Genomic DNA, 55348 nt, shown 5'->3' on the forward strand with positions numbered 1-55348 from the left:
TCCTCCGGGTAGTTCTTCAGAGCCATCAGTGACATCTCTTCCCCTGGACCTCAAGATCCAGTCTCCAAGGTGTCCACACTCAGGGGTGAGGCCCCAGCCCTCCCGCAGAGCGGGAGATGACCTACCGCTACCGCAACGGTGATGAGGAGGCCCGAACCGTCCGGCTGGTGTGGGAGCCCGCGCCGGCTCCCGGAGGCCCCTCAAGCCCCGGAGCAGGCGGATACGAAGGGGACTCTCTAGACGGCGGTGGCGGTGGCGGTGGAGGCGGCACCAACAACGCCTCTACTGGAGGAGGAGGCGGGGGTGCTTGGTCCCCCATCAAGAAACTCGCCAAGCACGGGTGGGATTTCTACTGGGGCTCCCAATCCTGGTGGCTCAAGAACCCGGCGACCAATCCACTCGCGGGCGTCTTCTACATCCCCAAGCTCGATCTTGAAGGCCGTCTCGCCCGCCTCGTTGGAGCTGACCCCAACTCCAAGTCCTACTTCGCTGGTTCCGTCGCCCCCGACATCGCCTTGGCGGTCTTCAACATCGGCGCAGTCACCAGGGCCGCTCTAAGGATTACGGCCCGCACCGGCCTTCCAGCCAGCCGTATCGCGATTCCCAAGCCTCGCGTCAAGGTGAACCCCCCGGGCGCAGCCAGCGGCAACGGAGGCACCGCGGCACGCGGCGGCAGCGCAGCCGCCCCCCGCGCAGGCAGCTCCGCCGGAGCCGGCAGCAAGGGCGGCAAGCCCGCCGCCCGCGAACCAGTTGGCAAGGGCTGCAGTTTCCTCGCCAGCACCGCAGTCCTTCTGTCCAACGGCACCAGCAAGGCCATCGACCAGATCAAGGTCGGCGACAAGGTCCTCGCCACCGACCCCGAGACCGGCAAGACCACCCCTCGCCCGGTCATCGACACCATCGTCGGCGCAGACACCAAGACTCTCGTCCAACTCACCGTGGACGCCACCGAGCGCTCCAAAGCCGCCAACACCGAAAAGAAGCCAAAGAGCGGCATCCTCATAGCAACCGACAACCACCCCTTCTGGGTCGTCAACAAGAAGCAATGGCTCGACGCCGGCCAACTCAAGCCCGGCATGTGGCTCCGCACCAGCACCGGCACCCACGTCCAGATCACCGCAATCAAGTCCTGGACCAAGTACGCGCAGGTCTACAACCTCACCGTACAAACCGACCACACGTACTACGTCCTCGCCGGCAACACCCCGGTTCTGGTTCACAACTGTGACCGGGTTCAATTCGCTCATGGGACGAGTAGGGCTTCTTCGGCAAATATTCGAGCCAACGGGCTAAGCAAGAGTGATGGGCTGGCAAATCTAAATGGCTCACAGCATCCTGGATCATTCTTCACTAGCAGACTGGATCCAATTGATGGAAATCCAGCTGTTGGTAATGCGGCGAGTTGGGGGGCTCGGGCTGCGCGAAGTGCTGGAGATGATGGCGTAAGTGTTGTGGTGTTTAGTTTGCCGAAATCGATTGTTAGGCAACTAGAAGAGGCCGGCCACCTCACTGACCATCCTGCAATCTTCGAGTCTGTCTCCCATCCCGACGGATTTGCACTGTTCAACAAGCATGTTGAATGGGATGATGCGTTTGAGATTCCCTTCGGGTAACATGGTGATATGGCAGGGTACTCCATGGATCGAATCGGAAAGATCGCTTTTCCTGTGCCGGTCCGGCGCGGAGCATGGTGGGTGCATTCGTGGACGGTGACAGTGCCGGCTGGATTTTCCCTCGATGGCTGTGCCATTCCGGAGCCGCTTCAAGACAGTGAAGGGGGGATGGTTGTTCTTGTCGTTTCGGCCGCCCAGGGGGAAATTCGGTTGGATTGCTTCGAGAAGAACGAGATTATCTCCCCGGCGGCTCTGATCTATGTATCGCAGATTGTTCATGCAGTCAGGGCGGATGCTGGCAATGGCGTGTTGGTCGATGGCGATGCTGATCACCCTCTATTTTTCGTAGTCAGAGGCTGATGGTGTCGCTGATCACTCAACGTGTGTTCGGTTGTCCGTCCTGAGGGCATTGCCATTGGGTCTGATGTCGTGACGAGAGGGCGTTTGAAGTTTTCCAGACGCCCTCTTCAAGGGCTGCCGGTAATGGCCTGCACACGATATGGACAGGGCTCCCGAACTCTCCTAATGGCGCGATCAAAAAATAGTCCGGTTCGGTGGGTGGTTTGAGCTATGAGATCTCAAGTTATTTGAGCGGCGGCGATGAGGTTAATGGCTACTACCGCAGAAGGCTGCTCAGTAGATGGCTATCTTTCCTAAAGGCTGTCCCGCAACTACGGGCGATCTTGATCGTTGACCGGCGTGTGGAGCGGGTGATCAGCGCGGACCAGGTCGAGTGGGTGCCGGTGTTCACCGGTCTGACGGTGCGGCAGTTCGGCAAGCTGGTCCGAATCGTCGCACGCCGGGGTGGAGAGCAGATCGGCACGGGCCGGCGGTGGAGTCTGTCGTTGGCGGACCGGGTGTTGCTGATCGCGGTGTATTACCGGACCAATCTGACGTTGCGGCAGGTCGCGCTGTTGTTCGGAGTGTCGAAGTCAGCCGCGCACCGGGTGGTCGACCACCTCGCGCCGCTGCTGGCGCTGGCTCCGGTGGCCGGGCGGCACGGTCCGGACAGGGTGCTGATCGTGGACGGGACGCTGGTGCCACCCACGACCGGACCGTCACCGTGCCGTTTGGCTAGTCACGTTCTGCCCGTCGGGCCGTGACTGCGCGGTTGTCGTCAGCCTAGGGAGAGCGCACAGTCGCCGAGAACTCCGGCCCAGGAGTACCCGCTGTAGGTGGCAGCCGCGTCGGCGCGGTCCTCGACCATCGCGCCACCCACTTCACCGATCTCGGCGCACTCATTAGTGAGCTCCCCCGGTTTGGTGACCGGCTTCAGCGCTGTCGTGTGGCCCTGGGCGAGTGTCTGTCGATGGTGATGTCTGGCTCAGCTGGGGTGAGGTTCTCTCCGGTGGGTTCTGTCGATGGGGTGGACGATGGCGGTATGGGATGTGTTCGGAGTGCCGGTGCGGTGTACCGGCGGTGTGGTTGCGAGGATCCGGAGTCCGGTCGGATGGTGGGCGGCAGGTGTCCGCGGCTGGTCGCGGAGCGGGGTCACGGTAGCTGGTATTTCCGGCTGGAGCTCGGGAGTCTGCCGGGCGGAGGCCGTCGGCGGGTCCGGCGTGGTGGTTTTCTGACCCGCAAGGCGGCTGAGGGAGAGCTTCGGCGGTTGCGCGGGCCGACTGGGTGGCCGTTGGCTGTGGCCGAGTGGCTGACGCGGTGGTTGGAGCACCATCCGGGTGCGGCCTCCACGGTGGACGGTTACGCCGATCACGTTCGCCGGTACCTGGCTCCGCTGCTCGGCGATCTGCTGGTCGCGGAGGTGTCGGTCGGGCAGGTGGAGCAGACGCTGGCCACCATCGCATTCGATCACGAGCAGGCTGGGCGCCCCCTCAGTCCCGCGACGCTGAGCCGGATTCGGGCGACGTTGCGTGCGGCGTTGAACGCGGCGCTGCGTGCGGGTTTGATCGAGGAGAATCCGGCGTCGCTGGTGGTGTTGCCGGCTGCTCGGTGTCCGCGGGCGGTGGTGTGGACCGCGAGCCGGGTGGAGCATTGGCGGCGCACGGGGGAGCGGCCTGCGGTGGCTGTGTGGACGGTGGCGCAAACGTCCCAGTTCCTCAACGGCATCCGCGCGTATCGGCTGTACGCGGCCTTCCATTTGATCGCGTTGCGGGGGTTGCGGCGTGGTGAGGCGGTCGGGCTGCGGTGGTGCGAGGTCGATCTGGATGAGGGCACGGCGGTGATCTGTCGGCAGTTGCAGCGTCGGGACGGGCGGCTGGTGGCTGTTGCGCCGAAGACACTGCACAGCAACCGGGTGATCGCGCTGGACCGCACGACCGTCGCGGCGCTGCGCGCATCGCGTTCGGCAGGAGGCTGAGAGGGCGGCGTTCGGCGAAGGGTACAGCGACAGCGGGTATGTGTTCACCAATCGGAACGGTGAGCCGGTGTCGCCGGGCTGGCTGACCCACCAGTTCCAGAAGCTGATCGCCGAGCAGGATGTGCCGCCGATTCGGTTACATGATCTGCGGCATGGCGCGGCGACTCTCGCGCTGGCGGCGGGGGAGGAACTGAAGGTGGTGCAGGAACTGCTGGGATATTCCAGCATCGTGCTGACCGCCGACACCTACACCTCCGTCCTGCCTGAGGTTGCCCGCACGGCGGCGGAGAAGACCGCCGCACTCCTGTTGCAGGCCGCGGGCATCGTGCCTGGGACCGACCGCCAGCGTGCCAAGGGGCCGTCCGTCGTCGGCGCCCCGTCCCGCGGAGGGCACGAGTACGTCTGTCACGCCGACCCGCCACCTGACCACCCCAGCTCGCGCCGTCGCGTGCACGGGCTCGAGTACCAGGCTGACGTCGTCGGCTGCTCTGCTTCACGCACGATTCAGTGAGCCTTGGCTCCCGGTCCAGGAACCCGGCCCCGGAAGGACAACCGCACATCAGTGGCGCACCGGCCGTCTAGGCCGAGGCGCAATCGACGCTGCTCGTGCCGCTGCTGCTCGGCGGCATGCGTTCCGTTGCGGCGCTCGTCCGCCGGCTCGGCCCCAGGTGGGCCTCATACCGGCCCCAGGCATGATCGCCGCAGGGCTCGGTGAAGGACATCTGCCCTGGTCAGATGTGGTGGGTCGCGTGGGACTCGAACCCACAACCTACGGATTAAAAGTCCGGAGCTCTGCCAATTGAGCTAGCGACCCCGCTCGCCCCGAGTGTAGAGGTCACTGCTGGGTTCTTGCACATCAGTAATGCGGAGGGGGAGGTGTTTGAGGCCGTTCTGGAAGTTGGACGCCAGGCGGGTGGGGGTGCCGGTTCGCTCGACCTGGAGGGGGAGGAGGTGCTTGAAGATCGCGCGCATCTGGGTTCGGGCCAGGTGGGCGCCCAGGCAGAAGTGGGGGCCGAAGCCGAAGCTCACGTGGTCGTTGGGGGTGCGGGTGATGTCGAAGGTGTCGGGCGAGTCGAAGACCGTCTCGTCGCGGTTCGCGGAGGCGTGGTAGACGACCACCTTGTCGCCCATTTTGATCTGGTGGCCCGAGAGCTCCAGGTCTTGGGTCGCGGTGCGGCGGAAGTCCATGACCGGGGGCCAGTAGCGCAGCATCTCTTCGATCGCGGAGGGGAGGAGGGTCTCGTTGCGGCGGAGCTTCTCTAGTTGGGCTGGGTTCTCCAGGAGGGTGAGCAGCCCGCCGGGGATGCCGTTGCGGAGGGTCTCGTTTCCGGCTACGGCGAAGAGGAAGAACATGTTCTCGAATTCGGAGCTGGTCAGGCCGCCCGCGAGCATGTGAGACATGACGGTGTTGGTTTGCGTGGTTTCGGCCAGGGCGTGGGCGTAGGCGAACATGTCCGCTAGCGCTGTGCGGGAGCGGGGGTTCATGGGGCGGCCGTCGGGGTGGTGCAGTGACTCCGGACGGTGGGTCAGGGCCTGGCGGGCCATGGGGGAGAGGGACGAGGGGTCGGTTGAGGCGTTGGCGTAGTCCGAGTCTTGGTAGCCGATCACGCGGGACGCCCAGTCGTAGAGGAGGCGGCGGTCCTCGTCGGGGACGCCCATGATGTGGGCCAGCGTCCAGACTGGGAGGTCGGCTACCAACTCGACGAAGTCGACTTCGCCGCGGGCGGATTCGATGAGGGTGCGGGCTCGGGCCTCGATCGTTGTTTCTAGGGCTCGTACGGCCCGGGGGGTGAACGCGGCGGCGACTATGCGGCGCAGGCGGGAGTGGTCCGGGGGATCCTGGTTGAGCATCATTGAGCGGACGAACGCCAGGTCGGCAGGGGTGTCGGGGTCGCGGATCTGCGTGGCGCCCAGGTTCGAGGAGAAGAGTTCCGGCGAACGGAGGACGTGCTTCACGTCCGCGTGCCGGAACACCGCCCAGTAGCCGGGACCCGCGGGCCACGGGCCGACGGCGGGCTCGGGGATCCAGCAGACGGGAGATTCGGTGCGCAGCCGACGGAACGTCTCGTAAGGGACGCCCGCGGCGTAGGTCGCGGGCAGGAAGATCTCCTCAAGCATCCTCTCAGCGTGCATCATGACGGGGTGACGATGCAGCCCGCGGACGGCGACAAGATCCTGAAGGACAACTTCGCGCCCTGGGTCCTCGACCTGGGGCTGAGCGTCGAGGCGCTCGGGGAACGCCAGGCCACGCTACGGCTGCCCTGGTCGGAACGGCTGGCGCGGGAGGGCGGCGCCCTGAGCGGTCAGGCCATGATGGCGGCGGCCGACACGGCCACGGTGATCGCGGTCTCGGTGGCGCGGGACGGGTTCGTGCCCATGACCACCGTCCAGCAGTCGACGACCTTCCAGCGGCCGATCCTGGCCAAGGATCTCCTGGTGACGGCCCGGCTCACCAAGCTCGGACGGACGCTGGCGTTCGCCGACATCACGATGACCGGTGACGGGGACGCGGAGATCGCGGCGCAGGCCACCACCGTCTACGCGATCATGGGGTGATCGGCGCCAGTTTGTGCAGTTCCTTGCGGGATGCCACGCCTAGCTTTGGATAGGCCTTATAGAGGTGATATTCGACGGTGCGGGGGCTCAGGAAGAGCTGGGCGGCGATCTCACGGCTGCTGATGCCGTCCGCTGCCAGCCGTACCACCTGCAGCTCTTGGGGCGTCAGGCGGTCTAGGGCGTCGGGCGCCGCCGCTTGCGAGGCGGGGGCGTTTGATTCGCCGGTGGCGCGCAGTTCGGAACGGGCTCGGTCGGCCCACGGCGCAGCTTTGAGGCGTTCGAAGATCTCCAGTGCGGAATGGAGCGGTACGCGGGCGTCGGCGCGCCGCCGGGCCCGGCGGAGCCATTCCCCGTAGAGGAGCTCGGTACGGGCCCGCTCGAACGGCCGGCCCCCGTCCTCCGCGTGCAGCTTGAGGGCCGCCTCGTACGACTCGCCTGAATCGGAGACCAGGGCGTCGCATCGGAAGGACACCGCGCGGACCCAGGCCAGGCCGCTGGCGTCGGCCCAGGCCCGGACTCGTTCGAGGGGATCGTGGGCGCGATCGGGCTGCCCGGCCCGTACGGCCGCCTCGACCTGGTCGGCGGCGGCGAGGAGATTGGCCGAGGTGTGGCGACGGGGGTCGCCGGCGATCTCGTCCAGGCGGCGAAGGGCCGCCTCGTATCGGCCGAGGCCAAGATCGAGCAGGCCGGCAGCGGTCTCGGCGAGGCCGCAGCTGGGCGCGATCAACGCGTTCGCGGTGAGGGCGCGGAGGCGTTCCTCGTCCCCCTCGATCGCCGCGATCCGGGCGAGGACGACGCCGATCCGGCTCTCGCGGGCCGCCATTCCGGTGTCGCGCGCGATGGTGATCGCTTCGGCGGCGGTGGCCTCGGCGTCACGGTGGCGCCCGGCGGTGATCTGCACCTGGGCCAGCGCCTGCAGAGCGTCCGGAAGCGAGCCGATCAGGCCCGCCTGGCGCAGGCGTGCGGCTTCGGCGACGGCCAGGTCGAGCGTGATCGCGTCGTCGCCGACGATCAATGCGCAGGTGATGGCGTGCAGCCGCTCCTCAGGAGTCTCGAACGGGGCGACGCGAGCGGACGTGATCAGCTCGGCGAGCAGCGGGAGGCCGTGGGCATAATCGCCGTCGACCAGCCGGGCGAGACCCTGGACGGCCGTGTCGTCGTGGCCGCCGGCGCGGAGCAACTCGGCGCTCAGCCTGACCGTGGCCGCGTCGCCGCAGCTCCAGGCGTACGTGGCGCCGGTACGGAGCATGCCGGGGACGTCCATGGCGGCGGCGTGCCGGGCACTGTCGATCAGGAGCCGGGCGGCCATGCTCTGCTCGCCGCGTTCGAACTCGACGGCGGCGCGGATCTGAGCGAGCCGCGCCTGTTCCTGCGGGGCCTCGGCGTACTTGGCCGCCGTCGCGGCCAGCTCGTCGGCGGCGGCGAGCCTTCCGGCGCGGAGGAACGCGCCGGCCGCCAGACCGAGGCGCCGTGTGCGCGCGTCGAAGTCCGGAGTCAGCTCGGCGGACTGCTGGAAGAGCGCCGCCGCCGTGGCGTATCCCGTCCGGCCCAGCGCGCGCTCGGCGGCCTCCTCCAGTTCGACGGCGACATCCTCGTCCGGGGCCATCGTCGCGGCGGCCAGGTGCCGGGCCCGGCACCCCGGGTCGGTCGCGCTCTCGCCCAGCGCCCGGTGGACCTCGAGACGGCGGGCGGCGGGCGCGCCCTGGTACGTCGCGGACCTGATCAGCGGATGGCGGAACGTCATCGAGTTGCCGGCGATCTCCACCAGCCGGATCCGTTCGGCCTCCTCCAGATCGGCCAGCTCGACGCCGAGCAGCCTGCCCGCGTCGATCGTCGCGGGCAGGTAACCGCGTCCCTCGGCGGACGCGATCAGCAGCATGAGCCGGGTCTTCTCCGGCAGCGCCGCGATCCGCGCCCGGAACGCGGCGGTCACGCGTTCGGCGACGGGCAGCGGCGTGGGCATGCTCACCCCCGCATGCGGAGCCGAGCCGAACTCGATCAGCGCCAGCGGGTTGCCGGCGGCCTCGGCGAGCACCCGGTCGCGGGCCGTGGGGGTGAGGCCGGCGAGCTCCTGCCCGTCCAGGAGCCGCTCCGACTCCCGGCGGCTCAACCGGGACAGCTGCATCTCGGGAAGGCCGAACCCGGTGAAGCCGTCCTCGCGGGTGGCGAACAACATCACCACACCCTCGGCGGCCAGCCGCCTGGCGGCGAAGAGCAACGTCTCGACGGACGCGGTGTCGAGCCACTGCGCGTCGTCGATCAGGCAGAGCACCGGACCCTCGTCGGCCATGCAGGAAAGCAGGGTCAGCACGGCCAAGCCACCGAGAAAACGATCCTGGGCGAGATCGCGCGACACCCCGTTAAGAGAGCTCGCCACCTCCACGCCCGCACGCTGGCCCACGCTCGGATCTGCGCTCGGGCCCGTCCTCGCGTCCGCGCTCCGGTCCGTGCTGGGTCGCGCGCTCGGGTTCTGGTCCGCGCTCCGGACCGCGCCGGTTTCTGCGCTTGGATGCGCACCCTTGTCTATGCTCCGGCTCGCGCTCGGGCCCGCGCCCTGGCCGGCACTTGGCCCCACGCCCTGGCTGATGCCTGAGCCCACGGTGTCGCTGGCGGTTTCGCTGGACGGGGGGAACGCGGCGTCCATGCCCAGCGAACGTCGGAGCGCCGCCGCCTGGGGGGCGGGGAGGTCGTCGATCCGGTCCCGGACGGGCCACAGCAGCTGGTGGAGACCGGCGGACGCGATGTGCTTCTCGCCCTCGAACCCCGTGGCGCGGAGCACTCGCACCTCAGGGTCCATGCGGACGGCGTCCTCGGCCGCCCATTCGAGCAGCGCGGACTTGCCGATGCCCGCCTCGCCGCGCAGCACCAGAGCGCCGCTGCGCCGGTCGGCCCGGGCCTCGCTCAGCATCGAGGCGAGCCGCCTCTGCTCGATCTCACGTCCGTAGAGCACGTCATCCAAACTACGGGCCCAACTACCGAAGCTTTACGGATTCGGCCCGTATCTCGTGATTCGTACCTTCTCCACCAGTGAGAACAACCGCTGTGAATGGCTGGAGACCGTGATGAACGAACTGTTCGAGCCCGTGACCCTCGGCGAGCTGACCCTGCGCAACCGGCTGGCGATGGCCCCGATGACCCGGAGCCGCGCGTACGACGCGGGCAAGGTGACGGAGCTGACCGCCGAGTACTACGCCCAGCGCGCCGAGGCCGGGTTGATCATTACCGAGGGCATCCAGCCGAGTGAGATCGGCCAGGGGTACATCTCCACGCCGGGACTGCACGACGACGGCCAGGTGGCGGCTTGGCGGACCGTGACCGACGCCGTGCACGCCAAGGGCGGTCACATCTTCGCCCAGGTCATGCACAGCGGCCGGGTGGGGCACCCCTACCTCTACGCGGACGACGCGCTCCCGCTCGGGCCTTCGGCGATCCCGTCCGGTGGGAAGCTGTACACGGTGGACGAGGGAATGCTGGAGCACCCCACGCCGCGCGAGATGTCGATCGAGGACATCGCGCAGACGGTCGACGACTTCGTGACCGCGGCGCGCAACGCGATCGAGGCCGGTTTCGACGGGGTCGAGCTGCACGGCGCTAACGGCTACCTGATCCACCAGTTCCTGGCGGACGGGAGCAACCAGCGCACCGACGCGTACGGCGGCTCCATCGAGAACCGCATCCGGTTCGCGGTCGAGGTCGCGCGGGCGGTCAGCGACGCCGTCGGCCCGGAGCGGACGGGGATCCGCATGTCGCCGAGCAACCCGGCCAACGGGATCACCGAAAGCGACACCCCGGAGCTGTATGTGGCGCTCACGCGCGCGCTGGCGCCGCTGGGGCTGGCCTACGTGCACGTGATGGAGCTCGCGACCCGGGACGTCACGAAGCTGATCCGATCGGAATGGCCGGGCGTCCTGATCCTGAACGCGCACCCGACGCCCGAGTCGTTCCCCTCGCGGCCCGAGTACGGCGTGGAGGCCTTGCGCGAGGGCGTCGCCGACGTCGTCTCACTAGCCGAGATGTGGTTGGCCAACCCAGACCTGCCCGCGCGAATCAAGGCCGGCGGGCCGTACAACGAGGCCGACAAGGCCAGCTACTTCGGCGGCGACCACCGTGGCTACACCGACTACCCGACCCTGGATGGAGAGCCGCCCGCGACGGGCGCCCCCGTCTCCGAGGGACAGCTCACCTGAGCGGAGTGGTTCGGGTTGGACATGCGGACGCCCCGGCGGTGTGGTCACCGTCGGGGCGTCCCCGTTCCGCTGCGTTCCAGAGGCCCGGCCTTCCGTGAGGCCGGGAGCCGCCGGAGGTCAGTCCGCTACAAGGCTCAGTAGCCGGGGCGCACGGCGCCGGAGAAGTTGCGCTTGTAGTAGCTGTTGAGCTTGACCTTCTTGATCCGCTTGCCGGAGCTGGGCGCGTGGATCATGTAGCCCTTGCCGACGTAGATGCCCATGTGGGTCTTGCCGCCGTAGAAGAAGAGGAGGTCGCCCTTGCGAGCGCCCTTCCACGAGACCTTCCACTTGACGGCGCGGTAGATCTGCTGCGTGGTCCGCGGGAGCTTCACGCCCGCCTTGCGCCACGATCCGCCGGCGAGGCCCGAGCAGTCCCAGGAGCTGGGGCCCGTGCCGCCGTAGCGGTAGCGGTCACCGATCTGCTTGTACGCGTACTTGACCGCGTACGCGGCGCGCTTCTTCTGCCTCTGGAGGCGCGCCTTGGAGAGTTTCGCCGTCACGCTCGCCTCTGCCGCCGTCGGCTGGGCGGCCTGTGGAGCTGACGCGTTCACCGGTCCGGCCGTCAGGAGCGTGGCTCCCAGGGCGACCGCAGTGCTCAACGTGATGCCACCGGCGAACAGCTTGAGGGGGTTTCGGGGGGTATGCAGGACGACTCCTGACCTAGCTGGGGGTGCCTACCGGGCAGCCCCTACCGCGGGTGGCACTCGACCACCCGGGGTTCGGATGCTGTGCGTTCCGGCTCCGCCGATGCCATGGGAGGGCACACGGAGCGGTGGACGCGTCCGGCTCCACGCTTCGGGTCTGCGTGGACGCGGCGTCGACGGCGGTCTCTCAGGCGGCGGGAGACTGGGGCACCGCTGCCGTCCGTCGGCGTGAATGTTCTGTTATCTGCGTGGCGCCATGCCCTTACGGAACGGCAAGAACGTAGCCAGCCACCGCCATATTCGGCAAATCACGGAACCTTGATTGGAGCTGGACAGGTGTCCATGCATACCGCGTATTCACGTCGCAGCCTGCGCGTCTTCAGACAGTTTTAAGGCGATGTGATGTGAGTCACAGTTTGATCAGCGGAGGGCCCGGCCGGGGGATTCGTGGTCCAGGACACTGAACGCCCGGTACGTTCCGTACCGGGCGCACAGCGTTGTGTGGCAGGTGCCTTTTATCGCTCGGAAAAGCGATCGCGCGCACTCACGCTCAGTAGCCGGGACGGACCGCCCCACTGAAGTGCCGCTTGTAGTAGCCCGCGAGCCTGACCTTCTTCACCCGCTTGCCGGAGCTGGGCGCGTGGATCATGTAACCCTTGCCCACGTAGATGCCCACATGGCTCTTGCCGGAGTAGAAGAACAGCAGGTCACCCTTGACGGCGTGCTTCCAGGAGACCTTCCACTTCACCGCGCGGTAGATCGCGTAGGTCGTGCGCGGGAGCCTGACCCCCGCCTTGCGCCAGGCACCGCCGGCCAGGCCCGAGCAGTCCCAGGCGCCGGGGCCGGTGCCGCCGTAACGGTAGCGATCACCGATCTGCTTGTACGCGTACGCCACCGCGACCGCCGCTCGGCGCTTCTGCCTGGACTTTCTCGAATCCGCCGCCGCGAGCGCCGAGTGCGCGCCCACAGTCTGCGTGGTTTCCAGGACGCGGGCGTTCGCAGATGTCACCGCCCTGTCCGGACTTGACGCCCTGCCCGGGCTGAACGCCCTATCTGAGCTGGACGCCGTGGTCAGAGTGGACGCCGTGGCCGGTGTGGCCGACAGCGAGGCCGCTCCCGCGACGGCCGACGTGCCCATGGCACAGCCGCGCAGAAGCAGTGTGGAGGTGCGGGTCTTAAAGGGGAATCCGAAGGTATACAGGATTGCTCCTTACCTCGCGGTGTATGCCTACCGGGCAGCCGAGAACTGAAGGTGAAAAGGTTGGGCTGCATTTATCCCGCGGCTGCCCGGGATGGCTTCCGGGGGCGGCGGGAATCCGGCTCCATGCCTCTGGTCTGCATGGACGCGGCCGGCCGGACGCGTGCACGCCGCCTGGCGGCATGCGGACAGGGGGCCACGCGGACATCCCGCATGGTCGCGACCGGCTCATTGTTCGGTTGTTGGCGACCCCTTTGCCGCTCGCCGGTCACGCTAACCGCGACCCCATCGGGCGGCAATATCCGCAGCGCCACGAAGGCCTTTTAGATCAAGGAAAAGCCGATTACGGAAAGTGATCGGTGCTGTACAAGTCGGCAGACGTTTATGCTTCTGTGATGACGGCCACATTCGGCCTCCGTGTGTCATCCCCTGCCGATCCTCGCCAGGAAGTGACCATATGTCCGTATTCGCGATGAGGGGCGCATCGCGATCAATTCCTGACTTCCAGGGATGAGAAAGGCGCCCGCCGTGCGGCGGGCGCCGGTGCTTTTCCGATCCCGAGGCCGTCTTTCGACGGCGCGTCCCGTGGCCCCATGCGGCCAGCTCGCCATTGTGTTGTTCAGGTCACATCCAGTGGTCCTCCGAGGTGGTTCCCCGGCCTCTCCGCCCGCGTCCGGTCCGCATCCGGTCAACTCCACGAGGCCGACGACGGGTCGACGTACGGCGCGTTCGGCGGCAGGACCTGTGGCGGCCCCTCCGGACGGCCGGTCAGGGCCGAGCCGGCCTCCTGCCGGTCCCGGATGACCTTGGCCAGCGTGAACGTCGACGTGATGAGGTAGAGCCCGCCCAGCGCCAGGAACGCGCGGATCCAGACCGGAGCGGGCATGTAGGCGATACCGAGCACCATCGCGGTGACGGCCACGGCGAACGAGATGATCGCCTGGATGAAGAACGCGGTCGTCCCCTTGAGCTGCGTTAGAGCATTCATGGGGGCCACTCTGCGCCGCGCCGGCCCGCCGCGCCTGAGTAGGAGCGCGGGAATCCCTACTCAGCACCGGCCGCCGTCACCTGAGTACCGGCTCTAGCCGGATCCGGTCAGGTCACGCCGGCGGCATTGACAGCGGTTCCGTCCGCGCCTGTCATCCGAGACAGATGCTCCGGAGGGAGACTCCAGTGCTGAGCAGGTTCGGCAGGCCGCACATCGCACGCACGGCTTCCACTCTCCTCCTCTCCACCACCCTCGCCCTAACCCCGACCACCCCCGCCGCGCCCCAGATCGCCGCCGCGGGCCCGGCGCCCGCCACAGGCCGGGACTCCACCAACCCGGCCTCCACCATGACCTCGGCCTCCGCCATAACCTCGGACCCCCCCACCGCCTCGGGCTCCTTCGCAGAGCCGGCGCCCGCCAGAGAACTGGCCCTCGCCGCAGGCCCGGTGCCCGCCGCAGCCTCAGGCCCCGCCACAGGGTCGACGCCCGCCACCAGCCCAGCTGTGGTGAAGTTTCCAGCGGACTTCCTCTTCGGGGTGTCGACCAGCGGGTTCCAGTCCGAAGGCTCGTTCCCGGACAGCAACTGGATCCGGTACGTGAACAGGAAGGCGTACGGCATCACGGACCCGTACGCGAAGGCCGTCGACTTCCGGCACCGCTACGCCGAGGACATCGAGCGCGCCCGGCGGCTGGGCGTCAAGGTCTTCCGGACCTCCCTCGAGTGGTCACGCGTCGAACCCCGCCGCGGCGTTCGCGACACCCGCGAACTCGCGTACTACGACGACCTGATCCGCCGTATCCGCGCCGCCGGCATGCGTCCCATGATCACGCTCGACCACTGGGTGTACCCCGGCTGGGTGGCGGACCAGGGCGCCTGGGACAACCCGCGGACGAGCGCGGACTGGCTGCGGAACGCGACCTTCCTGGCCGAGCGCTACCGGGGCATGGGCGTCATCTGGATCACGTTCAACGAGGCCAGCCAGTACCTCTACCACGAGCTTCTCGCCCGGCCGATGAACCCCGTCCAGCTGACGACGATGCGGGACGCCCTCGTCAAGACCCACCGCGCGGCGTACGACATGTTCCACAGGGTCGACCGCCGCGCCCTCGTGTCGTCCAACGTCGCCTACGGCACCCTCTTCAACGGGCTCTTCGACGCGGCGCTCTTCAACCAGGTCACCGACAAGCTCGACTTCGTCGGCGTCGACTACTACTACGGCGCGAACGTACAGAACACCACGGCGCGGTACGCGCTGACCGGTGAGTTCTGGCGGATCGACCCCGAGCCGGAAGGCCTCTACTACGTCCTCAAGAACTACCAGCGACGGCTGCCGAAGCTGCCGCTCTACATCGTCGAGAACGGCATGCCCACCGACAACGGCCGTCCGCGCGCCGACGGCTATACGCGCACCGACCATCTGCGTGACCACCTCTACTGGGTGCAGCGCGCGCTCGCCGACGGCGTCAAGGTGATGGGCTACAACTACTGGAGCCTCACCGACAACTACGAGTGGGGCAGCTACCGGCCACGGTTCGGCCTCTACACCGTGGACGCCCTGACCGATCCGACGCTCACACGCCGGCCCACCGACGCCGTGCCCGCGTACCGCGCGCTCATCGCCGACCGCGGCGTGCCTTCCGGCTACGTGCCCAAGCGCAGGCCGGGCTGGTGCTCGATCGAAGATCCCATCGCCACCTGCTTCGGCAAGATCCCGACGCCGCCAGCCCCCTACCGCGTCCAGCCCTAGTCCCTGATGGAATCTCCCGCCTTCCAGGCTCGATGGGGGAGGGCCGTCATCCGGAAGCGTGTTTAAGATCTATCCGCCGGTCCTATAAAGGCACGCCTGAATGTGGGGTACCTGTCAAGGCAGGGGTCGGGCATTCCCCGTATTGTGACTTGTGGGTAACATCACCCGAACCACATTCGGTCCCTCACGTAAGGTGCTGCTTATGGACCTGAACGGAGTTTCCGCCGTCGTTTCCGGTGGTGCGAGCGGTCTCGGTGAGGCCACCGTCCGCGAGCTCGCCGCCAACGGCGCCAAGGTAGTCGTCGCCGACCTCAACGAGGAGAAGGGCAAGGCCCTCGCCGACGAGATCGGTGGCGTGTTCGTCAAGACGGACGTGTCGGACGAGGCCTCGGTGCAGGCCGCCGTCCAGGCCGCCGTCGACACCGGTGCGCCGCTGCGGGTGATCGTCAACAGCGCCGGCATCGGCTGGGCCTCCCGGACGGTCGGCCGTGATGGCAGCCCGCACGACCTGTCGACCTTCGAGAAGGTCATCCAGGTCAACCTGATCGGCACCTTCAACCTGATGCGCATCGGCGCGGCGGCGATCTCCAAGACCGAGCCGGTCGACGGCGACGGGCTGCGCGGCGTCGTGATCAACACCGCGTCCATCGCGGCGCTGGAGGGCCAGACCGGGCAGGTCGCCTACTCCGCGTCCAAGGGCGGCATCGTGGGCATGACCCTGCCGGCGGCGCGCGACCTGGCGGCGATCGGTGTCCGGGTCAATACCGTTTGCCCCGGCATCATCGACACCCCGATCTACGGCGAGGGCGAGGCCGCGGACGCGTTCAAGGCCAAGCTGTCGGCGCCGGTGCCGTTCCCCAAGCGCATGGGCAAGGCCTCGGAGTTCGCCCACCTGGTCAAGTCCCTCATCGAGAACGACTACATGAACGGCGAGACCATCCGTTTCGACGGCGGCATCCGCTTCCAGCCGAAGTGAGGCACTGAATGACCGAGGCTGTATCTCCCGAGGGGGGACGACCCCCCACGCCCCCCGCGGCGGCTTCGCCGCAGGTGCTGACCGAGGAAGACGGCGCCGTCCTCATCATCACGATCAACCGTCCCGAGGCCCGGAACGCCGTCAACGGCGCCGTGGCCCGGGGCATCGCGGCCGCGATCGAGGAGCTCGACAGCCGCAAGGACCTGTCGATCGGCGTCCTCACGGGCGCGGGCGGCACGTTCAGCGCGGGCATGGACCTGAAGGGCTTCCTCACGGGCGACAACCCGATCGTGGAGGGCCGCGGGTTCGCGGGCATCGTCGAGAACCCGCCCGCCAAGCCGCTCATCGCCGCCGTCGAGGGCTACGCCCTGGCCGGCGGGTGCGAGATCGCGCTGTCCTGCGACATGATCGTGGCGTCCCGGGAGGCCCAGTTCGGGTTGCCCGAGCCCAAGCGGGGCCTGGTCGCGGCGGGCGGCGGTCTGCTGCGGCTGCCGCAGCGCATCCCGTTCCACATCGCCATGGAGATCGCGCTGACGGGTGACAAGTACCCGGCGGAGCGGATGGCCGAGCTCGGGTTCGTCAACCGGCTCGCCGAGCCGGGCCAGGCGCTGGCCGCGGCCAAGGAGCTGGCGCTGAAGGTCGCCGAGAACGCCCCGCTGGCGCTCGCCGCGACCAAGAAGGTCATCGTCGAGTCGGCCGGCTGGTCCGCCGACGAGGCCTTCAAGAAGCAGGGTGAGATCACCTTGCCGGTGTTCGTCTCCAAGGACGCCCAGGAGGGCCCGGCCGCTTTCGCCGAGAAGCGCAAGCCGGTCTGGAAGGGCGAGTAGCCACCGTCCGCAGCACCTGAACGGAAGACGCCCGGAGCCCATGGCCCGGGCGTCTTTCGTCCTTATGAGGCCAATGGGGAAAGGGCCTTACCGAGCGGTAAGGGTTCCCGTACTCTCTAGTACCGCCTCGACTTGATCTTGGAGTGACACATGCGAAGGAAAGCGATGGTCGCCGCGGCCACGGTGGCCGCCTGCGGCGCGGGGGCGATCGCGGTCGCGACGCCGGCGGAGGCCGCGGCCTGGCGGAACGTCGGCGGCAAGGCCGTCGCCTACAACGGCACCCTGGACCGGGTCGACTTCGCGGACAAGGGCGCCGGCTGGGCCGTCGGTTCCCAGGGCTCGATCCTCAGCCCCAAGACCATGATCGTTCGTTGGAACGGCACGGCGTGGGCCCGGCAGGCCAGCCCGGTCGGCCTCGTGCCCACCGGCGTGGCCGCCGCCGGTGCCAAGCGCGCCTGGATCGTCGGCTTCAACCTGGCCGACCGCACCGTGGGTCTCTACTGGAACGGCACCAAGTGGAGCAAGGTCTCCTACCCCACGGTCGGGATGCCGTTCATGGTCTCGGCCGGTCGTGACGGCACCGCCTACTCCCTGGCCGGGATCGACTCCTCGGCGGGCGGCCTGAGCTCGGTGCTGCGCTGGAACGGCAAGGCGTGGGTCAAGATCAACGTGCCGCTCCCGCCGAGCAGCAGCGTCACCGCCGTGCAGGTGCGCGGCAAGAACGACGTGTGGCTCGCCGGGACCACCACCGACGGCATCGGCGTCACCGCCTTCATGCTCCGCTGGGACGGCAAGTCCTGGAAGCGCATCGACGTCCCCGGCTCGATGGGCACCCCCGCCTACCGCGCCGTGATGCACCGGATCGTCGTGGCCTCGCCCACCAACGTCTATCTGGACCGTGTCAGCCAGACCGCGCAGCTGCCGAACGCGCTGATGCGCTGGAACGGCAAGACCTGGAAGACCATCAACACTCCCTTGAACGCCGCCGGGCTCGCCATGTCGTCGGACGGCAAGTCCGGAGTCGTCATCATCCCGGTCACCACCGGCAACCGGTCCCAGTACATGCACTACAACGGTTCGGCCTGGCGCACCCTGAACGGCCCGGTCCGCAATGGCGCCAAGGTCCAGGGCGGCGATCTCGACCACCGGCCCGGCACTCCCGGGATCGTCGGTGTCGGAGCCGCGGCGGCGCAGAACAAGAGCAGCCCGTTCATCGAATACTTCGGCTGACCCAACCACAACGCCGGGTAGCGGCCGGTCTCACCCAACTCCAGGCTGACGTTCAGACTTCTTTCAGGTTCCTCTGAAACCCTTTGCGATGATGGCGGAGGGAGAACATGGCATTGGCTGAGCAGTCGCTGAACGCCGGGGTGAACGGCGAGGCGGGTGGCAGGACGCCGGAGGCGCTGCTGCTCGTCGTCGAAGACGAGCCCAACATCCTTGAGCTCCTGGCCGGGAGCCTGCGTTTCACCGGCTTCGCGGTGGTCACGGCCACCAACGGGGCGGACGCGGTGCAGGCCGCCCAGCGGCACCGTCCAGACCTGATCGTTCTGGACGTGATGCTGCCCGACTTCGATGGCTTCGACGTCGTCCGGCGCCTCCGTTCAGGGGGAACGCACACGCCGGTGCTCTTCCTCACCGCTCGCGACGCGGTCCAGGACCGCATCAAGGGCCTCACGATCGGCGGGGACGACTACGTCACCAAGCCGTTCAGCCTGGAGGAGGTCATCGCCCGTATCCGCGCCGTGCTGCGCCGTGTCGGAGGCGGCGCCACCGAGCCTTCGCCACGCATGGTCTTCGCCGACATCGAGCTGGACGAGGACAGCCATGAGGTATGGCGCAACGGCAAGCCGATCCAGCTCTCGCCTACAGAGTTCAAGCTGCTCCGCTACTTCATGGCCAACGCGGGCCGGGTGCTGTCCAAGGCCCAGATCCTCGACCACGTCTGGAACTACGACTTCCGTGGTGACGCCGGGATCGTCGAGTCCTACGTTTCGGCACTGCGCCGTAAGGTCGACAACATCGAGCCGCGGCTCATCCACACCCTGCGGGGGGTCGGTTACGTCCTCCGTTTGCCGCCGAACCCAAGCTGATGGCACGCACGGGGGGAACGAGCGCGCCAGGCCCGAAGGGGCCAGAGCCCAAGTGGGCGGACTCGCCAAAGCCAGGCCCAGACGCACACGGAACACCAGGCACGCCAGGTAAACCCGGTACGCCAGGTGCATCGGGCGCGCCAGGTACGCCCGGCGCCTTGCATACGCCCGGCGCCTTGCATACGCCAGGCACGCCGCCACACGAGACGGCCACGCCGTACGCTGCCCGGCCTCACCACGGGCCCATCGCCGCATTGCGGTCGCTTCCCGGGCGGACGCCGATGAGCGTCAAGCTGATCGCGGGGACGCTGGTGCTCGTCATCGCCGGGCTGACGATCATGGGCGTGGCCGGTGTCTGGGTGCTGCGCGACTACCTGCTCGACCGGGCGGACGACCAGTTGCGCACGACGGCGAACCGTGTGTCGGAACAGATCGCCAAGCAGCAGAACGATCCGCGACCGGCGATCGGGGTCCGCGTACCGAGCCAGATGTACACGCAGGTCTACACCCCGGACGGGCAGGCCCTGCCGCCGGATCCCGCGTCCGACCAGCCCACGGCGGCGCCGAAGCTGCCCGCCAAGCTGAAGACCCGCGTCAACTCGCCGTTCACGGTGCACGGCACCAAGGGCTCGCGTGGCCAGTGGCGTGTTCTGGCCCAGTCGATGCCGGGCGGCAGCATCCTGGTCCTCGGGCTGAGCCTCGACGAGGTCGAGAAGACGGTCGGCCAGCTCGTCGCCATCGACATGACCGTGGGCCTGGTCGTGGTCGCCGGCCTGACCGTCCTCGGAATCTGGGTCGTACGGGTCAGCCTGCGGCCGCTCAGGACGATCGAGATGACGGCCGGGGCGATCGCGGCCGGAGACCTGTCCCGGCGCGTGCCCGAGGCCGATCCCGGCACGGAGGTGGGGCGGCTCGGCCGTTCGCTCAACAGCATGCTCGCCCAGATCGAGGCCGCGTTCGGGGCACGGGCCGAGTCCGAGGCGGCGGCGCGCTGGTCGGAGGAGAGCGCGCGGCGTTCCGAGGAACGTATGCGGCAGTTCGTCGCGGACGCGAGCCACGAGCTGCGCACGCCGCTTACCGCGATCCGTGGGTTCGCCGAGTTCTACCGGCAGGGCGCGGCACGTTCGCCCGAGGAACTCGACCGGCTGATCGGCCGCATCGAGGACGCCGCCGCCCGGATGGGCCTGCTCGTCGAAGATCTGCTGCTGCTCGCCAGGCTGGACCGCCAGCGCCCGGTCGAGCGGCGCCCGGTGGACATCCTCGCCGTCGCGGCCGACGCGGTGCAGGAGGCCAAGGTCGTCGCCCCGGACCGGCCGATCGAGCTGTCCGTTCGGGACGGCATGGCCTACCAGGTGCTCGGGGACGAGCCGCGGCTGCGCCAGGTGCTCGGCAACCTGCTGGCCAACGCGCTCACCCACACCCCGGACGACACCCCGGTCGAGGTGCGGCTGCTGTCGGGGAGCCTGCACGGGCGGCCCGCGGTGGTCTGCGAGGTCGCCGACGAGGGGCCCGGCCTGTCACCGGAGCATGCCGAACGCGTCTTCGAACGTTTCTACCGCGTCGATCCGGCGCGCACCGCGATCGGCCATACCGGCAAGGACGGCGGCACCGGGCTCGGCCTGGCGATCGTCGCGGCGCTCGTGGCCGCGCACGACGGCAAGGTGGAGGTCGAGTCGACCCCTGGTGAGGGCGCCGTGTTCCGCGTCCTCCTGCCCTTGGCGCCCGACTGACCGATCCTTGGACAACCTTGACGGGCGGTTCAGCATTCGTTCAGGTTTCTGCGATTGTCTGGGACGCACAGGGCGCCCCCGGCACACCGCGACGGGACCCGGGGCGTGCGCCCTGACCAACGTCCGAAAGGCCGTGACCGATCTTCCGGTCACGGCCTTTCGCTTGCCCGCGAGGCGTTCAGCGGACTTTCAGGTTGGGTCCAGGGTGGTTGCAGACCCGTTGGCGATTCTCTTGGTGGACAGGACGACAGGGGGTCCCGATGAGCACCGAAACGCCGATGGGCGAGCAGGATGGGCGGCAGGAGCCGCAAAGCACGGGCTTCGGTTACGGCTCCGCCTACGATCAGGCCGGCGCGACCGACCAGCGCGTCTGGGCCGCCCCGGCGGACGCGTATGGCCAGGGCAGGGGAGGCCACACCGCGGCTTTCGCGCAGCCAGGCCCCTACCAGCACTCGGGCACGTACGGCCAGCCGTCTTCGCAGGCGGCCCCGCAAGCGGCCTCGCAGTCAGCTCCGCACGCAACTCCGCAGGCGGCTCCGCATGGCGCAGGCTTCGGCGGGCAGCCGCCGCACGGCGGGGCGTTCCCCACTCAAGGCCAGGTGTCCCCGCAGGGGCAGCCCATGGGCACGCCAGGTTGGTGGACGTTGCGCCGCAAGCTCGCCGCGGCCGGCGCCGTGATGGCGCTGGCGATCGGGGCCGGCGGCGTCGGCGCGGTCGGCGCGGTGGCGCTCACGGGCAACGAGACCGTGTACGGGAGCCCCACGGCGGTGTCGGGCGCCTCCACGAAGCTGAGCTCCACCGCGCAGGTCGCGGCCGCCGTGCAGCCGAGCGTGGTGTCCATCACCGCGCAGTCGAACATGGGCGCCGGCACCGGTTCCGGGGTCGTCCTGCGTTCGGACGGCGTCATCATGACCAACGCCCACGTGGTGCAGGGCGCCGACCAGGTGTCGGTGAAGTTCAGCGATGGCAAGACCGCTCCGGCGCAGGTCCTCGGCCGCGACTCGTCCAGCGACATCGCGGTGATCAAGGCGCAGGGGGTCTCCGGGCTGAAGCCCGTCACGCTCGGCGACAGCTCCGCCCTCGCGGTCGGCGACCCGGTGCTGGCGGTCGGCAGCCCGCTCGGCCTCGACGGGTCGGTGACGTCCGGCATCGTCAGCGCGCTGGGCCGGGAGATCAAGGAGGGCTCGGACGACGACCAGCAGTTGCCGCCAGGCCTGCGCGGCCAGCTGACCCAGCAGGAGAGCGCGGTCATCAAGGACGCCATCCAGACCGACGCGGCCATCAACCCGGGCAACTCGGGCGGCGCGCTGGTCAACGGCGCCGGGCAGCTGGTCGGCGTCAACACCGCGATCGCGACGTCCGGCAGCAGCTCGGGCAACATCGGCGTCGGCTTCGCGATCCCGGTCAACGACGCGAAGAAGGCCGCCGACAAGATCATCAAGGCCGCGACGTTGTGACGCGGCCCTGAGCGGGACTCATCGGAGGCCGTCGCCCGGACACGGCTCTGGGGGGAGCGGGCGGTCGGCGGCGGTCTCCGATGGCAAGTGTGGCGGCGGTACGGATCCGGATGAGGGGGAAGGGTCCTCGGGAGCCGGCGCCCGACGGGGAGAACGCGGCTGCGTGATCACGCCGAGGGGGGTTTGATCACGCAGCCGTACCCTTGTGTCCGCTCCTGACCGTCAGGACGGGGTTCCGCTGCCCGGCGAGCTTGGCCAGCGTCCGGCGGGTGGTCATGAGGTAGTACTCGCGGGGCAGGGTGCGCACCCGCGACGGCAGCCGCGGATAGACGGTCGCGAGCGCGCCCATGAGCAGCCGGAACCGCAGCTCCCGCCGCGCGTTCCACGTCCATCCGTACTGCTCGCGGATCGGCGCGGGCATCATCCCGGCCGTGATCAGCCGGATCATCGCCAGCCCTGGCGCGCCGAGCACTCCCGTGGGCAGCCGCGGATGGAGCACCTGATCGGCGATCTTCCGAGCGGCGTCGGTGATCCGCAGGTTCTGGACCATGTCCGCGTAGTAGACGCGGAAGTCGGCGTACGTGGCGGGCATGCGGTCCTCGGGGCAGCCCAGGATCGTCGCGTACACCTTCGTCTGCCCGTAGAGCTCCGCCAGCTCCCGGTCGCTGAACCGGCGGCGGAAGAGCGCCTGGTAGAACTGCGCCGCCACCGCGAACAGCGTCGCGGCGACCCACACCTGCAGCTCGGGGTCGTTGGCCTCGTAGTCCGGGCCGGTGATCTGCTCGTGTCCCTTGCGGACGAGCGCGCTGAACCGCTCGGCCTCGTCGCGCGTGCCGAACTGCACGGCGTAGAGCCAGCCCATGGTGTTCTGGAGGCGCCGCAGCGGGTTCTCGGCGGTGTAGCTGTGGTCGTACACGCCCTGGGCGACCTTGGGGTGCGCGGTCTGGAGGAGCGAGGCCGCCCCGCCCGCCGCGATCAGCGCGCCCTCGCGCGTGACGACCCGGATGAGGTCGTCGTCCCGGAACAGTCCGTCGGTCATGGACGATCATTGTAAGTAAGTACTTGCTACCGCGCCAGCTCCGCCGCCGGCGGCTCCGGGCGTGATCCGGGACGTGGCTCCGGTCGTGGCTCCGGTCGTGGCTCCGGTCGTGGCTCCGGAGGCTCGGGGCGTGGCTCGTGCAGGAGCGCTTCGACGAGGTCGCGGATCACACTGCGATGGTCGTCAGGACGCCACGCGAGCGCCAGCTCGCTCGGCGAGAGGCCCGTGACCGGGATGGCGTGCACTCCCGGCCGACGGTAGAGCGCCGCGTTGCCGGACGCGAGCAGCACGATGCCCGTGCCGCTCTCGATGGCCGCGAACGTCTCGTCGGCGTTGGTGACGACACCGCCGATCCGCGCCTCCCTCCCATCGCGCTCGGCCAGGGCGAGCCAGTAGTCGCGGAGCGGCCCGGCGCTCTCCGGCAATGCCAGGAACGGCTCGTCCAGAAGCTCGGCGAAGTCGACCTCCTCGCGCCCGGCGAGCCAGTGGCCTTCCGGAAACGCCACCCAGCGCGGCTCGCGCGCGACGACGCACACCTTGAACGTCTCCTGGTTGGGGATGGGGAGCCAGACGAACGCGACGTCCACGTCCCCCTCGGCAAGTCCCGCGGTGGCGTCGTCCCAGTTGACCTGGCGCATCCCCAGTCGCCAGGTGGGCCGCCGTTCGGCGAAGCGCGCACGCATCGTCGACAGCAGGCCGCGGCCGACGCTGGTGGAGATGCCGACCGTGAGCCGGGCGGCGTCGGTCGCCGCGGCGTCGCTCACCGCGCGCTGCGCCTCGTCCCACTTCAGCAGGATCTCGCGGGCCGACGGCAGCAGCGCCCGGCCGGGAGCCGTCAGCGTCACGGCCCGCCGGTCCCGGTCGAACAGCTTCACCCGGAGGAGGTCTTCTAACTGCCTGATCTGCTTGCTGAGCGCCGGCTGGGAGATGAACAACCGCTCCGCCGCCCGGGTGAAGTTGAGCTCCTCGGCGACGGCCACGAAGTACCGCATATCGCGCAGATGTGCATCCATAGCCGATAGCTATCACAGCGTGTATTGGACCTGCCAAGCCCGGCGCTCCGAAGATGGCTGCCATGAGCACCGCTGAAGATCGACTTTCCGTCGTCGAGACCTGCACCCGGATGGCCCGGCATGCCGACCAGCGCGAGTGGGACCGGCTCGCCGGCGTCTTCGCCGACTCGGTGACCTTGGACTACACGAGCCTGAACGGGGGCGAGCCCGCCGAGCTCACCCCCGCGCAGATCGTGGCGGGATGGTCGGCGACGCTCGGCTCGTTCGACGCGACCCAGCACCTGATCACCAACCAGCTGGTGGACGTCGACGGCGACACCGCGGTGTGCACCGCCTCGTTCCAGGCGACGCACCGGCTGGCCAACCCGCACGGCGCGCCGCTGTGGACGCTGGGCGGCACCTACCGCTTCGACCTCGTCCGCGCCGGCTCCGGATGGAAGATCAGCGGCGTCGTCATGACCGCGACCTGGGCGGACGGCAACAAGGACCTGCTCTCGCTCGCGGCGGCGGGATCGCAGTGATCGCGCTCGTCACCGGCGCCAACCGGGGCATCGGCCGGGAGGTGAGCCGCCAGCTCGCCGCCGCAGGCCACACCGTCCTGGTGACGGCCCGTTCGGCCAAGGCGGCGGAGGAGACGGCGCGCGAGCTGGGGCAGGGCACCGTCCCGCTGCGGCTCGACGTCACCGCCGCCGACCTGGCCGGCGTGGCCGCCGAGATCGACGAGCGCCACGGACGGCTGGACGTGCTGGTCAACAACGCCGCCATCACCTACGACACGTGGCAGCGGGCCGTCGAAGCCGATCTGGACGTCGTCCGCGAGGCGGCCGAGACCAACCTCTACGGCCCCTGGCGACTGATCCAGACGCTGCTCCCGCTGCTGCGCCGCAGCGAGCACCCGCGGATCGTCAACGTGTCCAGCGAGGCCGCCTCGCTCACGAACATGGGCGGCGGCACGCCCGCGTACAACGCCTCCAAGGTGGGGCTGAACGCCCTGACCCGGATGCTAGCGGCCGAACTGCGCGCCGACGGCGTCCTCGTGAACGCGATCTGCCCCGGCTGGGTGGCGACCGACATGGGCGGTCCCGGCGGCCGCCCGGTCGCCGATGGCGCGGCCGGGATCGTCTGGGCCGCGACCCTTCCCGACGGCGGCCCGACCGGCGGATTCTTCCGCGACGGCCGCCCCCTCCCCTGGTGACGAAAGGACCATCAAATGATCTTGGTAACCGGAGCCACCGGAAACGTCGGCTCGGAAGTAGTCAAGGCGCTCGCCGCCGCGGGAGCCCCGACCCGCGCGCTGGCGCGCAGGCCCGACTCCGCCACATTGCCCGAGGGCGTCGAGGCCGTGGGCGGTGACCTCAACAAGCCGGAGAGCCTCGCCCCCGCGCTCACCGGAGTGCGCGCCGTCTTCCTGCTTCCCGGCTACGAGGACATGCCCGGACTGCTGAACGAAGCGAAGAAGGCCGGTGCCGAGAAGGTCGTCCTGCTGTCCGGCGGCTCGGCGGGAGACGAGGACCTGACGAACGCGGTGAGCCGCTACATGGCCGCGTCCGAGACGGCGGTGCGGGCGTCCGGACTGCCCTGGACGTTCCTGCGGCCGAGCGCGTTCATGGCGAACGCCCTGCGCTGGCTGCCGCAGCTCCAGGCGGGCGACGAGGTGCGCGTGTCGTTCCCGGCCGTCCGCACGGCGAGCATCGACCCGTTCGACCTCGGCGCCGTCGCCGCCCGCGCGCTGCTGAGCGACGAGTACGAGGGCGAGATCCTCTGGCCGACCGGCCCCGAGGCGATGCTGCCCGCCGAGCAGGTCGCCGTGCTGGCCGAGGTGCTCGGCCGCGACCTGCGCGCCGTGGAGCTGACGAACGAGCAGGCCCGCGCCGAGATGACCGCCTCCATGCCGGTCGAGTACGTGGACGCCTTCTTCGACTTCTACGTCAAGGGGACGCTCGACGAGTCGATCGTCCGCCCGACCGTCCTGGAGGTCACCGGCCGCGAGCCCCGCACCTTCGCGCGGTGGGCGAACGCGCACGCCGACGACTTCCGCTGACCCCATCGACGCGTACGTCAACTAACGAGGAGAGAACGATGACGTCGAAGCAGAAGGTCACCTTCGCCAGCGACGGAGTGTCCTTGACCGGCAACCTCTTCCTGCCGGACGGCGACGGACCCGCGCCCGGCATCGTCGTCGCGGGGACGTGGACGAGCGTCAAGGAGCAGATGGCCGACCGGTACGCCGAGCAACTGGCCGACCGAGGGTTCGCTGCGCTTTCGTTCGACTTCACTGGCTATGGCGAGTCAGAGGGGGAGCCGCGTGACTTCGAGTCGCCCGAGCAGAAGATTCGTGACATCCACAACGCCGTGACGTTCTTGGCAGCACATGACGCGGTGGACGGTGAACGGCTTGGCGCGCTCGGGGTGTGCGCGGCGGCGATGTACATGAGTGCGAACGCCGTTGATGACCCGCGCATCAAGTCGGTGTCGCTGGTAGCGCCGTGGTTGCACGACCCGGAGATCTGCCGTGGCGCGTACGGCGGCGCGGAAGGGGTGGCCGAACGTATCGAGGCGGCCGAGGCGGCCCGCGCGAAGTACGAGGCGAGCGGCGAGGTCGAGTACGTGCCGGTGGTCAGTGGCACCGATCCTCGCGCCGCGATGCCGATGGAGGTCGACTTCTACCTCAACCCGGACCGGGGCGGCATTCCGGAGTGGCCCAACCGGTTCGCCGTGATGGCCTGGCCGGGATGGCTCAGGTTCGACTCGATCTCGCTCGCGCCGCGCCTCAGCCAGCCGGTCCTCCTGGTGCACAGCGAGGACGCGGCGATCCCGGACGGGGCGCGCCGCTTCCACGACGGGCTGGCCGGGCCGAAGAACTTCGTCTGGACGACGGGCAGCCAGTTCGACTTCTACGACCAGGAGCCCAACGTGACCACGGCCGCCGAGGCCGCGGCCGCGCACTTCACGAGCACGCTCGGCTGAAAACCAGGCGACATGATCCACACCTGGTGGGGATAATCGAGACATGCCCGCCGAGATCCACGTCCGAGGCTCGGTCTCCATCCCGGAGACCGAGCTCGGCTGGCGTTTCTCCCGATCGTCCGGGCCGGGCGGGCAGAACGTGAACAAGACGTCGACGGCCGTGGAGCTGTCGTTCGACGTCGCCGAGTCGCCGTCGCTGCCCGATCCGCTCAAGCAGCGGGCGCTGGAACGGCTGTCGGGACGGCTCGTCCGCGGCGTCCTGACGATCCGCGCCGAGGAGTACCGCTCGCAGGCGCGCAACCGGGACGCGGCACGCGAGAGGCTGGCGGCCGTCATGGCCGACGCCATCGCCCCGCCGCCCAAGAAGCGCATCAAGAAGAAGATCCCGCGCGGCATCAACGAGCGCCGGCTGGAGAACAAGAAACGCCGTTCGGACGTGAAGCGAGCCCGCTCCCGCCGCTGGGACTAAGCGTCGCGGTTCACGGCTCGGCGTGGGCGCCGCGGCTCAGGACTCGGACGCTCGGATGGCGCGCATCGCCTCGCGGCGCGCCTCGCCGGACAGCACGTCGATGTAGACGCCGCCGCGCAGGTGATGGCACTCGTGCTGGAGGCAGCGGGCGAAGTAGCCGGTGCCTTCGATCCGGACGGGTTTCCCCTTCACGTCCACGCCCTCGACGACCGCGTGGGCGTGGCGGGGCGTGGCGAAATTCAGGCCCGGAACCGACAGGCAGCCTTCCTGCTCGACGAGCAGCTCACCGTCCTCGGCGACGAGCACGGGGTTGACCACGTGACCGACGTGGCGGCGGCCCTCGTCGTCCGCGCAGTCGTAGACGAAGATCTGCTGCGAGACGCCGATCTGGTTGGCGGCGAGCCCCGCGCCGTCCGCCTCGTACATCGTCGCGAACATGTCGTCCACGAGCCGTTCGAGCGCCGTGTCGAACGTCCGCACCGGGTCGCACTCCGTGCGCAGCACCGGGTCGCCCAGCCGCCGGATCGGGCGGATCGTGCCCTCCCGGCCGGCCCGCCGGTCGCGCCGCCTGCCGTCACGTCCCTGGGGTGCCCTGGCCATGACAAAGATCCTATTCAACGACGACGGTGCCTCCGCCATGGATCGCAACCCATGACGGAGGCACCGTTATGCCTTGCCCGATGTCCCGGCTCGCGCTGAGGACGTCTCAGCCGGCGTCGGTCGGACGAGGGCCGTGGCCCTGGCCGGGGTGCTTGGGGCCGGACTGCGGCGGGAGGCCGCCGGGCAGCGGCCCGTCCTGGTCGCGCGCCGGAGCGGGCGCCTTGGCCTGCTGCGGAACCTGCGGGGCGTGCGGAGCGTGCGTGTCCGCCACGGTCAGCTCGGGGTCCGGCTTCTTGATCGCGGGAGTCGGCGCCGCGACCGGGGCGGGCGGCGCGGGCGTCACCGGGGCGACCGGCGCGACCGGTGCGGGCTTGGCCGCCGACGGCTGTGCGACCGGAGCCGCCGGCACCCCGGCGGGGATCGGCTGCTTGCGCTGCGGCGCGGGCGCGATCGGCTGCTTGACCGCGTCCTCGACCATCTTCTCCAGCGGGCCGGCGTCGTTCTCGCTCTTGAGCAGGCGGTTGAGCGTCTCGCTGATCTCGGTCAGCCGCTGCAGCGCCTGGGTGTGGTTCTTGGTGAGCTGGGTCAGGCGCGTCGTCGCGCCCTCGTTGATGACGCTGGCCCGGCGCTCGGACGCGGTCAGCGTGCGCTCGGCCTCCAGCCGGGCGCTGGTCACCGTCTGCTCGGCCTCCTGCTTGGCGGCCGTCAGCACGCTGTCGGACTCCTTCTTGGCCGACGCCAGCACGTGGTCGGCCTTCTGCTTGGCCTGGGCGAGGTCCTCCTCGGCGTGCCCCCTGGCCTCCTCGACGATCCGCTTGGACTCGCTCTCGGCCTCCTTGCGGATCTGGCCGCCCTTGGCCTCCGCCTCGGCGATCTTGTCCTTGGCCTCGTCCTCGGCCAGGTTGATGATCTGGCGGAGGCGGTCGCTCAGGTCGTCGCCGGTGGGCTTGCGCGCCTCGCGGACCTCGGCCATCTCGCGGCGGGTCCGTTCGACGTCGTCGAGCGCGCGGGCGAGCCGGGCCTCCAGCTCGCGGATCTGGTTCTGGCTGCGGGCGATGAACTCGTCGACCTGGCGGCGGTTGTAGCCGCGCATGACGATCTCGAAGGATTCCTCGCGAAGGAGGTTCGGCAGGATTTCAGCTTCGTTGTTCATGATGCCTTGGGGGTCGTTGGCGGGGGGTGATCACCCCGTCAGAGTCGGAGAGAGTCGGAGACGGCGCAGGAGGCCAACATGGGAAACGTCAGGGTTGACTCTTGTCCGGTCCACCCCATTCGCGCAACCGGAACGTGGGTTGTCGCAGCCATTTCTTAACCTGGGGAGGGTCGGCAAGTTGTCCAATCTTAGGAAATTTCGCCCACGGCCGCGGCGCCCTAAGATCGACGGCATGAGCAGCAGCTATATCGGGTCCCTCGGCACCGACGCTCCGCGCATCCACCCGGAGGCATGGGTCGCGCCCGGCGCCGTCGTCGTGGGCAAGGTGACCCTCGGCCGCGAGACCAGCGTCTGGTACGGCTCGGTGCTGCGCGGCGAGGACGAGGAGATCGTCGTCGGGGACGCGTGCAACATCCAGGACCTGTGCTGCCTGCACGCCGACCCGGGACTGCCCGCCGTCCTGGAGGACCGCGTCAGCCTGGGGCACAAGGCCATGGTGCACGGCGCCCACGTCGAGACCGGCTCGCTCATCGGCATCGGCGCGATCGTGCTGAACGGCGCGCGCATCGGCGCCGGGACGCTGGTCGCGGCGGGCGCCCTGGTGCCGCCCGGGAAGCGGATCCCCTCCGGCGTGCTGGTGGCCGGGATGCCGGGCAAGGTCGTCCGCGAGCTCACCGACGACGACCGGCTGATCCTGGAGCACACCCCCGACGTGTACGTGAAGAAGTCGCGGCTCCATCGCGACGCCGACTGGAAGTAGCCCCGCGCCGGAACGGTACGGCCCGGCCGGATCCGGTGAGGATGCGGCGTCCAATAGTGCCGCCGTCCCGATGCTGACTACGATGACCATGTGGTGTGGGGACCGGGCTATGGCAGTGCTCCGCCGCCCAGCCCCCCGACGGGGCAAGATCCGTTCTCGGCGGCAGAGCGTGACACGAAGGCGATGGTGGCCGCCGGATGGTGGGCGTCGGCGCCTCCGCAACAGCGCCAGCACGCCATCGGGGGACGCATGCTCATGCTCCCCGACGGGACGTGGTGGCTCTTCGGGGCATGGGCGCGCTGGTACCGGCTGCACCCGTCCGACGGCCAGTGGTACCTGTGCCCGCCGCCGCGTTCGCCCGGCGTCCGGATGGCCGCCCGGCCCGCCCAGCACGGCGGAGGCCAGGTTCCGGCGCTGCCGCCGCACGTCGTCCCGGCCGGCCCTGACTTCTCCTACGCGCCGCCCGGCGCCCTGCCGTTCGTCGACCAGGGCTTCGCGCTCGAACTGACCGCCCGCGTCCGGTCGACGGTCGACTCCGCCTCCAACCTGCCCGCCGCCGAATACCCGCACTGGTGGTCGCTCTTCACGTCCGAGACGCCGTCCACGGTGGTGGCGGCCTGGGGCGTGATGTTGTGGTGCGGTGCCGCGCCGGTCTTCGACTCCCGGCTGGACGCGCAGATGCTCGACCTCTGGAAGCCGTACCGCGCCAAGCCGCTGCCAGATGTGGACGGCCCGCGCTGGCTCACGCCGCCGCCGATGGAGGCGCTGGTCGGGCTGTACGCCGAGCGGCTGCGTGCGAGCCGGGTCGACGCGGCCGTCGTCGTCCTGCGCACGATGTGGGCCGTGGCGAGCGTCCTGCGTGAGGATCCGCGGTTCCAGGTGCGCGCCGACGCGCTGCTGGAGATCCTCGGCGCCACCCTCAGCAACCCGACGGTCGACTACGACGCACTGCCGTACGGAGACCAGGCGATCGTCCAGCAGTGGCTTACGCGCTGCCCACCGCACCTCGTGCCCGCGCTACGGAACGAGACGTCGCCCGGCGACAACTTCCGGCACGCCTACTACAGCCTTGCCGACGTGGTCGCGTCGCTGGTCGGCGACCCCGCCGACCCCGCCTACATCGAGCCACGGCTGGTGGCGGCCGCACTGGTCGCCGCCGATCTGGACGTGGTGCGCAAGGACGTGGCCGACAGCATCGTCCCGTGGCTCGACCCAGAGATCCGCTACACCGTCCAGGCGGTACGGAGCCAGCCAGGGCATCCGCTGCGCCGTCTGTGGCCCGGTGACATGCGCCTGCCCGAGCCGTTGCGTTCGGCGGTGGGACGCGGCGACGCGGCCTCCCGGCTGCTCGCGTCGATGTACGAGGTCGACCTCGCCTGGTGCCGGCTGGCCGGAATGCCCGCCAGGCCGCGCGGCTTCCCGGTGCCGACGGCGATCGTCGCCGGGATCATCGGATCGGATCGGGCCCGCGCCGTCGCGACCGGGACGACCAGCACGCCCCAGCCGGTCCCGCCGTTCGCCCCGCCGCCCTCCCCGTTGACCTCGCAGAGCCAGCCCGGCGTCAAGCCGGGAACCCCTCAGCAGGCCATGGGCATGCCCGGCGGCCCTGACAAACCCTTCGTCCAGCCGCCCGCGAACCTTCACCCGCCCGCCAACCTCCACCCGCCCGCGCACGTGCCGCCGCCGCCCGCGCAGCAGCCCGGCCAGCAGGCGGCGTTCGCGTCGCCCGACCCGCAGATGGGCGGGGTCTCCCCGGCGGAGGGTCAGCAGGACGCAGGCAACTTCGCGCCGCCCTACACCGAGCTCGGCTACCAAGCCCCACAGCAGGCGTCGCCGGTTCCGCCCGTTCCGCCAGCACAGGCCGGACAGGGCGCCCAGGCCGGCTATGCCCCACCGCCTGCACCGCCCGAGCCTGCCGAGGAGAAGAGCTCCGCGGAGAACATCGCTCCTCCGTACACCGAGCTCGGCTTCCGGCGCCCCGGCACGGCGTCGGCCCCGTCCCAGGTCCCTGCTCCATCGCAGGCCCAGCCCCCGCCGCCGCAGCAGCCCGCTCAACAGCAGCAGGCGGAACAGCGGATGCCGCCGCAGGCGCCGGTGACGCAGGTCGAGCAACCGGCGACCCCCACACCGCAGTCACCGCCTGTCGATCCCTACGCGACGCGGTTCGACGAGGGCGGCCAGGCGAAGGCCGGCCGGCAGGCCGGTCCGCAACCGGCCGCGCCGCCGAACGCGGGCCCGTCCGTCCCGGCCGCCCCACCCCGCACCCGGATCCTGGACCAGCAGGACGCCTCGGGCGAGCCCCCGGCGCCGCGGCAGGCCGGGCAGCCGCCCGCCGGCGCGGGCGGCGCGGGCGGCGGGGGAGCGGGCACGCGGATCATGTCCGAGACCATGGTCGGCGACTTCGACTTCCTCGACGACACGCCGTCTCCGGAACGGCCGGTTCACGAGATCCCGCCGCCGGCCGACCGCGGCGACCGGCGGACCCTCGAACGGTTCGGCATCAGCTTCGTGTCCGGGGCGCAGGACGCCGGTGAGCTCCTCGACACCGTGCGGCAGCGGATCGAGGAGTGGAACGCCCCCGCCGGCGCGGCCATGGAGGCGACCCGGGTCGACGGCCAGCCCGGCGACGCCGTCGCCGTGCCGAGCGTGCTGCTGGTCGGCACCCCGCACACCGGGCAGCGCAGGCTGGCCCGGATGATCGCCCTGACGGCCGCGGACGCCGGCCTCGGCGACGGCGCGATCCGCGCCGCCGACGCCGAGGACGTGCGGGACGCGCCGGTCGAGGGCGTGACGCGGATCCTGGAGCAGCAGGGCGCGGCGGCCGTCCTCTTCGAACGGCTCGACGTGGCGATCACCTCGGCGATGGACCCGGTGGCGGTCGCGGCGGCCGTCCGGCGGGTCCGGCGGCACCCCGCCACCGGGACGGTGCTGATCGCCACCTGCGAGCCCCATACGTACAAGCGGCTGCTCAAGGACCATCCGCGGCTGGTCGAGGTGTTCCGGGTCTACCGGATGCCCGACCTCGCCGAGCTCGACAACCGCATGACCCTGCTGCACCTGCTGGCGGACGAGCGCCGCGTCACGCTGGGCAACGCGGCGCTCGAGGTCGCCCGCGAGGACCTCGGCCGGCTGCGCGGTCCGGGCGATCTCGTCAACGCGCGCCTGGTGGAGGCCTATCTCGACCAGGCGTGCCAGCGGCATCTCGAACGGGCCGGCGCCTCGCGCGACCGGCTCGTGCTGACCCCCGACGACCTCACCGGCGTCGCCGAGGGCATCGAGCCGTCGCTGCGGCCGCCCGGCGACATCGACGGCTACCTGCGGCAGCTGGACGGGCTGATCGGGCTGACCGACGTCAAGGCGGCCGTCCGGGAGCTGGTCGAGGAGGCGGAGCTGGCCGCCGACCGGGCCCGCTACGGGGTGACGCCCGGCTCGTCCCTGCACCTGATCTTCACGGGCCCGCCCGGGACCGGCAAGACGACGGTCGCGGGCCTGCTCGGCGGGATCTACGCGGCGCTGGGCCTGCTCGACTCGGGCCATGTGGTGGCGTGCCGGCCGGTGCACCTGGCGGGCCGCGACCCGATCGACACCGAGGGACGCGTGGCCGGCATGATCGACCAGGCGCTCGGCGGCGTGCTGCTGATCCAGGAGGCCTACCGGCTGGACCGCAACCCGGCGGTGGTGAGCGAGCTGCTGCGCCACATGCGGGGCCGGCCGGGCAAGTTCATGATCGTCTGTTCGAGCCCGGGTGCCGAGATGGAGGGTTTCCTGGCGGGCAACCCCGCGTTCCGTGGCGAGTTCGAGCGGACCATGGAGTTCGAGGGCATCGGTGACCGCGATCTGGTCAACCTGTTCCAGAGCTATGCCGAGCGCGATCTGTACATGCTCGACGAGGAGCTGCGGGTCGAGCTGCTCGCCCGCTTCGCCCGGCTGCGCGACGACCCGGCGTTCGGCTACGCCCGTACCGTCCGGGCGCTGTTCGAGCAGACCGTCGCCCGCCAGGCCGCCCGGCTCGCCGGGGCGGACGTCAACGCGGCCACCGTCGCCAGGCTCACCGCGCGCGACCTGCCCGAGTCGGCCCTCGAACAGATGCTGGGCGACTTCCACCAGGGCCGGTAGCCGCTTCCACCAGGGCCGGTGGCCCCGGCTGAGGGCCTTTGGTGCGATCGTCCCGACATCCTCCCGATGCCGCATGAACTGCGCGTACGTGGGAAAGGTCGAGAGAGGCGCGCGTCGAGCGTGGCCGGACCGGGCCGCCGGGGAGTGGCCCTCGAATGGCCCTCTTGGGTCATGTGCCCGCGGTCGACCGGCGCGTAGCCTCGACAGTGGGTGTGGGGAACGAACGGAGGTGGACGCGGTGCGCCAGCAGTATCTAGATCTGCGCGTCCATGACCGTGTTGCGCTGGACGAGATCGAACTCTATGCCGAGATGCTCAGCGCGGTGGCGGCGGCCGACAAGCCGCTGACGCTGGCTGAGATCGACATGGTGCTCGGCCTGCGATCCGACGAAGCCGGTCGTCGCGAGCTGACGTCACAGGACCAGTAGTCCCGCCACGCGCCGGGGATGCCCGAGGGCGCCCCGGCGCGATCCTGCCTCGTTCGACCTCCGTCGTTGCGACCTTCACTGCTGCGACTTCCGCCGTTTCGGCCCCTGCTGTAACGAATCTCACTCCTGTTCATCGCGCCTTCCGGCAGCCGGTGCCGCCCGCCCGGAGCGCCCGGTACGTCCGCGCAGATAGGGATGTGTGTCGTGGGTGTGCACCTCGTGATCTAGGGCAACCTTGTAGGTGAGAGGATGGCTGACACCAGCCGAAGCTGGGGCAAAGGTTCTTTTTACGGCTGGTTACGCCTACGATCCTCTGCGGACTGTTCCGGCACTTCAGGAGTACGACGTGCGCTTGCGTCTCACGCCGCGTGAGGACAGCTTTTACGACATGTTCGCCGACTCGGCGAACAACCTGGTCACTGGTGCCAGGCTGCTCGTGGAGCTCATCAGCGACGGCGCCGACCGGGAAGCGATCGCGGAGAAGCTGCGCGCCTGCGAACACGCGGGCGACGAGTGCACTCACGCGATCATGCGCCGGTTGAACGAAACTTTCATCACGCCCTTCGACCGTGAGGACATCTATCGGCTCGCCTCCACGATCGACGACGTCATGGACGAGATGGAGGAGGCCGCCGACCTCGTCGTCCTCTACAAGATCGACGAGTTCCCCAAGGGCATCGTCAACATGGTGGAGGTGCTGGAGCGGGCGGCCGAGCTGACCGCCGAGGCCATGCCGCGGCTGCGCTCCATGAAGGAGCTCAACGAGTACTGGATCGAGATCAACCGGCTCGAGAACCAGGGCGACCAGATCTATCGCAAGCTGCTGGCCAGGCTGTTCAGCGGTGAGTACGACACGCTGACCGTGCTCAAGCTCAAGGAGGTGATCGACCGCCTGGAAGACGCGGCCGACGCCTTCGAGCACGTGGCCAACACGGTCGAGACGATCGCGGTCAAGGAATCATGAGCCAGCCCTCCGACGCGGGCACGACCCTCACCAAGGAGTCCGTGCCCGGCGCGGACCCGTCGCTCGCCGAACAGGCGCGGCGCGGGCCGAGCAAGTTCTGGTGGGCGCTGCTCGGCGGAGTGCTGCTGGTCATGCTGCTGGGCGCGGTCGGGCTCCGGTCCGACGCGCAGGCGGCGGTGCTGGTGCTGGTCGTGGTCGTCGCGTTGATCTTCGACTACACCAACGGCTTCCACGACGCCGCCAACGCGATCGCCACGTCGGTCTCGACGCGGGCGCTCACACCCCGCGCGGCGCTGCTGATGGCCGCCGTGATGAACCTCGTCGGCGCCCTGCTCGGCGTCGAGGTCGCCAAGACCGTCAGCGAGGTCATCACGCCGCCCAGCGGCCTGCACGGGCTCACCGTGGTCGCCGCCGGGGTGCTCGGGGCGATCACGTGGAACCTCGTCACCTGGTACTTCGGCCTCCCCTCGTCGTCGTCGCACGCCCTGATCGGCGGCATCGTGGGCGCCGGGCTGGCGTCCGCCTCCTCGGTCAGCTGGAGCAAGGTCGTCGACAAGGTCGCCATCCCGATGGTGATCTCGCCGGTGGTCGGCTTCTTCCTGGCCTACTTCCTGATGGTGGCGCTGCTGTGGATCTTCCGCAGGGCGCAGCCCGCCCGGGTCGGCCGCCGGTTCCGCATCGCGCAGTCGCTCTCGGCCGCCGCGATGGCGCTGGGCCACGGCCTGCAGGACGCCCAGAAGACGATGGGCATCATCGTCCTCGCCCTCGTCACCACCGGCCACTCCGACGGCGGCTCGGTCCCGCTGTGGGTGATCATCGCCTGTGCGGGGGCGCTGTCCCTGGGCACCTACGCGGGCGGCTGGCGCATCATGCGCACGCTCGGCCGCCGGGTGATCGAACTCGATCCGCCGCGGGGCTTCGCCGCCGAAGCGACGGCCTCCATGGTGCTCTACGCGGCCGCCTACATCTGGCACGCTCCAATCTCCACCACCCACACGATCACCTCGGCGATCATGGGCGTCGGGGCGACCAAGCGGCTGTCGGCCGTCCGCTGGGGCGTCGCCGGCAACATCGTCGTCGCCTGGATCCTCACCATGCCGGCGGCCGCCCTCGTGGCCGCCGTCGTCTACTGGATGGTCCATCTGTTCGGTGCCTAATTTATTGCTTTCGCGGCCTCGGGTCCTCGCCTGGCGGCTCGGACCCGAACCGCAAAAGCGGCGAACGCGACATCGCTTCGCGATCTTCGCGCGAAGCTTCGCCTGGCGGCTCGCTCCGGCTCAGGTAGCGCGTTCGCGTGACGGCCGAGCATGTTGGATGGGAAGGACAGGGCCGCTCCTTGGTGGGGAGCGGCCCCATCTCATTCCGACTCACTGGCCGGAGATGCGGTCCAGTTTGGGCGGGGCGAGGGGGGAGTTGGCGCCGAGGTAGGCGGTGAACGTGTCCAGGTCGATGGGGCCGCCGAGGACGGGGCTCTTGTCCTCGGTGAAGACGGTGAAGCCGTCTCCGCCGCCGATCAGGAAGTTGTTCGCCGCGACCTTGTAGGTGGTGGTGTCGTTCACCGGCGTGCCGTCGATCGTGATCGCGGAGACGCGGTCGCCGACGGGCTTGGAGCGGTCGACGGTGAAGTGGAGGGTGGCCGAGGGCTGCAGGATCCGTTCCCTCGCCTGGCCCTCCCACTGCTGCTCCAGCAGGTGGTCGAGCTGCTTGCCGGTCAGCGACACCATGCCCATGATGTTGCTGAACGGCTGCACGGCGAAGGCGTCGCCGTAGGTCACCGTGCCGTCGCCCTTGAAGACCAGGTCGGTCCGGATGCCGCCGGGGTTCATGAGCGCGACCTGGGCGCCCTTGTCCTTCATCGAGGCCAGCTGGGCGTCGGCGATGACGTCGCCGACCGTGGTCTCGCCGCCCGGCGAGGGGGTCCGGTCCAGGCTCGCGGTGATCTTGCCGATCGGCTTGTTCGCGATCGCGGCGACCCGTTCCTTCCAGGTCGCGACGAACGTCTCGGTCGCCGGGTCGGCCACGTCCCGGGTGACGACGTGGTTGTCGCCCTTGACGGACGAGCGCACGATGTCGCCGGTGCGCTTGTTCACCTGGAAGTCGACCTGGGTGATGACCCGGCCGAACGACGAGCCCGACGAGTAGAAGCGCGGCTGGCCCTTCGGGTCGGTCACCGAGCAGACGTACTGCTGGTGGGTGTGCCCGGCCAGGACCATGTCGATCTCGGGGTCGGCGTCGCGCGCGATCCGCGTGCCGGCGCCCGGCACCACGTCGCAGGCGTCCGGACGCTGGCCCGCCGGGACCTGGTCGCCTTCGTGGACGAGCAGCACCATGGCCCGCACGCCGCGGCGCTTGAGCTCGCGAGCGGCCCGGTTGGCGGCGGTCACCTCGTCGTCGAACCGCAGGCCCTTGATGCCGCCGGCGGTGACGATGGTCGGGGTGGTCTTGGTGACGACCCCGATGAAGCCCACCCGCACGCCGTTGATCCTGCGGATCGTCCACGGCTTGAGGACGGGCTTGTTCTTCTTCTCCTTGATGACGTTCGCGGCGAGGTAGTCGAACTTGGCGCCGCGCCACCTGCCCGCCGGGGAGCAGCCGTCCGTGGGGTGGCAGCCGCCCCACTGGATGCGCTGCAGCTCCCGGTAACCCTCGTCGAACTCGTGGTTGCCGACCGCCGAGGCGGTGACGCCCACCTTCCCGAGGAACTCCACCGAGGGCTCGTCGTGGTAGGCGGCGGAGATCAGCGGGGAACCGCCGATGAGGTCGCCCTGCGCGACGGTCAGGGTGTTCTTGTCCTTCAGCCGCTTGAGGTGCGAGGCGACGTAGGCCGCGCCGCCCGCGGGAACCGTGGCGCCGCTCTCGTCGACCGCGGTGCCCGAGCTGCCCGTCGGCGGCTCCAGGTTGCCGTGGAAGTCGTTGAGCGACAGCAGCCGCACGGACGCGGTGGGCGCGGGCTTGCCCGGCTTGGCGGCGGCCGGTTGCGCGGCCAGGCCGACCAGGGCCAGTCCCACCGCGGCGCAGGCCAGGGGGATGTGTGGACGTTTCATCCTGGCACTCTAAGCTTTGCCCGAGTTGCTGATCTGGACGCCTGAATGACGTTTCTATGACGGTTTGACCAGTAGTGCGGTCGCCGCCCGCGCCCGGCCACCGCCTAGGCTGTGATCATGTCTGAGCTGCGGGTGCGCACGACGCTGCCGGAAGACGAGATCGAGAAGATCGTCCGTCTCGTCGACTCGGCCGCCGAGCACGACGGTGTCGGGCCGCTGTCAGAGCGTTCCCTGCTCTGGCTGCGCGGCGGCGGGGGCGGCGACGCGCGTGGTCTCCTGCAACTGGACGAAGCAGGCGGACTGGTCGGCTATGCCCACCTCGACCCGGCCACGGACGACGAGACCGCCGCAGGCGAATTCGTCGTGGCTCCAGAAGTCCGTCGGCGCGGGCATGGGCTGGCCCTCCTGCGCGGGCTCCGCCAGGAGGCGGACGGGCCGTTGCGCGTGTGGGCGCACGGCGATCTCCCGGCCGCCACGGCGCTGGCCGGCTCGGAGGGCCTCGACCGGGTGCGTGCCCTCTTCCAGATGCGCCGCTCGATGGACGACCCGTTCCCCAAGCTCGACATCGCCGATGGGGTGCGGCTCCGCACGTTCAAGGTCGGCGAGGACGAGGAGGCGTGGCTCCAGGTGAACCGCCGCGCCTTCGCCCACCACCCCGAGCAGGGCGCCTGGACGCTCGACGACGTGCGGCTGCGCGAACGCGAGCCGTGGTTCGACCCGGAGGGCTTCTTCCTCGCCGAAAGTGAACGCGACGGAAAGCTGATGGGCTTCCACTGGACCAAGACCCACCCCGACGGCCTCGGCGAGGTCTACGTCGTCGGCGTCGATCCCGACGCGCAAGGCCTCGGCCTGGGACGCACACTCACGCTGAAGGGCCTGCAGCACCTGCGCGAACGGGGAGTCCCGGCCGTCCTGCTGTACGTGGACGAGTCGAACGGCGCGGCCGTCCGGCTGTACGAGTCGCTGAGCTTCACCCGCTACTCCGTGGACGTGATGTTCCAGACCGCCGCCTGACCTGCCCTCCGGAGCGCCCGCCGAGCGCTCGCCACGTGCCCGCTGAGCGCCCGAAATGCCCTGTATGCCAGGCGTTTTCTGGCGTGTGACCTGGGCTGTTAACCGCACGGCCACGCTGAGGCGGGGCATTCTTTTTGACCCTGCCCGTCCCAGTTCATTTACCGTTCACCTGGTTCAGGGTGACTGGTCACCTCTCCTGCCTAACGTCGCTCTCGACGGTGCCCCCCTTACCTGGACAAACAACTCCAGAGACCCGGTCGGGGGAACGACATGAACCTGGTCTGGGCACCGCCCAACGACTATCGAGGAGACCCTCCGGTGAAGAACGGATCTCGGCTGGCCGCCCTGGGCGGAGTGGTCGTCGCGGGCGCTCTCGCCCTCTCCGCATGCGGGAGCGACGACAACACGGGTGGAAGTGGCGCCGCGGCCCCCACCGGCAATATCGACTGCAGCAAGGGCACGGTCAACGCGGCCGGTTCCAGCGCGCAGAAGAACGCGATCGAGGAGTGGACCAACGCCTACTCCGCGAAGTGCGCGGGCGCGAACCTGAACTACAACCCGAGCGGTTCGGGCGCGGGCATCAAGTCCTTCAGCGACGGCCAGGTGGCGTTCGCCGGCTCGGACTCGCCGCTCAAGCCCGAAGAGGTCGGCCCGGCCAAGACGCGCTGCCAGGGCGGCACGCCGCTGAACCTGCCGATGGTCGTCGGCCCGGTCGGCGTCGTCTACAACGTCCAGGGCGTGGACGGGCTCCAGGTGTCGCCGGAGCTGCTCGCCCAGATCTTCTCGGGCAAGGTCAAGACCTGGAACGATCCCGCGATCGCCAAGGAGAACTCCGGCGCCAAGCTGCCGTCGACTCCGATCAAGGTCGTCTACCGGGCCGACGAGTCGGGCACCACCGACAACTTCACCAAGTACCTCGGCAAGACCGCGCCGAAGGTGTGGACGTGGGAGCACGCCAAGAAGTGGCCGGACGCCATCGCCAAGGCCGGCCAGGGCGCCCCCAAGTCCGACGGTGTCTCCAACCAGGTCAAGAGCACCGCCGGCGCGATCTCCTACGTGGAGATGTCCTACGCCACCAACAACAAGCTGCAGACCGCCAAGGTCAAGAACGGCGCCGGTGAGTACGCCGAGCTGAGCGCCGACAGCGCCTCCAAGGCGATCGCGGGCGCGAAGGTCGAGGGCACCGGCAACGACGTCGCGCTCAGCATCGACTACACCACCAAGGAGGCCGGCGCCTACCCGATCGTCCTGGTGACGTACGAGATCGCGTGCGAGAAGGGCCTCCCTGCCGAGCAGAGCGCGTTCGTGAAGTCCTTCCTGACCTACACCTCCAGCGCGGACGGCCAGCAGATCCTGTCCAAGCTGGGCTACGCCCCGCTGCCGCAGAGCGTGCTGACCAAGGTCCAGACGTCGGTCAAGGCACTGTCCTGACCTCGGACCAGCGTCCCAGCAGCCCCGCCACCGAGCACGACGGTGGCGGGGCCGCCCCTGGTTCCGGCTCATCCTCGTCCCATCCAGGAGGAACCCCCGTGAGCACCGACACCGGCGTCGAAGCGACCGTCGGCGCCAAACACCGCGCGACCGGCCGCCCCATGAGCACCGGCCGGGCCGGTGACAAGATCTTCGTGTCCGCGGCCCGGGGGTCGGGGATCCTCGTGCTCGCCATCATGGCGGCGATCGCGGCCTTCCTCGTGTGGAAGGCGATCCCGGCGCTGCAGAAGAACGAGGCCAACTTCTTCACGTCCGAGGCGTGGGACCCGAACGCGACGCAGCCGAAGTTCGGCATCGCCCAGCTCGCCTTCGGCACGCTGGTCTCCTCGTTCCTGGCGCTGCTCTTGGCGACCCCGGTCGCGATCGGCATCGCGCTGTTCATCGCGTTCTACTCGCCGCGGCGGCTGTCCTCGGGGCTGGGCTACATCGTCGACCTGCTGGCGGCCGTGCCGAGCATCGTCTACGGCCTGTGGGGGGTGGCGATCCTCGCCCCGCACATGACGGACGTCAGCGAGTTCCTCAACACCGTGCTCGGCTGGATTCCGCTGTTCGGCGGCGACAGCCCCGGCAAGAACTCGATCTTCACCGCCTCGGTGGTGCTGGCGATCATGATCCTGCCCATCATCTCCTCGATCTCCCGCGAGGTGTTCCTGCAGGTGCCCCAGGCGCACGTGGAGGCCTCGCTGGCGCTCGGGGCGACGCGCTGGGAGATGATCCGCATGTCGGTGCTGCCGTACGGGCGGTCCGGCATGATCGGCGCCTCGATGCTCGGCCTCGGCCGGGCGATGGGGGAGACCATCGCGGTCGCCATGGTGCTGACCTCGTTCCCGGGGATCAACATCCACATCCTCGAGGACGGCGGCAACAGCTTCGCCGCGAACATCGTGCGCGGTTTCAACGAGGCCACCGAGACCGGCCGGGGCGCGCTGATCGCCTCGGGCCTGGTGCTGTTCGTGATCACCCTGCTCGTCAACATGGCCGCGCGGGCGGTCGTCGCGCGCCGTAAGGAGTTCGTGTGAGCTCGGTTTCCACCCCCGCCAGGCAGAGCTCGATCGGCTCGATCTCCGCCGGCCGCAAGATCAAGGACCGGGCGGTGCAGGGCCTGGTCTACCTCGCCTTCGCCCTGGCGCTCATCCCGCTGATCTCGGTGCTGTGGACGGTCATCGGCCATGGCATGGAGCGCTTCGACGCCGTGTTCTTCCAGAAGTCGATGAACGGCGTCTCCGGCAGAATGGCCGGCGGGGGCGCGTACCACGCCATCATCGGAACCCTGGAGCAGGTGGCCATCACCACGGCGATCGCGGTCCCGATCGCGATCCTCACGGCCATCTACCTGGTCGAATACGGAGCGGACCGCAAGCTCGCCAAGGTCATCAGCTTCTTCATCGACGTCATGACGGGCATCCCGTCGATCGTCGCGGGCCTGTTCATCCTGGCCCTGTGGCTGCTGACGTTCGGGTTCGACTTCTCCGGCCTCGCCGGCTCGCTCGCCCTGGCGATCCTCATGATCCCCACGGTGGTGCGGGCCGCCGAGGAGATGCTCAAGCTGGTCCCCAACGACCTGCGGGAAGCCTCCTACGCGCTCGGTGTGCCCCGCTGGCGGACGATCCTGTTCGTCATCCTGCCGACCGCGGCCACCGGGATCATCACCGGCGTCATGCTGGCCGTCGCCCGCGTGATGGGTGAGACCGCCCCGCTGCTGTTGACGATCTTCGTGACCAAGGCGATCAACACCAACCCCTTCGAGGGGGCGCAGGGCTCGCTGCCGACGTTCATCTGGGACCAGGCCGGCGACCCCAACCAGAACGCCATCGACCGCGCCTGGGCCGGTGCGCTCACCCTGATCGTGATCATCATGCTGCTCAACCTGGTGGCCCGCTTCATCGCGCGCCGGACCCGGTTCGGCCGCTGACCCGACGACCCCACCGCACGACCCGATAGGAGCATCACCCACATGGCCAAGCGCATCGAAGTCTCCGGACTCCATGCCTACTACGGCGGGGTCCACGCCATCGAGGACATCTCGATGACGGTCGAGCCGCGCTCGGTGACGGCGTTCATCGGGCCCTCCGGCTGCGGCAAGTCCACGTTCCTGCGCACCCTCAACCGCATGCACGAGGTGATCCCCGGCGCCCGCGTCCAGGGCAAGGTCATGCTCGACGACGAGGACCTGTACGGCAAGGACGTCGACCCGGTCGCGGTGCGCCGCGTCGTGGGCATGGTGTTCCAGCGGCCGAACCCGTTCCCCACCATGTCGATCTACGACAACGTGGCGGCCGGGCTCAAGCTCAACGGCGTCCGCCGCAAGGGCCGGCTCGACGAGATCGTCGAGGAGTCGCTCCAGGGCGCCAACCTGTGGAACGAGGTCAAGGACCGCCTCGGCAAGCCCGGAGCGGGCCTCTCGGGCGGTCAGCAGCAGCGCCTGTGCATCGCCCGCGCGATCGCGGTCAAGCCGCAGGTGCTCCTGATGGACGAGCCCTGCTCGGCCCTCGACCCGATCTCCACGCTCGCGATCGAGGACCTCATCGCCAAGCTGAAGAGCCTCTACACGATCGTCATCGTGACCCACAACATGCAGCAGGCGGCCCGCGTCAGCGACCGCACGGCGTTCTTCAACATCGCCGGCACCGGCAAGCCCGGCAAGCTCATCGAGATCGACGAGACCAGCACGATCTTCACCAACCCGCAGGAGAAGGCCACCGAGGACTACATCACCGGCCGCTTCGGCTGAATTCATGGCTTCTGCGGCCTCGGGCCCTCGCCTGGCGGCTCGGACCCGAACCGCAAAAGCGGCGAACGCGACATCGCTTCGCGATCTCTCGTGAAGCCTCGCCTTCGGCTTGCTTCACGACCCGTTAGCGCGTTCGCGTGCGTGGCCGGGCTTGTTGTCGCGGGCTCCCGCGTCATTTGCGCCACCGTTCTGTGCCGGATGGTGCAGCGAGAGGACGCGTTCGTGCTCCTGCGCGGGTGCTCTGATGGGGCGCGTGACGGTGCGCTAATGCGCAATGGGGCGGGTGCAAAGTGGCTATCGGCGGGGTGGGGGCGCGGGGTCTCCTGGGGTCTTACCTCAGGGGAGGAGGGTTCTCGTGGATCCTGTGAAATCGCGGCCGGGCGAGCCGTCGGGTGGGCAGGCGCTGGAGTTGCTCGCCGAGTTCACGTTGTTGCTGCGCAGGTCCGGGCAGGACGTGCTGCTGGCGGGTGGCGCGCTGGCGCTCGTGGTCGTGGGGCTGTTGCTGCAGTCCGGGGCCGTTGATGATCTCGACCGGCCGCTCGCGGGGGCGCGGCTGGTCGTCCTGGTGGCGCTGGCGGTGGGTTCGCTGCGGTGCGCGGCGTTGCTGGTTCTCACGCACGGGGACGTCCTGCATCCGCTGAGCGTGATCCGGCGGGCGACCGATGCTCCGGCGCGGTCGGGGTGGCGGCCCTATCTGCGGGTCTCGGCGAAGGCGCCGCCGGGGCGTTCGCTGTACGAACATGTCCAGCTGCTGATCGCCGAGGCGCATGACCGGCACTACCACGCCCAGGCGGCGCTGAGATGGGCGTTCGGCTGCGCGGGGGCGCTGGTGGTGTGGACGGTGCTCAACTCGCTGGCCGGGGCCGGTTGATGGTTCCGCGCCGTGTTTCGCGTCACACGGCATTGACCGGACGCGGGGCCGCGCCTGCACTGGGAGGTGCGGCCCGCGCCAGGCCCCGGCGCTCGGGCGGGACGGAGGACGGCGTGGTCAACTTCTGGCAGCTCCTGGACGCCACGGCGCAGGGCGCCCTGAGCGACCTCGGGCGCTACCGGATCGTGCCCGACACGCACTCGCTCATGCTGCAGGGCGACGCGCCGGAACGGGTGTACGTGATCATGGAGGGCCGGGTCAAGATCTGCATGGTCACCGACCGCGGCAAGGAGACCGTGCTGGACGTGCTGGGGCCGGGCGACATCGTCGGCGAGCTGGAGGCGGTCGATCACCGGCCGAGGCTGGCCAGCGCGGTGGCCAAGGGCATGATCAAGGTGCTGGAGCTGCCGGGCGAGCAGTTCGGCAGGCTGGCGTCGGGGTCGCCCGAGATCTCCGCGGCGCTGCTGCGGGTCATGGGCGGGCGGCTGCGGGCGGCCAACGAGATCCGCGGGGCGCGGAGCGCGCGCGACCGTGTCATCGAGCTGCTGCACCAGATCGCGCACCGCGAGAACCACGGCCACGAGGCCGAGGTGGCCGTCAACCCGGGCGTCACCAGCGAGGAGTTCGCCAACTGGGCGGGCACGTCACGCGGCGCGGCGGGCCGCGCGCTGAGCTGGCTGCAGGGCCGGGGCGTCATCCAGCGGGTGGGCCACGAGATCAAGGTCAACCTCGAGGAGCTCCACAAGTCGATGGACACCCACGCCCACGACCGCGATGGGTCGTGAGATTACTTGGAGACCGCCACTTCTTCGGTTTCGCCTGGGCGGTGGTCCGGGACGAAGCGGTAGCCCACGTTTCGGACCGTTCCGATGAGGGACTCGTATTCGGCGCCGAGCTTGGCGCGCAGACGGCGGACGTGCACGTCGACGGTGCGGGTACCGCCGAAGTAGTCGTAGCCCCAGACCTCCTGGAGCAGCTGGGCGCGGGTGAAGACGCGGCCCGGGTGCTGGGCGAGGTACTTGAGGAGCTCGAACTCCTTGAACGTGAGGTCGAGCACGCGTCCGCGCAGGCGGGCGGTGTAGGTGGCCTCGTCGATGGTCAGCTCGCCGCTGCGGATCTCGCCGGGCACCTCGTCGGCCTCGGCGACCGACACCCGGCCGACCGAGAGCCGGAGCCGCGCCTCGACCTCGGCCGGTCCGGCCGACTGGAGCAGGACGTCGTCCAGCCCCCATTCGGGGCTGAGGGCGGCCAGACCGCCTTCGGTGACGATCGCCAGCAGCGGACAGTCGAGCCCGGTGGTCCGCAGCAGCCGGCACAGGCTCTTGGCCTGGACGAGGTCGCGGCGGGCGTCGACCAGGACCACGTCCGCGGGGGGCGCGTCGATCAGCGCGGCCGCCTCGGCGGGCGCGACGCGCACCGAATGCAGGAGAAGCCCCAGCGCGGGCAGGACTTCGTCGGAAGGTTCCAACGCGTTGGTCAGCAGGAGCAAGCTGCTCAAGTGCCGCCTCCTCGCCCTCAAAGACGTCGAGGACCCGGGCGGTTCGTCCTCCAGCCCCACCATGGGTCGCCGACTCGAGGAGAGGTGACCATGAAGGGGCTTTCAGATGAACTCCATGGCCTCGTCGCCCGGATCCCTCACCTTGAGCATATCCGAGCGGACGATCCGGGCAATGGGACGTTGACGGCAGGTTGCCGGGATCGCCGGGATGAGATCCTGGGGTCATGGCGAAGGGAACGATCAGATACTGGGCCGCCGCGAAGGCCGCGGCAGGGGTCGCCGAAGAGCCGTACGAGGCCGACACGCTGGCCCAGGCCATCGCCGGTGCGGCCGCGCTGGACGGGCGGGACGGCGATTTCCGGCGCGTGGTCGAGCGCAGCTCCTTCCTCGTCGACGGCGACCCGGTCGGGACCCGCGCACACGAGTCGATCACGCTGCCCGAGGGCGGCGTCGTGGAGGTCCTGCCGCCGTTCGCGGGTGGTTGACATCACAGTCGGCGGGTAGTCCCGCGAACCGATGACCCCGTTTCGAGATCTCAATCCCTGAGGCGACTCGGTGGCGGTTCCGCGCCCACTATCGTGTGGCGATCGCCGCGCCTAGAGGAGAGATATGCGGAAAGTACTGCTGGTACTGCTCATCCTGCTGATCGGGGGAGTGATCGCTGCCGACCGCGTCGGGGTGCGGGTCGCGCAGGACGAGATCGGCAAGCAGGTGGCGGCGCAGTACAACCTGCAGCAGCGGCCCGAGGTGAAGATCCACGGATTTCCGTTCCTCACCCAGGCGATCGGCGGTGAGTACGACCAGATCGACGTGAAGCTCGGCCAGTGGACCGACCGCGGCGTCACCGTCGGCGACGTCACGATCGAGATGCGCGGGGTGCAGGCGCCCCTGTCGGAGGTCACGTCGGGCAACGCCGGCAACGTCACCGCGCGGACGGCGACCGCGTCCGCGGTGATCCCGTACAGCGTGATCAAGGCGCGGGCGCCCAAGGAGGTCAAGGACATCGCTCCCAAGGGCGACTATCTCCAGGTGGACCTGAACGGCGTCATCGCGGGCTACCCGCTGAAGGGCAGCGCGGTCGTCTCGGTCAAGCCGAGCGCCAAGGGCATCGTGGTCACGCCGATCTCCGGCGGCCTCGCCGGCCTGCCGCAGCTGCCCGCCGTGGGCCAGCTCGTCAGCTGGACGGTCCCGGTGGCCAATCTCCCGGTCGGCTCGCGGATCAGCGACATCCAGCCCACTCCCGACGGCCTGCGAGTCGCCGCGACCGCCAGCGACGTCCGGCTGAACGACCTCCCGAACGCCTGATCTGTATCCTTCGCTGAAAAGCCGGGGTCGTGTGAACCCGGCGGGATCGGCGTACGTGTCTGATGATGTGGGTCCAACTGCGGACGAGGGATTGCTGCGCGCCCTCTACAGCGAGCACGGGGGTCCTCTTCTCGGTTATGTCCTGAGGCTGACCGGGGGAGACAAACCGCAGGCCGAGGACGTCGTGCAGGAGACGCTGCTGCGCGCCTGGCGGCATCCCGAGGCGCTCGCCGGGCGTCCGGTGCGGCCGTGGCTGTTCACGGTGGCCCGCAACCTCGTGGTCGACGCGCACCGGGCGCGCCGGGCACGGCCGCCCGAGACCGGCATCGACGACCAGGTCACGCAGACCGCCGGGGTGGACGACATCGACCGGGCGCTGGAGTCGTGGACGGTCGCCGAGGCGCTCGCCGATCTCAGCCCGCCGCATCGCGCGGTGCTGGTGGAGACCTACTATCGGGGCCGTTCGGTGGCGGAGACGGCCAAGACGCTCGGGATCCCTCCCGGCACGGTCAAGTCCCGCACCTACTACGCGCTGCGGGCGCTCAAACTCGCCTTGGAGGAGCGGGGGTTGGCACCATGACCGGGTGCGGGGAGCTGCGAGGCTCGCTCGGGGTGTACGTTCTCGGCGCGATCGATCCGGCCGAGCGCAACCAGCTGGAGACCCATCTGGAGGCGTGCCCGTCCTGCCGCGACGAGCTGGCCGGGCTGGCCGGGCTGCCGGCACTGCTCGGCCGGGTGACCGAGTCGCAGATCGCCCAAGTCGCCGGGCCTCCGGAGGAGCTCCTCGACAGCCTGCTCGCGCGTGCCGCGGCGGAGCGTAAGAGCTCGTGGAAACGGTCGTTCGGCGGCGGGGCGCGGCTCTGGGCGCCGCTCGCGGTCGCCGCGGCGGTGCTGCTGGCGATCGGCGCGCTGGCCGGTGTGCGGATCGCCGGCGGGCTGGACGACGGGGAGCGTCCCGTCGCCATCCGGACGGTCACGCCGACGCCGCCCCCGCCCACCAAGCCCGCGAAGGCCGAGGAGATCAGCGCCAAGTCGCCGGACCGGACGCTCGAAGCGCATCTGATGTTGCTCAAGAAGCGCTGGGGCACCGCAGTGGAGATCTACCTGCGCGGGGTTCCGAAGGGGGCGAGCTGCCGCCTGTACGCCGTCGCCAAGGACGGCCGCCGGGACATGCTCGGCAGCTGGTACGTCCCGTACTCCAGGGGTTATGGCGAGTACCACGGTTCCACGATGTTCCAGCGTGACCAGCTGTTCTCGTTCGAAGTCGTCACCGTCGAAGGCCAGCCGCTCCTGACGATTCCCGCGTGAGGGCATGCTCGCGTAAGGGCATGCTCGCGTGAAGGCCGTTCCCGCGTGAGGGTCGTTTTCGTGTGAAGGCCGTGCTCGGATGAGGGCCGGCCGGGAATCTTTCGTCGCGCAGGGTACTTTCACTGACGATGGAGGGTGCACTCGTCGCGATCGCGGTACTGGCGGCGGCCACGGTGTTCGGGGTCGTCCGGCGGCGCCGTGACGGCGTGCTGCGCCGGCAGAAGGCGGGCAAGGCGGGTTCGGAGAAGGCTGGAGCGCGTGGCGTGAACGGGGCGGACGAGCGGCTCGAAGCCGCCGATCTCGGCGGTGCGGAGCTCGGCGCCCGCGCCACCCTCGTGCAGTTCTCCAGCGCGTTCTGCGCCCCCTGCCGCGCGACACGGCGCGTCCTGGGCGAAGTGGCCGACATGGTGGACGGTGTCTCACATGTCGAGATCGACGCCGAGCATCACCTCGACCTCGTGCGCCGGCTGAATGTGATCCGCACCCCAACCGTGCTCGTGCTCGACGGGGCCGGAACGATCGTCCGGCGAGCCGCTGGACAGCCCCGCAAGGCCGATGTCATCGCCGCTCTGGGCGAGACGATCACCTCGTGAGCGGCGGCCCGTTGACCTGCGCGAAGAGCGCGTCCGGTGTCTCGAAAGCCGAGACAGATGTGACAGCCCGGCAAAAGTCGGCTTACCATCGACCCGTGCGTTACTGGACAGAGCAGATGCTCACGAAGCGCCGCGCGGTCGACTTCTGCCGCCTGGCCGCTTCGCTCTGTCGCATGGCCTGAGGCATCGAGCCCGTCTTTTTCCCGAGGGCTTCGCCCAGGCCGTTCCGGCCCCTCTGAGCAATCGGCTGATCTCTGCTCGTACGCACTCTTCTCCGCACAGGAGCATCCCGATGCAGGTCGACCCGAGAGGGCAGCGCTTCGCCGCGGCCGTCACGACCATCGTCCTCATCGCCGTCCTGGTGCAGGGGAGCTGGATACTGCTGGCCTGCCAGGCGCTGGTGTTCGCACTCGGCAGCCTCTTCGGTCTGCGGTACGCCCCGTACGGGATGGTCTTCAAACTGCTGATCCGGCCCCGTCTCGCCCCGCCCGGGGACTACGAGGACGCCGCCCCGCCCCGGTTCGCCCAGGGCGTCGGGCTGGTCTTCGCCCTGGTGGGAACGGCCGGTTACGCCATGGGGATCGAATGGCTCGGCATCGGTGCCACCGCCTTCGCGCTGGGGGCGGCATTCCTGAACGCGGCGTTCGGGTTCTGCCTCGGCTGCGAGATTTATCTGCTGATCCGCCGTATTTCACCGAAGAAGCATTCCGACTGGGAGGTTCCCGTATGAGCCGCGCCGACGTTCTGGTGGACGCCGAGTGGGTGGAGTCCAACCTGGACGCCCCCGGCCTTGTTCTCGTCGAGGTCGACGAGGACGTGTCCGCGTACGACAAGGGCCACATCCGTGGCGCCGTGAAGATCGACTGGAAGACCGAGCTGCAGGACCCGGTCCGCCGCGACTTCGTCGACAAGACCGGGTTCGAGCAGCTGCTGTCCGCCAAGGGCATCGCCAACGACGACCTGGTCATCCTGTACGGCGGCAACAACAACTGGTTCGCCGCGTACGCGTACTGGTACTTCAAGCTCTACGGCCACGAGAAGGTCCAGCTCCTCGACGGCGGCCGCAAGAAGTGGGAGCTCGACTCCCGCGAGCTGGTCACCGACGTGCCGACCCGGCCGGCCACCGACTACAAGGCCAAGGACCAGGACCTCACCATCCGGGCCTTCCGCGACGAGGTCGTCGACGCCATCGGCACCCAGAACCTCATCGACGTGCGTTCCCCCGACGAGTTCAGCGGCAAGCTGCTCGCCCCCGCCCACCTGCCGCAGGAGCAGGCGCAGCGGGCCGGCCACGTGCCGACCGCGCGCAGCATCCCGTGGTCCAAGGCGGCCAACGACGACGGCACGTTCAAGTCCGACGAGGAGCTCCGCGAGCTCTACACCGCGGCCGGCGTCGACCTCAACAACTCGACCATCGCCTACTGCCGCATCGGCGAGCGGTCGTCGCACACCTGGTTCGCGCTGCGCGAGCTGCTCGGGCTCGAGGACGTGAAGAACTACGACGGCTCGTGGACCGAGTACGGCTCGCTCGTCGGCGTCCCGATCGAGCTCGGCGAGGCCAAGTAAGCAGAGAGCTCGGCGAGGCCAAGTAAGCAGTGGCCGAGCAAGGCTTTCCGTCCCTCAGCGGAGTCGAATCCCGCCTCGTGGCGGAGAAGGAGGAGAAATGACTCAGGGCTGCGCAGCGCCCGCGCAGACGGCGCATCTTCCGGCGACCGTCGACCTGAACAACGAAGCCGTCATCCAGGGCACGGTCACCCGTGACGGTGCCCCGGTGTCCAGCGCCTACGCCCGGCTGCTCGACTCGACCGGTGAGTTCACCGCCGAGGTCGTCACCGGCGACGAGGGCGTGTTCCGGTTCTTCGCCGCCGATGGCGACTGGACCGTCCGCGTGCTCGCCGCCGGCGGCGTGAGCGTGGACAATGCCGTCACCGCCAAGGTCGGCGAGGTCGCCGCCCTCGAGGTCGCGATCTGAGCTGAGGCCGGTCACGGCCGCCAGGCCGTCCAGCCGAACACGACGAACCCCGTCACCCGCGTTCCGCGGGCGGCGGGGTTCGTCGTGTTCGTGGTTGTTCGTCCCCTTGTCGGCGCTGGTCGATAGCATTTCCGGGATGTTCGAACTGTCGGCGCGCTCTCCGCTCGTCCTGCCGTGGGCCACGCTCAAGCTCGCGGCACGCTTCGCGCTGCCGCTCGCCCTGTGGTTCACCGTCGGTGAGCTGCTGCGCTACGGGGCGATGTACGGCGGATACAAGGCAGGGCAGGGCAAGGGCGTCATCGCGACGGTCACACCGCTCCTGACCATCGGCGTGCTCGTGATGATCAGCCTCGCCATCACCGTGGCGATGGTCCACTGCGTGCGCGAGGGCCTGGACGTGGTGCACGCCCGCGAGGCCGACGGCGATCTGACCCCGTGGGCGGTGGGCAACGACGAATCGGCGATCGACGCCCTCAACCGGGCCGTCCTGCCGTTCGTGATCTTCTACCTCGCGTGGGGCATGATGCGCGACGACGCCGTCGAGTTCGCCGACGCCGCGGTGAGCCGCGGGATCGCCGAGGGCGGCATCCAGGGCGCCACCGAGGCCCTCGGGCTCGCCATCGAGGTGGGCGAGCACATGAAGCTGGCGATCGGGCTCACGATCGGCTTCATCGTGCTCAAGATCCTCGGCGAGTGGCTGCTGCGGGACCGGCTGCGGCGGGTGTCCGGCCTGCTGCTGGCGTTCATCGAGATCAACTTCGCGCTGGCGGCGCTGTTCACCATCGAGCACGTGCGCGGCGAGATCGGCGACTGGATCACCCAGCGCGAGGTCTGGCGCTGGATCACCGAGGTCGCCGGCGACGTCCTGGCGCTGTGGCCGTCGTTCAAGCACGCGGTGCTGGGCGGCCTGATCTGGCTTGTGATCGCCGGTGTGATCCTGGGCCTGGACGCCACCGACGAGGAGGTCGTGCTCGGCCAGAGCCGGACGGCCCGGCGGCTGGCGCGGGCCAGCGGCCTGGCCCGCACCGGCGGCTCACGCGCCGAGGGCTTCCGCGAGCTCGTCACCCGCGGCTTCCGCGAGATGTGGCTGCCCGCCTGGTACGGGCTCCGGCTGGTCCGGCGGTCCGGCCTCGTCCCGTTCGCGACGTTCGCCGCCCTGTTCACGGGGCTGGACGTGGGCGAGGTCATGACCCGGCGGCAGATCTACGAGCTGATGGGCCCGCACGACGCGTCCTGGTGGGCGGTCAGCCTGCCGTTCGTCGGCTTCGGCACCGGGATGGTGTTCGAGGCGCTGCGGATCTGCCTGCTGGCCGCCGCGTTCAACCTCGTCGTGACCAGGGTCATGGTGCAAACCGCAGCGAAGGCCGGGGCGCCCCCCGCTTCTCAGGCTCCCGCGGCGCCAGGATCTCCAGCGTCACCGAGTCCGCCTTGGAGCGGGGCACCGTCGCCCGGACGGTGATCTGGTTCGGCGTGCTCGCGCGCGGCAGGCCCGACGCGTCCCACCAGTGTCCCTCGGAGTCACGGACCCGGTAGCCGATCCCGTAGCCCTTGATCGCCTTCGCCCCGGCGGCGTCCAGCGGCCGCGCCGCCAGCGTCAGCCGCAGCTGGGCCACCTCGGGGTCGGCACCGGTGAGGGGCGGATCGACCGTGCGGCCCGTCACGCGCCACTCGATGCCGGCCAGCACGCCCGGGGCCCCGCGAGCCACGGAGGTCACCTTCTCGGGAGGCTCGAACACCTTGCGGACCTCGTCGTGCGACTCCACCCAGTGGAAGCCGAGGAGCAGCGAGGCCAAGCAGACCAGCGCGATCACCTCGATGAACCGCCGCTCCCCGCTCCGCAGCCACTCCCGCCGCGGCGGCGTCTCCTGCTCGCTCTCGTTCTCGCCCTGCCGGGGGTCGGGCCGCGTCTCTTCGTAGGGGTCCCGCTCGGCTCGCGTGCCACCTTGAAATGCCCTCTGCTGACCCGGCTGCCCCTGGGAAGCGCCTTGAGGCTGAGGTTGCGGTGGTTGCCGGGGCGCGTTTCCCGGGTGCGGGGCCTGGCGATGCCTGCCGGGCGGTGGGCCGGGCGGCCAGGGAGGCTGCGCGCTCATGGGCGCACCCCGGAAAGGTCGTAGTTCTGGGCGGCGCCGCGGATCATCTCCTGCGCCCGGGTCTTGCCGATCCCGAGGTCGACCTCGGTGGCGGCGTTGGGAGCGACGAACAGGCTGCTCTGGCTGATCACGACCCGGGCCCCGGCCAGGCGGTCCTTCGGAATCTCGAAGTAGAAGAGGAACTTGCCCCAGAGAAGCGGCGCGAAGTCCGAGGGGCCGAGGCCGCCGTAGACGCTGAAGCGCTGGGTCTTCTTGTACGAGTAGCCGTCCGGGGTCTCCAGGACCGCCGTGCCGAGGCTCACCGGCTTCTTCTGGGCCATCGCGCGGCCCGACACGACGACGAAGACGCCGTCGGTGCGGACCGGCGGCTGGGTGCTGCCCGTCGGGCCCTGCTTCAGCGAGCCGGCCACCACCACCCGGTCGACCCGGAGCTTGAATTCACTGTTGGTGATCACCTTGCCGACCTCGCCCGCGGAACGGATCGGGTCGAGCACCTCCGCCTCGACCTCGGGCTTGAGCGAGTAGAACCACATGGCGGCCGCGAGCAGCGCGCAGCCGATCACACCGGCGCCGCCCCGGACCAGCAGGATCTGTGCCCTCATGGCCCCACCACCGGAAGGGTGAGGAGGCCCGCGAGCCGGCCGCCCGTCCTGTCGGTCACGCGCCACCGGTAGGACTTGTCGTTGAAGCCGTGGCCGTACTCCCAGCCGAGCACGCCCACCGTGAACTGCTTGGGGGCGTCCGCCGGGCCCATCCGCCACATCGCCGTGGCCTCGACCGGCAGGCCCGGCTCGATGGCGCTGACCTTGATGCCGGCCATGGTCCCGTCGGTGTCGTCCGGCGGGACCCACGTGCCGGCCTTGGTGCGGGCCGCGATGCCGTCCCGGAACCCGCCCGGCCCCAGCGACGCGCTCTCCTTGTCGTTGTTGACGACGCGCGTGCGCACCACGACGTACCGCTCCGGCTTCTTGTCGAAGATCGTCCTAGCCGTCCGGACGCGCGCATCGAGCACCGTGACGGTGAACTTGCCCGCGTCCACGGATTGGCCGGGTGCCCGCCTCGGCTGCTGCGGCGTCCGGTCCAGCCCTCCGGTCAGCCACACCACCGGCAGCAGGACGGCGATGACGCCGGCCACGGCCGCGGGCACCAGAAAGCGCCGCCCCGTCGGCCCGTCGGCCTGCTGAGAGGCCGGGGGGAGCGGCGCAACCGGAGAAGTGGGCTGCATGTCGCCAGATGCTAACGCCTGCGGGCCGATTGTGGTCATCGCGGGAACTTTGGGGGAACGTGGCACGAGATCCGGCGCTCGAGCGTCAGAATTGTGCTCGAATCACTGCTATCCAACCGGTTCACTTTGACACCCGCGGAGCTTCGCCGGGAGTGGGATGACGAAGCGTTCACATGTGGCGGCCATAACGCTCGTGGGCGTGCTGTCGGGTTGTGGCGGCCAAGGGCCCAGCGACGTCAATTACGCGGTGGACGCGCTGGCGGGCGCCTGCGCCGACACGAAGACGGTCGTCGTCGACTGCGGCGACGACAAGGCGAAATGGCGGGTC

The 55348-nt window shown here is 69.6% G+C and carries 57 protein-coding genes, 1 tRNA gene and 1 pseudogene (1 of these 59 cut by a window edge); 43 read left to right on the top strand and 16 right to left on the bottom strand.

The window, feature by feature from the left end:
- The first annotated feature begins 116 nt into the window (after nt 1-116).
- The 5 genes and pseudogenes from ACGFNU_RS45940 to ACGFNU_RS45960 all read left to right on the top strand — a co-directional run bounded on the left by ACGFNU_RS45940 (nt 117) and on the right by ACGFNU_RS45960 (nt 4438).
- On the top strand, nt 117-1613 hold the full coding sequence (locus ACGFNU_RS45940; protein WP_392603017.1) for a polymorphic toxin-type HINT domain-containing protein: 1497 nt from the start codon (nt 117-119) through the stop codon (nt 1611-1613).
- Between the two features lie 9 nt (nt 1614-1622).
- Nucleotides 1623-1973 carry a hypothetical protein gene (locus ACGFNU_RS45945; protein ID WP_392603018.1) on the top strand — a complete coding sequence of 117 codons (351 nt, stop codon included), beginning with the start codon at nt 1623-1625 and terminating at the stop codon, nt 1971-1973.
- 341 nt (nt 1974-2314) lie between these two features.
- Nucleotides 2315-2656, top strand: a pseudogene (locus tag ACGFNU_RS45950) (transposase family protein); the annotation flags it as partial.
- Between the two features lie 593 nt (nt 2657-3249).
- Entirely contained in the window at nt 3250-3927 is a 678-nt protein-coding gene (xerC, locus tag ACGFNU_RS45955; protein WP_392603019.1) for a tyrosine recombinase XerC, read from the top strand.
- Between the two features lie 40 nt (nt 3928-3967).
- A complete protein-coding gene (locus ACGFNU_RS45960) occupies nt 3968-4438 on the top strand; it encodes a tyrosine-type recombinase/integrase (RefSeq protein WP_392603020.1) in 471 nt (156 codons plus the stop codon).
- A gap of 227 nt (nt 4439-4665) precedes the next feature.
- On the opposite strand, the gene ACGFNU_RS45965 is transcribed toward ACGFNU_RS45960, so the two are convergent.
- Together ACGFNU_RS45965 and ACGFNU_RS45970 are read right to left on the bottom strand one after the other, a co-directional pair.
- Nucleotides 4666-4741 (bottom strand) — tRNA-Lys (locus ACGFNU_RS45965).
- A complete protein-coding gene (locus ACGFNU_RS45970; protein ID WP_392603021.1) occupies nt 4732-6045 on the bottom strand; it encodes a cytochrome P450 in 1314 nt (437 codons plus the stop codon). The genes ACGFNU_RS45965 and ACGFNU_RS45970 overlap by 10 nt, the downstream gene beginning before the upstream one ends.
- 30 nt (nt 6046-6075) lie before the next feature.
- Between ACGFNU_RS45970 and ACGFNU_RS45975 the strand changes: the two genes are divergently transcribed.
- Entirely contained in the window at nt 6076-6483 is a 408-nt protein-coding gene (locus ACGFNU_RS45975; protein WP_392603304.1) for a PaaI family thioesterase, read from the top strand.
- Here the strand turns inward: ACGFNU_RS45975 and ACGFNU_RS45980 are convergent.
- Nucleotides 6473-9433: a LuxR C-terminal-related transcriptional regulator gene (locus ACGFNU_RS45980; protein ID WP_392603022.1), complete on the bottom strand. Its 2961-nt coding sequence runs from the start codon at nt 9431-9433 to the stop codon at nt 6473-6475. The two genes, ACGFNU_RS45975 and ACGFNU_RS45980, sit on opposite strands and share 11 nt — an antisense overlap.
- A 112-nt stretch (nt 9434-9545) precedes the next feature.
- On the opposite strand from ACGFNU_RS45980, the gene ACGFNU_RS45985 reads away from it, so the two are divergent.
- On the top strand, nt 9546-10670 hold the full coding sequence (locus ACGFNU_RS45985; RefSeq protein ID WP_392603023.1) for an alkene reductase: 1125 nt from the start codon (nt 9546-9548) through the stop codon (nt 10668-10670).
- A 134-nt stretch (nt 10671-10804) separates the two neighbouring features.
- On the opposite strand, the gene ACGFNU_RS45990 is transcribed toward ACGFNU_RS45985, so the two are convergent.
- On the bottom strand, nt 10805-11308 hold the full coding sequence (locus ACGFNU_RS45990) for a C40 family peptidase (protein WP_392603024.1): 504 nt from the start codon (nt 11306-11308) through the stop codon (nt 10805-10807).
- A 595-nt stretch (nt 11309-11903) separates the two neighbouring features.
- Nucleotides 11904-12248, bottom strand: coding sequence for a C40 family peptidase (locus tag ACGFNU_RS45995; protein ID WP_392603025.1), 345 nt, complete (start codon nt 12246-12248; stop codon nt 11904-11906).
- Between ACGFNU_RS45995 and ACGFNU_RS46000 the strand changes: the two genes are divergently transcribed.
- Nucleotides 12232-12603 carry a hypothetical protein gene (locus ACGFNU_RS46000; protein ID WP_392603026.1) on the top strand — a complete coding sequence of 124 codons (372 nt, stop codon included), beginning with the start codon at nt 12232-12234 and terminating at the stop codon, nt 12601-12603. The two genes, ACGFNU_RS45995 and ACGFNU_RS46000, sit on opposite strands and share 17 nt — an antisense overlap.
- Before the next feature lie 636 nt (nt 12604-13239).
- Here ACGFNU_RS46000 and ACGFNU_RS46005 read toward each other — a convergent pair.
- Together ACGFNU_RS46005 and ACGFNU_RS46010 are read right to left on the bottom strand one after the other, a co-directional pair.
- Nucleotides 13240-13539, bottom strand: a complete 300-nt coding sequence (locus ACGFNU_RS46005; RefSeq protein ID WP_392603027.1) for a YiaA/YiaB family inner membrane protein — start codon at nt 13537-13539, stop codon at nt 13240-13242.
- Nucleotides 13540-13690: 151 nt separating this feature from the next.
- A complete protein-coding gene (locus ACGFNU_RS46010; RefSeq protein ID WP_392603316.1) occupies nt 13691-14158 on the bottom strand; it encodes a hypothetical protein in 468 nt (155 codons plus the stop codon).
- Between ACGFNU_RS46010 and ACGFNU_RS46015 the strand changes: the two genes are divergently transcribed.
- The 7 genes from ACGFNU_RS46015 to ACGFNU_RS46045 all read left to right on the top strand — a co-directional run bounded on the left by ACGFNU_RS46015 (nt 14076) and on the right by ACGFNU_RS46045 (nt 22370).
- Entirely contained in the window at nt 14076-15287 is a 1212-nt protein-coding gene (locus tag ACGFNU_RS46015) for a family 1 glycosylhydrolase (RefSeq protein WP_392603306.1), read from the top strand. The two genes, ACGFNU_RS46010 and ACGFNU_RS46015, sit on opposite strands and share 83 nt — an antisense overlap.
- 202 nt (nt 15288-15489) lie before the next feature.
- Entirely contained in the window at nt 15490-16263 is a 774-nt protein-coding gene (locus ACGFNU_RS46020) for an SDR family NAD(P)-dependent oxidoreductase (RefSeq protein ID WP_392603028.1), read from the top strand.
- An 8-nt stretch (nt 16264-16271) separates the two neighbouring features.
- Nucleotides 16272-17090, top strand: a complete 819-nt coding sequence (locus ACGFNU_RS46025; RefSeq protein WP_392603029.1) for a crotonase/enoyl-CoA hydratase family protein — start codon at nt 16272-16274, stop codon at nt 17088-17090.
- 150 nt (nt 17091-17240) lie between these two features.
- A complete protein-coding gene (locus ACGFNU_RS46030; protein ID WP_392603030.1) occupies nt 17241-18320 on the top strand; it encodes a hypothetical protein in 1080 nt (359 codons plus the stop codon).
- A gap of 107 nt (nt 18321-18427) precedes the next feature.
- On the top strand, nt 18428-19183 hold the full coding sequence (locus ACGFNU_RS46035; protein WP_392603031.1) for a response regulator transcription factor: 756 nt from the start codon (nt 18428-18430) through the stop codon (nt 19181-19183).
- Nucleotides 19184-19464: 281 nt separating this feature from the next.
- The gene (locus ACGFNU_RS46040) at nt 19465-20913 is read left to right on the top strand and encodes a sensor histidine kinase (protein ID WP_392603032.1); all 1449 of its coding nucleotides are present in this window, start codon (nt 19465-19467) and stop codon (nt 20911-20913) included.
- Between the two features lie 260 nt (nt 20914-21173).
- Complete coding sequence (locus ACGFNU_RS46045) at nt 21174-22370, top strand: S1C family serine protease (protein WP_392603033.1); 1197 nt, start codon at nt 21174-21176, stop codon at nt 22368-22370.
- A 187-nt stretch (nt 22371-22557) separates the two neighbouring features.
- Here ACGFNU_RS46045 and ACGFNU_RS46050 read toward each other — a convergent pair whose 3' ends face one another.
- The gene (locus ACGFNU_RS46050; protein WP_392603034.1) at nt 22558-23409 is read right to left on the bottom strand and encodes an oxygenase MpaB family protein; all 852 of its coding nucleotides are present in this window, start codon (nt 23407-23409) and stop codon (nt 22558-22560) included.
- Nucleotides 23410-23435: 26 nt separating this feature from the next.
- Entirely contained in the window at nt 23436-24422 is a 987-nt protein-coding gene (locus tag ACGFNU_RS46055) for a LysR family transcriptional regulator (RefSeq protein ID WP_392603035.1), read from the bottom strand.
- 62 nt (nt 24423-24484) lie between these two features.
- Here ACGFNU_RS46055 and ACGFNU_RS46060 point away from each other — a divergent pair, with 62 nt between their 5' ends.
- From ACGFNU_RS46060 to arfB, 5 genes are read left to right on the top strand one after another with little or no spacing between them, the layout of a single operon-like run.
- Nucleotides 24485-24943 carry a nuclear transport factor 2 family protein gene (locus ACGFNU_RS46060; protein ID WP_392603037.1) on the top strand — a complete coding sequence of 153 codons (459 nt, stop codon included), beginning with the start codon at nt 24485-24487 and terminating at the stop codon, nt 24941-24943.
- Nucleotides 24940-25617 carry an SDR family oxidoreductase gene (locus tag ACGFNU_RS46065; RefSeq protein WP_392603039.1) on the top strand — a complete coding sequence of 226 codons (678 nt, stop codon included), beginning with the start codon at nt 24940-24942 and terminating at the stop codon, nt 25615-25617. Before ACGFNU_RS46060 ends, ACGFNU_RS46065 begins: the two co-directional genes overlap by 4 nt.
- Nucleotides 25618-25632: 15 nt before the next feature.
- Complete coding sequence (locus tag ACGFNU_RS46070) at nt 25633-26463, top strand: NAD(P)H-binding protein (protein ID WP_392603041.1); 831 nt, start codon at nt 25633-25635, stop codon at nt 26461-26463.
- 38 nt (nt 26464-26501) lie between these two features.
- Nucleotides 26502-27389 (top strand): alpha/beta hydrolase, encoded by an 888-nt coding sequence (locus ACGFNU_RS46075; RefSeq protein WP_392603043.1) that lies wholly within the window; start codon nt 26502-26504, stop codon nt 27387-27389.
- Nucleotides 27390-27432: 43 nt separating this feature from the next.
- Nucleotides 27433-27858, top strand: a complete 426-nt coding sequence (gene arfB, locus ACGFNU_RS46080) for an alternative ribosome rescue aminoacyl-tRNA hydrolase ArfB (protein ID WP_392603044.1) — start codon at nt 27433-27435, stop codon at nt 27856-27858.
- Between the two features lie 36 nt (nt 27859-27894).
- On the opposite strand, the gene def is transcribed toward arfB, so the two are convergent.
- Both def and ACGFNU_RS46090 read right to left on the bottom strand, forming a co-directional pair.
- Entirely contained in the window at nt 27895-28458 is a 564-nt protein-coding gene (def, locus tag ACGFNU_RS46085) for a peptide deformylase (protein WP_392603045.1), read from the bottom strand.
- A 106-nt stretch (nt 28459-28564) separates the two neighbouring features.
- Nucleotides 28565-29611: a DivIVA domain-containing protein gene (locus ACGFNU_RS46090; protein ID WP_392603046.1), complete on the bottom strand. Its 1047-nt coding sequence runs from the start codon at nt 29609-29611 to the stop codon at nt 28565-28567.
- Nucleotides 29612-29843: 232 nt separating this feature from the next.
- Between ACGFNU_RS46090 and ACGFNU_RS46095 the strand changes: the two genes are divergently transcribed.
- The 5 genes from ACGFNU_RS46095 to ACGFNU_RS46115 all read left to right on the top strand — a co-directional run bounded on the left by ACGFNU_RS46095 (nt 29844) and on the right by ACGFNU_RS46115 (nt 37035).
- Nucleotides 29844-30371: a gamma carbonic anhydrase family protein gene (locus ACGFNU_RS46095; RefSeq protein WP_392603047.1), complete on the top strand. Its 528-nt coding sequence runs from the start codon at nt 29844-29846 to the stop codon at nt 30369-30371.
- A gap of 249 nt (nt 30372-30620) precedes the next feature.
- Nucleotides 30621-34487, top strand: coding sequence for an AAA family ATPase (locus ACGFNU_RS46100; protein ID WP_392603048.1), 3867 nt, complete (start codon nt 30621-30623; stop codon nt 34485-34487).
- Between the two features lie 229 nt (nt 34488-34716).
- Nucleotides 34717-34914: a hypothetical protein gene (locus ACGFNU_RS46105; protein WP_392603049.1), complete on the top strand. Its 198-nt coding sequence runs from the start codon at nt 34717-34719 to the stop codon at nt 34912-34914.
- Nucleotides 34915-35260: 346 nt separating this feature from the next.
- Nucleotides 35261-35878: a DUF47 domain-containing protein gene (locus ACGFNU_RS46110; RefSeq protein WP_392603050.1), complete on the top strand. Its 618-nt coding sequence runs from the start codon at nt 35261-35263 to the stop codon at nt 35876-35878.
- 131 nt (nt 35879-36009) lie between these two features.
- On the top strand, nt 36010-37035 hold the full coding sequence (locus ACGFNU_RS46115) for an anion permease (protein ID WP_392603307.1): 1026 nt from the start codon (nt 36010-36012) through the stop codon (nt 37033-37035).
- A 210-nt stretch (nt 37036-37245) separates the two neighbouring features.
- Here ACGFNU_RS46115 and ACGFNU_RS46120 read toward each other — a convergent pair whose 3' ends face one another.
- The gene (locus ACGFNU_RS46120; RefSeq protein WP_392603051.1) at nt 37246-38922 is read right to left on the bottom strand and encodes a bifunctional metallophosphatase/5'-nucleotidase; all 1677 of its coding nucleotides are present in this window, start codon (nt 38920-38922) and stop codon (nt 37246-37248) included.
- Between the two features lie 117 nt (nt 38923-39039).
- Between ACGFNU_RS46120 and mshD the strand changes: the two genes are divergently transcribed.
- The 7 genes from mshD to ACGFNU_RS46155 all read left to right on the top strand — a co-directional run bounded on the left by mshD (nt 39040) and on the right by ACGFNU_RS46155 (nt 45814).
- Nucleotides 39040-39936, top strand: a complete 897-nt coding sequence (gene mshD, locus ACGFNU_RS46125; protein WP_392603052.1) for a mycothiol synthase — start codon at nt 39040-39042, stop codon at nt 39934-39936.
- 318 nt (nt 39937-40254) lie between these two features.
- Nucleotides 40255-41367, top strand: coding sequence for a phosphate ABC transporter substrate-binding protein PstS (pstS, locus tag ACGFNU_RS46130; protein WP_392603053.1), 1113 nt, complete (start codon nt 40255-40257; stop codon nt 41365-41367).
- Between the two features lie 161 nt (nt 41368-41528).
- Nucleotides 41529-42446 (top strand): phosphate ABC transporter permease subunit PstC, encoded by a 918-nt coding sequence (gene pstC / locus ACGFNU_RS46135; RefSeq protein ID WP_392603308.1) that lies wholly within the window; start codon nt 41529-41531, stop codon nt 42444-42446.
- A complete protein-coding gene (pstA, locus tag ACGFNU_RS46140; RefSeq protein WP_392603054.1) occupies nt 42443-43339 on the top strand; it encodes a phosphate ABC transporter permease PstA in 897 nt (298 codons plus the stop codon). Before pstC ends, pstA begins: the two co-directional genes overlap by 4 nt.
- Nucleotides 43340-43381: 42 nt before the next feature.
- Complete coding sequence (gene pstB / locus ACGFNU_RS46145) at nt 43382-44158, top strand: phosphate ABC transporter ATP-binding protein PstB (protein ID WP_392603055.1); 777 nt, start codon at nt 43382-43384, stop codon at nt 44156-44158.
- Between the two features lie 355 nt (nt 44159-44513).
- The gene (locus ACGFNU_RS46150; RefSeq protein ID WP_392603056.1) at nt 44514-45029 is read left to right on the top strand and encodes a hypothetical protein; all 516 of its coding nucleotides are present in this window, start codon (nt 44514-44516) and stop codon (nt 45027-45029) included.
- A 113-nt stretch (nt 45030-45142) separates the two neighbouring features.
- Nucleotides 45143-45814 carry a Crp/Fnr family transcriptional regulator gene (locus ACGFNU_RS46155; RefSeq protein WP_392603058.1) on the top strand — a complete coding sequence of 224 codons (672 nt, stop codon included), beginning with the start codon at nt 45143-45145 and terminating at the stop codon, nt 45812-45814.
- A 2-nt stretch (nt 45815-45816) separates the two neighbouring features.
- Here the strand turns inward: ACGFNU_RS46155 and ACGFNU_RS46160 are convergent, their stop codons facing one another.
- Complete coding sequence (locus tag ACGFNU_RS46160) at nt 45817-46527, bottom strand: winged-helix domain-containing protein (RefSeq protein WP_392603059.1); 711 nt, start codon at nt 46525-46527, stop codon at nt 45817-45819.
- 224 nt (nt 46528-46751) lie between these two features.
- On the opposite strand from ACGFNU_RS46160, the gene ACGFNU_RS46165 reads away from it, so the two are divergent.
- From ACGFNU_RS46165 to ACGFNU_RS46210, 10 genes are all read left to right on the top strand, one after another.
- Nucleotides 46752-47012 (top strand): MoaD/ThiS family protein, encoded by a 261-nt coding sequence (locus tag ACGFNU_RS46165; protein WP_392603060.1) that lies wholly within the window; start codon nt 46752-46754, stop codon nt 47010-47012.
- 124 nt (nt 47013-47136) lie between these two features.
- A complete protein-coding gene (locus tag ACGFNU_RS46170; RefSeq protein ID WP_392603061.1) occupies nt 47137-47832 on the top strand; it encodes a DUF2993 domain-containing protein in 696 nt (231 codons plus the stop codon).
- 94 nt (nt 47833-47926) lie between these two features.
- Complete coding sequence (locus tag ACGFNU_RS46175) at nt 47927-48412, top strand: sigma-70 family RNA polymerase sigma factor (RefSeq protein WP_392603310.1); 486 nt, start codon at nt 47927-47929, stop codon at nt 48410-48412.
- On the top strand, nt 48409-49140 hold the full coding sequence (locus ACGFNU_RS46180; RefSeq protein WP_392603062.1) for an anti-sigma factor family protein: 732 nt from the start codon (nt 48409-48411) through the stop codon (nt 49138-49140). Before ACGFNU_RS46175 ends, ACGFNU_RS46180 begins: the two co-directional genes overlap by 4 nt.
- Nucleotides 49141-49268: 128 nt before the next feature.
- Nucleotides 49269-49733 carry a thioredoxin family protein gene (locus ACGFNU_RS46185; protein ID WP_392603063.1) on the top strand — a complete coding sequence of 155 codons (465 nt, stop codon included), beginning with the start codon at nt 49269-49271 and terminating at the stop codon, nt 49731-49733.
- A 116-nt stretch (nt 49734-49849) separates the two neighbouring features.
- Nucleotides 49850-49915 (top strand): putative leader peptide, encoded by a 66-nt coding sequence (locus ACGFNU_RS46190; protein WP_360610734.1) that lies wholly within the window; start codon nt 49850-49852, stop codon nt 49913-49915.
- Between the two features lie 110 nt (nt 49916-50025).
- The gene (locus ACGFNU_RS46195; protein ID WP_392603064.1) at nt 50026-50463 is read left to right on the top strand and encodes a DUF4395 domain-containing protein; all 438 of its coding nucleotides are present in this window, start codon (nt 50026-50028) and stop codon (nt 50461-50463) included.
- Nucleotides 50460-51299, top strand: a complete 840-nt coding sequence (locus tag ACGFNU_RS46200; RefSeq protein ID WP_392603065.1) for a sulfurtransferase — start codon at nt 50460-50462, stop codon at nt 51297-51299. The genes ACGFNU_RS46195 and ACGFNU_RS46200 overlap by 4 nt, the downstream gene beginning before the upstream one ends.
- 97 nt (nt 51300-51396) lie before the next feature.
- Complete coding sequence (locus ACGFNU_RS46205; protein ID WP_358398584.1) at nt 51397-51705, top strand: DUF1416 domain-containing protein; 309 nt, start codon at nt 51397-51399, stop codon at nt 51703-51705.
- A 136-nt stretch (nt 51706-51841) separates the two neighbouring features.
- Entirely contained in the window at nt 51842-53164 is a 1323-nt protein-coding gene (locus ACGFNU_RS46210; protein ID WP_392603066.1) for a hypothetical protein, read from the top strand.
- Here ACGFNU_RS46210 and ACGFNU_RS46215 read toward each other — a convergent pair.
- From ACGFNU_RS46215 to ACGFNU_RS46225, 3 genes are read right to left on the bottom strand one after another with little or no spacing between them, the layout of a single operon-like run.
- Nucleotides 53046-53795 carry a hypothetical protein gene (locus tag ACGFNU_RS46215; protein WP_392603067.1) on the bottom strand — a complete coding sequence of 250 codons (750 nt, stop codon included), beginning with the start codon at nt 53793-53795 and terminating at the stop codon, nt 53046-53048. The genes ACGFNU_RS46210 and ACGFNU_RS46215 overlap by 119 nt on opposite strands.
- Nucleotides 53792-54397, bottom strand: a complete 606-nt coding sequence (locus tag ACGFNU_RS46220; protein ID WP_392603068.1) for a hypothetical protein — start codon at nt 54395-54397, stop codon at nt 53792-53794. The genes ACGFNU_RS46215 and ACGFNU_RS46220 overlap by 4 nt, the downstream gene beginning before the upstream one ends.
- A complete protein-coding gene (locus ACGFNU_RS46225; RefSeq protein ID WP_392603069.1) occupies nt 54394-55020 on the bottom strand; it encodes a hypothetical protein in 627 nt (208 codons plus the stop codon). Before ACGFNU_RS46225 ends, ACGFNU_RS46220 begins: the two co-directional genes overlap by 4 nt.
- Nucleotides 55021-55177: 157 nt before the next feature.
- Between ACGFNU_RS46225 and ACGFNU_RS46230 the strand changes: the two genes are divergently transcribed.
- A protein-coding gene (locus ACGFNU_RS46230) for a hypothetical protein (protein WP_392603070.1) crosses the window boundary here: on the top strand, nt 55178-55348 show its 5' end (the start). It continues 180 nt past the right edge of the window; only the first 171 of its 351 coding nucleotides appear in the window; its start codon is at nt 55178-55180; its stop codon lies off the right edge, out of view.

It is taken from the genome of Spirillospora sp. NPDC048911, assembly GCF_043198015.1.
Classification (GTDB): domain Bacteria; phylum Actinomycetota; class Actinomycetes; order Streptosporangiales; family Streptosporangiaceae; genus Spirillospora.

What these genes read in the sequence shown, in the direction of transcription:
- ACGFNU_RS45940 (WP_392603017.1), top strand. Translation starts at nt 117, where the DNA reads ATGACCTACCGCTACCGCAACGGTGATGAGGAGGCCCGAACCGTCCGG.
- ACGFNU_RS45945 (WP_392603018.1), top strand. Translation starts at nt 1,623, where the DNA reads ATGGCAGGGTACTCCATGGATCGAATCGGAAAGATCGCTTTTCCTGTG.
- ACGFNU_RS45970 (WP_392603021.1), bottom strand. Translation starts at nt 6,045, where the DNA reads ATGCTTGAGGAGATCTTCCTGCCCGCGACCTACGCCGCGGGCGTCCCT.
- ACGFNU_RS45975 (WP_392603304.1), top strand. Translation starts at nt 6,076, where the DNA reads ATGCAGCCCGCGGACGGCGACAAGATCCTGAAGGACAACTTCGCGCCC.
- ACGFNU_RS45985 (WP_392603023.1), top strand. Translation starts at nt 9,546, where the DNA reads ATGAACGAACTGTTCGAGCCCGTGACCCTCGGCGAGCTGACCCTGCGC.
- ACGFNU_RS46005 (WP_392603027.1), bottom strand. Translation starts at nt 13,539, where the DNA reads ATGAATGCTCTAACGCAGCTCAAGGGGACGACCGCGTTCTTCATCCAG.
- ACGFNU_RS46010 (WP_392603316.1), bottom strand. Translation starts at nt 14,158, where the DNA reads ATGCCGTACGCCTTCCTGTTCACGTACCGGATCCAGTTGCTGTCCGGG.
- ACGFNU_RS46020 (WP_392603028.1), top strand. Translation starts at nt 15,490, where the DNA reads ATGGACCTGAACGGAGTTTCCGCCGTCGTTTCCGGTGGTGCGAGCGGT.
- ACGFNU_RS46025 (WP_392603029.1), top strand. Translation starts at nt 16,272, where the DNA reads ATGACCGAGGCTGTATCTCCCGAGGGGGGACGACCCCCCACGCCCCCC.
- ACGFNU_RS46030 (WP_392603030.1), top strand. Translation starts at nt 17,241, where the DNA reads ATGCGAAGGAAAGCGATGGTCGCCGCGGCCACGGTGGCCGCCTGCGGC.
- ACGFNU_RS46035 (WP_392603031.1), top strand. Translation starts at nt 18,428, where the DNA reads ATGGCATTGGCTGAGCAGTCGCTGAACGCCGGGGTGAACGGCGAGGCG.
- ACGFNU_RS46040 (WP_392603032.1), top strand. Translation starts at nt 19,465, where the DNA reads ATGAGCGTCAAGCTGATCGCGGGGACGCTGGTGCTCGTCATCGCCGGG.
- ACGFNU_RS46045 (WP_392603033.1), top strand. Translation starts at nt 21,174, where the DNA reads ATGAGCACCGAAACGCCGATGGGCGAGCAGGATGGGCGGCAGGAGCCG.
- ACGFNU_RS46050 (WP_392603034.1), bottom strand. Translation starts at nt 23,409, where the DNA reads ATGACCGACGGACTGTTCCGGGACGACGACCTCATCCGGGTCGTCACG.
- ACGFNU_RS46055 (WP_392603035.1), bottom strand. Translation starts at nt 24,422, where the DNA reads ATGGATGCACATCTGCGCGATATGCGGTACTTCGTGGCCGTCGCCGAG.
- ACGFNU_RS46060 (WP_392603037.1), top strand. Translation starts at nt 24,485, where the DNA reads ATGAGCACCGCTGAAGATCGACTTTCCGTCGTCGAGACCTGCACCCGG.
- ACGFNU_RS46070 (WP_392603041.1), top strand. Translation starts at nt 25,633, where the DNA reads ATGATCTTGGTAACCGGAGCCACCGGAAACGTCGGCTCGGAAGTAGTC.
- ACGFNU_RS46075 (WP_392603043.1), top strand. Translation starts at nt 26,502, where the DNA reads ATGACGTCGAAGCAGAAGGTCACCTTCGCCAGCGACGGAGTGTCCTTG.
- arfB (WP_392603044.1), top strand. Translation starts at nt 27,433, where the DNA reads ATGCCCGCCGAGATCCACGTCCGAGGCTCGGTCTCCATCCCGGAGACC.
- def (WP_392603045.1), bottom strand. Translation starts at nt 28,458, where the DNA reads ATGGCCAGGGCACCCCAGGGACGTGACGGCAGGCGGCGCGACCGGCGG.
- ACGFNU_RS46090 (WP_392603046.1), bottom strand. Translation starts at nt 29,611, where the DNA reads ATGAACAACGAAGCTGAAATCCTGCCGAACCTCCTTCGCGAGGAATCC.
- ACGFNU_RS46095 (WP_392603047.1), top strand. Translation starts at nt 29,844, where the DNA reads ATGAGCAGCAGCTATATCGGGTCCCTCGGCACCGACGCTCCGCGCATC.
- ACGFNU_RS46100 (WP_392603048.1), top strand. Translation starts at nt 30,621, where the DNA reads ATGCTCATGCTCCCCGACGGGACGTGGTGGCTCTTCGGGGCATGGGCG.
- ACGFNU_RS46115 (WP_392603307.1), top strand. Translation starts at nt 36,010, where the DNA reads ATGCTGCTGGGCGCGGTCGGGCTCCGGTCCGACGCGCAGGCGGCGGTG.
- ACGFNU_RS46120 (WP_392603051.1), bottom strand. Translation starts at nt 38,922, where the DNA reads ATGAAACGTCCACACATCCCCCTGGCCTGCGCCGCGGTGGGACTGGCC.
- mshD (WP_392603052.1), top strand. Translation starts at nt 39,040, where the DNA reads ATGTCTGAGCTGCGGGTGCGCACGACGCTGCCGGAAGACGAGATCGAG.
- pstC (WP_392603308.1), top strand. Translation starts at nt 41,529, where the DNA reads ATGAGCACCGGCCGGGCCGGTGACAAGATCTTCGTGTCCGCGGCCCGG.
- pstB (WP_392603055.1), top strand. Translation starts at nt 43,382, where the DNA reads ATGGCCAAGCGCATCGAAGTCTCCGGACTCCATGCCTACTACGGCGGG.
- ACGFNU_RS46165 (WP_392603060.1), top strand. Translation starts at nt 46,752, where the DNA reads ATGGCGAAGGGAACGATCAGATACTGGGCCGCCGCGAAGGCCGCGGCA.
- ACGFNU_RS46170 (WP_392603061.1), top strand. Translation starts at nt 47,137, where the DNA reads ATGCGGAAAGTACTGCTGGTACTGCTCATCCTGCTGATCGGGGGAGTG.
- ACGFNU_RS46180 (WP_392603062.1), top strand. Translation starts at nt 48,409, where the DNA reads ATGACCGGGTGCGGGGAGCTGCGAGGCTCGCTCGGGGTGTACGTTCTC.
- ACGFNU_RS46185 (WP_392603063.1), top strand. Translation starts at nt 49,269, where the DNA reads ATGGAGGGTGCACTCGTCGCGATCGCGGTACTGGCGGCGGCCACGGTG.
- ACGFNU_RS46195 (WP_392603064.1), top strand. Translation starts at nt 50,026, where the DNA reads ATGCAGGTCGACCCGAGAGGGCAGCGCTTCGCCGCGGCCGTCACGACC.
- ACGFNU_RS46200 (WP_392603065.1), top strand. Translation starts at nt 50,460, where the DNA reads ATGAGCCGCGCCGACGTTCTGGTGGACGCCGAGTGGGTGGAGTCCAAC.
- ACGFNU_RS46205 (WP_358398584.1), top strand. Translation starts at nt 51,397, where the DNA reads ATGACTCAGGGCTGCGCAGCGCCCGCGCAGACGGCGCATCTTCCGGCG.
- ACGFNU_RS46210 (WP_392603066.1), top strand. Translation starts at nt 51,842, where the DNA reads ATGTTCGAACTGTCGGCGCGCTCTCCGCTCGTCCTGCCGTGGGCCACG.
- ACGFNU_RS46215 (WP_392603067.1), bottom strand. Translation starts at nt 53,795, where the DNA reads ATGAGCGCGCAGCCTCCCTGGCCGCCCGGCCCACCGCCCGGCAGGCAT.
- ACGFNU_RS46220 (WP_392603068.1), bottom strand. Translation starts at nt 54,397, where the DNA reads ATGAGGGCACAGATCCTGCTGGTCCGGGGCGGCGCCGGTGTGATCGGC.
- ACGFNU_RS46225 (WP_392603069.1), bottom strand. Translation starts at nt 55,020, where the DNA reads ATGCAGCCCACTTCTCCGGTTGCGCCGCTCCCCCCGGCCTCTCAGCAG.